Genomic DNA, 57,671 nt, shown 5'->3' with positions numbered 1-57,671 from the left:
GTCACCAAGCTCATCCGCTCGGCGGTGCGACCGAGCCAGCTGATCACGTGTGCCGACCTGTCGATCTGCGCCGCCACGGACGCCTTCATCTCGGCGACGCCCACGACGATGTCGTTCTACTCGAACCTGAACAACGCGAACAACGCGACCGGTCCGAGCCGCGTGACCTACACCGTGGCGACCACCGGTCCCGACGCCGGCGTGCTCATCGAGAAGATCCAGGTGCCCGACTCGCCGCTGCCGAGCTCGGACACGGGGTACGCGTACTGCAACGCCGAGGACTCGGCCGCTTCGACCGCGTGCAAGCTCCGGCTCAAGACCCGCCGACTGACCACGGGCGTCGTCACGGACGTCGACCACACGCTGTTCCGCTACTACAGCAACGAGGCGCTCCCCACCGGTGACTCGAAGCAGCTGGGTGTCGGGACCCCGCTCACGGGTCCGGAGATCGACAACCTCCTGTCCGTGGAGGTGTCGGCCACGGTCCAGGTCGCGAGCCCGACTCACCCGAAGCCGACCACGTACATCCAACGCGTCCTGCTGCCCAACTCGCAGGCCGTGCTCAGACCCGGTACGGAGACAACGCCATGAGGACTCCTCCAGCTCGTCGCGGCGTGCTGCGTCGCATTCGGCGCACGGACGACTCCGGTTCCGTCCTGATCCTTGTGATCGGGTCGATGCTGGTGCTGTCGATGCTCGCGTTGGCGTCGATCTCCGTCACCATGCGCTCGACCAAGTTCGCCCGGTACGACCAGGACTACTCGACCTCGATGTCGGCCGCGCAGACCGGTATCGACGACTTCATCTCACGGCTCAACCGGGACGACTCGTACGGGACCAAGGTCGACTGCCTCAACAAGGCGTGGCAGGGCCCGATGTCGCCCACCAGCAACATCTGCGGCTACACCATGACGACGCTTCCCGGCTGGGCTCCGGTGGAGCCGGGATCGACGAGCACCAAGCGGGGCTGGTACCACTACAAGATCACGTACACCGTCGGCTCGGACACGTACGGGGTGTCGGTGACGGGACGTGCCAACGGCAGGTACCGCACGGTCGAGGGCACGATCAAGGTCGGCACCTCGCTCGACTACGTGTACTACACCGACTTCGAGGACGCGGACCCCGGCAACACGCTCCTGGCCAAGTACGCCCCGACCGCGACCAACCCGTTGGGCGGGGCGCCGACGGACGAGTGCGGGAAGTCGGGTGCCGGCGTCGCGTACTACTGGCACTACATGCCGCTCCACGGGGGCATCCGGGACACGGACACGGACTGCCAGGAGATCCGGTTCGCCAGCGGCGACGTCCTCGACGGCGAGGTGTTCAGCAACGACACCATCTGGGCGACGCACAACGACGCATCCAAGGCCAAGCCGACCTTCAAGAAGCAGGTCTGGACGGCCGACGAGAACTGCAAGAACGCGACGGGCGTCGTGTCGACCTGGGTGGCCACCTGCCTACGCCAGGCGCCTGCCGACTCCGTGGTCAGCGATGCGGACTTCAGCGGGAAGAAGCCGCTGTACCACGCCCCGCTCTACCTGACCGACACGTCGGCCGGTCTCTCGTCGAAGCCGGGCTGCAAGTACTTCGGCGCCGTGCGGATCCGCTTCGACGCTCCGGCCTCGGCCACGGCGCCGGGCATGATGACCGTGTGGAACCGCACGTCGGTCAACAACGGCGTGGCGCCGGTCCCGACGCCGAGCCTCGCTGGTGTCATGCCGTCGTGCGGGACCCTCGCCGCCCTCGAGAGCTCGTCCGGTGCGTCGATCCCCGTGCCCGACGGGATGGTCGTCTACGCCGCCGACTCGGGTGCGACGTCGCGTCCGTGCTACGCCGGTGAGCTCCGCGGCCCCGGTGGCTCGACCCTGCCGTCCGGGAACTACACCGGCACGGCACCGTCGGGATCGACGAGCACCATGCTGGCCGACAAGGTCATGCTCTCGCCGAGCAAGCGGTGCAACCTCGGGAACATCTACGTCGAGGGTGTGCTCAAGGGTGCGCTGACGCTGGCAGCCGCGCAGTCGATCATGGTGACGGGCGACATCGTGATGGCCGGCGGAACCCTGGCCGGCACCGACGTGCTCGGGCTCGTGGCGACGAACTCCGTCGAGGTGCTCCACTCGACCGTGGGCACCGTGGAGTCGCAGAAGAAGTGCACCACCTACAGCGCCGGCGTCTGCACCGTGTACAGCTCGACCCTGTGGGAGTGGAAGTCGACGACCAAGTCGGGAACGGACACCGACGCGGTGGCCCTGACGCGGTACAAGGAGCCCGGTGCGGGCGTGTACACCCCGGCGCAGGGCGTCCAGGTCGCCGCGGCGATCCAGACGCTGCAGCACTCCCTGATGGTCCAGAGCTACGACTCGGGCTGCTTCAAGGGCACGTTGCTGGTCAACGGCTCGATCGCGCAGCGCTGGCGTGGCATCGTCGGTGTCCCGGACTCGGGCTGCGCGACGGCGACGAAGTACCATGGCTACCTCAAGGACTACCGGTACGACGTCCGTCTGGTGAGCCTGCCGGTGCCGTTCTTCCCGAAGTGGGCGAACTCCGTCTACACGCTGCGCTCGAGCGGCGAGATCGACACGCCGGTGGCCATCAAGCAGTGATGCGGCATGGCCGTGGAGGCACTTCGTCGGCCCCGCGGGAGTCGACCGCGAGGCAGGGGTAGATGACAGACACCGGCACGACACTCATGCTCATGCTGCTGTGCGGCGTGGTGGGGCTGGCGATCGGCTCGTTCCTCAACGTCGTCGTCTGGCGTGTTCCTCGGGGCGAGTCGATCTCCCACCCGCCGAGCGCGTGCCCGGCGTGCGGGCACGCGATCCGGCGACGGGACAACGTCCCGGTCGTGTCCTGGCTGCTCCTGCGGGCGAGGTGCCGGGACTGCGGTGCCCCGATCTCGGCGCGGTACCCGCTCGTCGAGGCGGGCACGAGCGTGCTGTTCGCGCTCACCGCCTGGTTCGCCGGCCCGACGTGGATCCTGCCGGCCTTGCTCTACCTCGCGGCGATCTCGGTCGCGCTGGCACTCATCGACCTCGACACCAAGCGGCTGCCCGACGCGATCGTGCTGCCGGCATACCCCGTCGCGCTCGCCCTGATCACGCTCGCCAGCTGGAACCCGTGGGGAGAGCCTCACTGGGAGGCGTTGCTCCGCGCGGTCATCGGCGCGGTCGCGCTCTTCCTGGTCTATTTCGTGACGGTGCTGGTGTACCCCGGTGGCATGGGCTTCGGGGACGTGAAGCTCGCCGGTGTCCTCGGCCTCTACCTCGGCTGGTTCGGCTGGGGTGCACTGGTCATCGGGTGGTTCTCCGCGTTCCTGCTCGGGGGACTCTTCGCGATCGGTCTGCTCGTCTTCGGCCGCGCCGGCCGCAAGTCCGGTATCCCGTTCGGGCCGTGGATGCTTCTGGGCGCCGCCGTCGGCATCGTCGTCGGTCAGCCCCTCTGGGAGTGGTACGTCGGAGTGCTCTGACGTCGACAATTCGCACCAGCGAATGTGGAACAGACCTCAAGTCGGACGCCGAGCCACCCGATAGGACGAATGAACTCAATCGTCCGTGGGAAGGACTCTCGTGGGTACCACACGCGTCATCGGGCTGGACATCGGCTCGTCGTGCGTCCGGGCTGCGGAGCTCGAGTTCGGGAGCGGCGGCCCGACGGGCAAGACGCCTCCGACACTCGTTCGTTTCGGCCAGGTCGCTCTGCCCCTCGGAGCCGTCCGCGACGGCGAGGTCGTGCAGCCGGAAACTGTCTCGAGCGCGCTGCGGCAGCTCTGGGCCCAGACCAAGTTCGAGTCGAAGGACGTCGTCATCGGCGTCGGCAACCAGCGGGTGATCGTGCGTGAGCTCGACCTGCCCTGGATGCCGCTCGCACAGCTGCGGGCATCGCTCCCGTTCCAGGTGAGCGAGCTCCTGCCGATGTCGTCGGAGGACGCCCTCCTCGACTACTTCCCGACCCGCGAGTTCGACGGACCGCAGGGGCGCACCGTGAACGGCATGCTCGTGGCCGCGCAGCGGGACACTGTCACGGCGAACGTCCTCGCGGTCGAGGGCGCGGGCCTGCGGCCCCGCATGGTCGACCTCAACGCCTTCGCCCTGCACCGTGCGCTCGCCCGGGGGGAGCTCGCCCACTCGACGGCCGCGTTCGTCGACATCGGCGCGACCATCACCACCGTGGTCATCTCGGCCCAGGGATCGCCCCGCCTCGTACGGTCGCTGCCCACCGGCGGCCAGAACGTCACGGCGGCGGTCGCCAGTGCGCTCGGCATCGCCGCGATCGACGCGGAGGCGGTCAAGCGTGAGGTCGGCATCGGCTACGCGGTTGCGCCCGAACGTGCCGACGCCGCCGAGGCCGTGAGCACCGTGGTGCGCGCTCTCGTGGAGTCCGTGCGCAACACCTTCGTCTACTACTCGAGCAACAACCCGGGCGCCGGCATCGACGTCTGCGTCCTCACCGGCGGCGGGTCGCACCTCCCCGGCCTCGGGCAGTACCTCTCGAGCGCGAGCCGGCTGCCGGTCACCTTGGGTGACCCGCTCGCGGGCCTCCGCTCCGCCAAGACCGTCCAGCGCGAGGCGCTGGTCGGGCACGAGTCGTTCATCGCCCTCCCCGTCGGGCTGGCCTACGGAGTTGCCGCATGACCACGCTTCTGGAACGACCGAAGGGCCGGTCCAGTGCCGGCACGGCACTGAGCGGGACGCTTCCGCAGGTCAACCTGCTCCCACCCGAGGTCCGTGCTGCCCGAGGCATGCGCGCGACGAAGCGCTGGCTCGTGATGAGCCTCGTCCTCGTCGTCGTCCTGTGCTTCGGGGCGTTCGGCGTGGCTCTCATCGCGAACGCCTCGGCGACCAACGACCTGGCAGACGCCCAGTCGGAGACGGCGCGGCTCGAGACCGAGGCGGCGAAGTACGCCGAGGTGCCGAAGGTCAAGGGAGCCCTCACGGCCGCCAACAACGCCGTGGCCTTCGGCATGTCGACGGACGTCCAGTGGCGCTCCTACCTGGACGCGGTCACGGCCGTGCTCCCGGCCGACATCAGCTTCGAGACCTACGCGATCACGGTGGCGACCCCGACAACACCGGCTGTGGCCTCGACCGCTCCCCTGCAGGGCATGGCCGTAGGGCGGATCACCTTCGAGGCCCGCACCCTGACGGTGCCCAACAGCGCCGCCTGGATCACAGCCCTCAACACGGTGCCCGGTCTCATCGACGCGACCGTCTCGTCCATTGCGATCAGCGGTGACGAGCGCGGGGACTACTACTCGGTCACGCTCGCGGTCAACGTGACCGACGCTGCGTACACACACCGCTTCGACGTGCCGAAGAGCGAGGGCTGATCATGGCTGCCAAGAAGAGCACGTGGATCGGCGGGACGGCGTTCGTCGGTGTGGTCATCGCCGCGGGCGCGTACGTCTTCGCCATCTCTCCGACGATGTCGAAGACATCCGAGCTCCGCGACCAGACGACGCAGACCGTCTCCGCGAACCAGATCCAGGAGGTCGCGGTGCGCAAGCTCGCGGCCGACTTCGCCAAGCTCGACGAGTACAAGGCGCAGCTGGCGGCGATCCACCAGAAGGTGCCCACGACCGAACAGCTCGCGGAGTATCTGCTGGCACTCGATGCGATCGCGGTCGCGCACTCGGTGACGATCACGGCCATCACGCCCGGTTTGCCGACGCTGCTCGCGCCCCCGCCGGCGCCGGCGCCGACGCCCACACCGACGGACGGCACGTCCAAGGACGCGCCTGCCGCCGACGCCGCGACCCCTGCGGCACCAGGACCTGTGACCTCACCGCTGATCTCGATCCCGTTCTCGGTCGGCGTGGTGGGGTCCTTCGACAACACGAACGCGTTCCTGTTCGACGTGCAGAACTCGCCGCGTCTGCTGCTGGTCTCCAGCGTCACGGCGACCGCCAAGAAGGAGGGCGCCGGCGGGGCGGGTTATCCGGCGACGCACGACGGCGACCAGGAGCTGGTCATCGTGGGTCAGGCGTACGTCCTGCCGGACGGGGTGGGTACGCCCACGCCGGACCCGACGGCAAAGCCGGCACCGCTGCCCGGCGCCGTGCCCGGCAAGAACCCGATGATCCCGGTCGGGTAGCGCACGCACGCACCACCAAGGGCTGGGCCCGCCACCAGGCGGACCCAGCCCTTCGTGCTGTGCGTGGCATGGGAGGATGCGCCTCATGTTGCGTTGGCTGACCTCCGGCGAGTCCCACGGCCCAGCTCTCGTCGGCATCCTTGAAGGCATGCCTGCGGGTGTCTCCGTCGAGACTCTCCACGTGCAGGACGCGTTGGCCCGCCGGCGCCTGGGCTACGGGCGCGGTGCCCGCATGAAGTTCGAGCAGGACGAGGTGCGACTCCTCGCCGGCGTGCGCCACGGACTCACGCAGGGCGGCCCGGTCGCGATCGAGATCGGCAACACCGAGTGGCCCAAGTGGGTCGAGGTGATGTCCGCCGACCCGGTCGGCGACCCCGACGTGCTCAACCGCGCGCGCAACGCACCGCTCACCCGGCCGCGCCCCGGGCACGCCGACCTCGTCGGCATGCGGAAGTACGCCTTCGACGACGCCCGGCCGGTCCTCGAACGAGCGAGCGCACGGGAGACGGCCACCCGGGTGGCCCTCGGGACGGTCGCGGCCCGGTTCCTCGAGCAGGCGGCGGGCGTGCGGCTCGTCTCGCACGTCGTGAGCATCGGAGGCGTCTCCGTGCCCGACGACGCCGCGCTACCGAACCCGGACGACACCGCTGCGCTCGACGCAGATCCCGTGCGTTGCTTCGACGGCGCCACCAGTACGGCGATGGTCGCCGAGATCGACGAGTGCCACAAGGACGGCGACACCCTCGGCGGTGTGGTCGAGGTGCTCGCCTACGGTCTGCCGTCGGGGCTGGGGTCGTACGTGCACGCCGACCGCAAGCTCGACGGACGGCTCGCAGCGGCGCTGATGGGCATCCAGGCGATCAAGGGCGTCGAGGTCGGTGACGGCTTCCGCACGGCCGCGCGTCGAGGCTCGCAGGCGCACGACGAGATCGAGCGCGACGGGTCGGGCCGGATCGTGCGTACCACCAACCGCGCCGGTGGCATCGAGGGCGGGATGACCAACGGCGAGGTGCTGCGCGTGCGTGCGGCGATGAAGCCGATCTCGACCGTCCCGCGTGCGTTGGCCACGGTGGACGTCTCCACCGGTGAGGTGGCCAAGGCGCAGCACCAGCGCTCGGACGTCTGCGCGGTCCCGCCCGCGGCGGTCGTCGCGGAGGCGATGGTGGCGCTCGTGCTCGCCGACGCGCTGCTCGAGAAGGTCGGCGGGGACTCGGTGACCGAGGTGCGTCGCAACCTCGAGGCCTATGTCGCGGCCATCCCGGACCTCCTGGCGTGAGCTCGGTGCCCGGTCCGCGCGTCGTCCTCGTCGGCCCTCCAGGTTCGGGGAAGTCCACCGTCGGGATGGCGCTCGGCGAGCGCTGGCAGCTCTCGGTGCGGGACACCGACGCCGACGTCGAGGCGGTGTCCGGCAAGCGGATCGCCGACATCTTCATCGAGGACGGCGAGCCCGAGTTCCGCGCTCTCGAGGCCGCGGCCGTGGCCTCGGCGCTCGCCGAGCACGACGGGGTGCTGGCGCTCGGCGGGGGAGCGGTGCTCGACCCGCGGACCCAGGAGCTCCTCGGGGCGTACCGGAACGAGGGCGGTGTGGTGGTGTTCCTCGACGTGACGCTCGCGCACGCGGCGCCGCGGGTGGGCTTCAACACGTCGCGACCGCTGCTGCTGGGCAACCCTCGGGCGCAGTGGAGCGCCCTGATGGAGGCGCGTCGTCCCGTCTACGAGGGCGTCGCCACGCTGCGGGTGCTGACCGACGGCCTCAAGCCGGCGGACGTCGCCGAGCTGATCGAGCTGGAGCTGGCCGCGCTGCGGCGGCAGGAGATCGAGGAGAACCCGCTGTGACCGACGCTCGGACCATCCACGTCTCGGGGGAGCGGCCGTACGACGTGGTTCTCGGCCGCCACCTGCTCGGCGCCCTGCCCGGCCTCCTGGGACGTGACGTGCGCCGCGTGCTCGTCGTGCATCCCTCCGCTCTCGCCGCGACGGCCGATGCGATCCGCGAGGACCTGCTGGCGCACGGCTACGAGGCGTTGATCGCCGAGGTACCCGACGCCGAGGAGGCCAAGACCGCCCAGGTCGCAGCGTTCCTGTGGCAGGTGCTCGGCCAGGCCGACTTCACGCGCACGGACGCCGTCGTCGGGGTCGGTGGGGGAGCGACGACGGACCTCGCCGGGTTCGTCGCGGCCACGTGGCTGCGCGGGATCCAGGTGGTCCAGGTTCCGACGACGCTCCTGGCCATGGTCGACGCCGCCGTCGGCGGCAAGACCGGCATCAACACGGCCGAGGGCAAGAACCTGGTGGGTGCGTTCCATCCGCCCGCAGGCGTCCTGTGCGACCTCGCCGCCCTGGCGTCGATGCCCAAGCACGACTTCGTCGCGGGCCTGGCCGAGGTCGTCAAGTGCGGCTTCATCGCGGACCCGCGCATCCTGGAGCTCGTGGAGAAGAACGTCGAGCTCCTGACCGACCCGGTCGCGGCGTCGTCGTCGCCGGTCCTGCTGGAGCTCGTCGAGCGCGCGGTGCAGGTCAAGGCCGACGTCGTCGGTGAGGACCTGAAGGAGGCGGGGCTGCGGGAGATCCTGAACTACGGCCACACCTTCGGGCACGCGGTCGAGCACGTCGAGCGGTTCCAGTGGCGTCACGGCGCGGCGGTGTCGGTGGGGATGGTGTTCGTCGCGGAGCTCGCGCGGCTGGCCGGACGGCTCTCCGACGACGTCGTCGACAGGCACCGCTCGATCCTGGCGTCCCTGGGGCTGCCCGTGTCGTACCGGGGTGACCGGTGGGAGCAGCTCCTGTCGGCGATGCGTCGGGACAAGAAGACACGCGGGGACCTCCTGCGGTTCGTGGTCCTCGAGGACATCGGCCGCCCGGTCCGCCTGGAGGGTCCCGACCCCGCGCTGCTCGCGGCGGCGTACGCCGAGGTGAGCGAGGGCGCGGCGGCTCCGTCGCGGGTCGTCTCGCTGTGACGCGCGTGGCGTCCGGCGTCCGGCGCGGCGTCGCCTAGGCTCGCCGCATGGCACGCGTCCTGGTTCTCAACGGCCCCAACCTCGGCCGGCTCGGCGTCCGCGAGCCCGAGGTCTACGGCTCCGAGTCCCATGCGGACCTGGCGGCGGCCGTGGAGATCTGGGCGAAGGAGCTGGATCTCGAGGTGGAGGTCCGGCAGACCGACGACGAGTCGACGCTCGTGGGCTGGCTCCACGAGGCCGTGGACGCCCGGGCGCACGTCGTCCTCAACCCGGCGGCGTTCACGCACTACTCGTACGCCCTGCGCGACTCCGCGGCTCAGGTGACGACCGCCGGCCTGGTGCTGGTCGAGGTCCACCTGTCCAACCCGTACGCCCGGGAGACGTTCCGCCACGTCTCCGTGATCGGTCCGGTCGCGTCGGGCACTGTCGCCGGCTTCGGCGCGCTCGGCTACCGGCTCGCGCTCGAGGTCGTCGCCGCACGCCCCTGACCCCTCCCAGGATTCAGAGCGTCCGCCGACGAATATCCGGCGGATCGTCTGAATCGGTGAGACGTCCACAGCCCTCGGCCCAGCGCCGGAGGGGCTGGCGGTCATCCACCGGCTCCGGCTCAGGGCACGCTCTCGTCGTGACTCGCCGCGATCGGGACTGGGTGCCGTCCGCTGCGTCGGCTCAGGCCGGCGTCTTCTCCGTCGACCAGGCGAAGGCAGCGGGGCTCACGCGGCACCAGGTCGACCAGCGACTGCGCAACGGGACCTGGACCCGGATCGTGGGCCGCGCGCTGATCCGGTCAGGGGTGTCCGTCGGCCCGGTGCAGCACGTCCAGGCTGCGGCTCTGTGCTGGCCGGACGCGGTCGTCTGCCTGGGAACGGCGGCCAGGTTCCACCGCCTTCCCGTGTCCGACGACGGTCTCATCCACGTGAACGTCCCGTCGCCGAGGCAGCACCGCGGGATCCTGCGGGTGCACGCCTACCCTCTGCTCGGCGATGACGTCGTGCGCGCAGGTGCCGGGCGAGTGACGAGCCGTGAGCGCACCATTCTCGACTGCGTGGGCCGCCTCGACCCGCTCGAGGCGTCGACGCTCGTGGCCTGGGCGATCAGTCGACGCAGCGTCGATGCCGACCTCGTCGCGGAGTGGGTAGGGAAGCATCCGCGAGCCTGGGGGAACGTCCGACGACGGACTGCCGTCGAACAGCTCGCGTCTCGGGCGGCCAGCCCTGCGGAGCAGCTCCTGCACGATCTGCTGCGTGGGGCAGGGATCGTCGGCTGGACGGCTGGCGCGTCGCTGTTCGCGGAGGTGGGCGTCGCTGCGTCGGCGGACGTCTGGTTCCCCGACGCGAGGCTCGTCATCGAGGTCGACGGACGAGCGTTCCACGGCGCCGATCGGTTCCAGGCGGACCGGACGCGCCAGAACCAGCTCGTCGCGGCGGGGTGCACCGTGCTCCGCTACACGTGGGACGACCTCACCAGACGGCCTACCGAGGTCGTGCACCAGATCAGAGCGAACCTCACCCGGCTCGGCCAGCGCCTCGGCTGACCACGATTCAGAGGATCGACCGACAAATCTTCGGTGGATCCTCTGAATCGCGGGGGAGGGCGGGCCGGAGGCGGACGTCGGGGCCTCGCGCGGCCGCACGATAGGATGGTCGGCGGTCTGCGGCCTGGAGGAACGGCCGCCTGCTCAGCGTGACCCGCGAAGGGCGCGACTCTCACTCGACAGGAAGCGACGATCGTGGCGACCACCAACGACCTGAAGAACGGCACCGTGCTGAAGATCGACGGCCAGCTGTGGACCGTCATCGAGTTCCAGCACGTCAAGCCCGGCAAGGGTGGCGCCTTCGTCCGCACCAAGCTCAAGAACGTCCTGTCCGGCAAGGTCGTCGACCGCACGTTCAACGCCGGCCTGAAGATCGAGACGGCCAACGTCGACAAGCGCGACATGCAGTACCTGTACAAGGACGGCACGGACTTCGTCTTCATGGACACCGACACGTACGACCAGGTGCACATCCCCGAGGCCACCGTCGGTGACGTCGCGAACTTCCTGCTGGAGAGCCAGAGCGCGATGGTCGCGACGAACGAGGGTGCCCCCCTGTACGTCGAGCTCCCGCCGTCCGTGGTCCTCGAGGTCACGTACACCGAGCCGGGCCTGCAGGGTGACCGGTCCTCTGCCGGCACCAAGCCCGCCACGCTCGAAACCGGCTACGAGATCCAGGTGCCGCTGTTCCTCGAGGCGAACACGAAGGTCAAGGTGGACACCCGTGACGGCAGCTACCTCGGCCGTGTGAACGACTGAGGTGGGAGCTCGAACCAAGGCCCGCAAGCGCGCGCTCGACGTCCTCTTCGAGGCCGACCAGCGCGGCGTCGATCCCGTGAGCCTGCTGGCGCGGCGCATCGCAGAGCCCGGCACCGAGGCCTCGCTGCCGCAGTACTCGGTCGACCTCGTCGAGGGTGTCATCGCCGAGCAGGGGCGGATCGACGAGCTGCTGGCCACGCACGCGCACGGCTGGACCATCGACCGGATGCCGGCGGTCGACCGGGCGCTGCTGCGGATCGGCACGTGGGAGATCCTGTTCAACGACGACGTCCCGGACGCGGTCGCGGTCGACGAGGCCGTCGAGCTGGCCCGGTCGCTGTCCACGGACGAGTCGCCGAACTTCGTCAACGGGCTCCTGGGCCGGATCGTCGACCTGAAGCCGACGCTGCTCGCCTGAGCGAGCCGGCACGGACGACGACGAACCCCGTGGTGCGGCGCGTTCGTCAGACGGTGCGCTGCGCGGCGGCGAGGGAGCCCTCGCGCGACGCACCCTGCGTCGGCACGGCGTGCAGGACCCGGGTCTGCGAGACCACCGGGAGGGTGCCCGTGACCGGCCGCGGACCGCGGACCGGGAGCCCGGGAGCGGCACGACCCAGGAAGTTGCCCTGGACCCGGGTGACACCCATGGCGATGAGGGCCGTGAGCTGGTCCGGCGTCTCGACGCCCTCCGCGACGACGTCCAGCCCGTGCGTCTGCGCGAGGGCGACGATGGCGCGGACCACGCCCTGACCGCGCTCGGTCGACATGTCGCGGACGAACGACCGGTCGATCTTCAGCTGGTCGACCGGCAGCCGGGCGATGCGCGCCAGCGAGCTGTAGCCGGTGCCGAAGTCGTCGACGGCGATCTGGGCGCCGCGGGCGCGGAGCTCGGACAGCACCGGCACGGCCGACGTGGTGTGCACGAGGGCGCTCTCGGTGATCTCGAGCGTCAGGTGCTCCCAGAACGCGTCACCCCAGGCGGTCTCGATCTGCGCGAGCGCGTCGGGCTCGGCGAGCTGTCGAGCGGCGATGTTCACGGCCACCGGCATCTGGAAGCGTTCGAGCGCCTGCCGGGCCTGGCTCAGCACGGACAGGCCGATGGGGACGATCAGACCAGTCTCCTCGGCGAGGTCGAGCCAGTCCGCGGGCAGGATGAGGTGACCGTGGTGGTCCCAGCGGGCGAGCGCCTCCACCTGCACGATCTCGAGGGTCTGGGCATCGACGATCGGCTGGAAGTAGGCGGTGAAGTGCCCGCCGGCGACGGCGGTCTCGAGCGCCGAGCGCTGCTGGCGCTCGGCCTCGACCCGGCGGCGCAGGACGCGGTCGAACACGCGGAAGCCGGAGTGGGTCCGCTTGGCCTCGAGCATGGCCGTGTCGGCGTGCCGGATCAGGGCGTCGGGGTCGACGATGTCCCCGGGCAGCCAGGTCGCGACCCCGACTGTGAGCCGCGCCGGGCGGCTCCCGACGGTGCGGTCGAGGAACCCCTCCCGCAGCGAACGGGCGAGGGCGACGAGGTCGACGTCCGACGGCGCACGGGACAGGACGACGACGAACTCGTCACCCCCGAACCTGCCGATGTAGGCGTCACGGTCGTCGAGGGCGGTCCGCAGGTAGTCGGCGACGCGGACGAGGAGCGCGTCCCCGCTCGCGTGGCCGAGGGCGTCGTTGACGCGCTTGAACCCGTCCAGGTCGCAGTAGATCAGGGAGACGCGTGTGCGCTCGACGTTGGCCTGGTCCAGCACGTCGACCAGGTGACGCTCGACCGAGCGACGGTTGGGCAGCCGGGTCAGGGAGTCGGCGAAGGCGGTCGCGTGCAGCCGTTCGGCGAGCTGGTAGCGCTCGGCAGCGGCGGAGACGATCTGCGAGAGGTCGATCATGAACGCGCGTGCCTGGGCGGTGTGGTCCAGCTTCTCCGCACTGAAGAGCTCGGTGACGAACCGGTCGCGCGCGATGGGCCGCAGGGAACCTTCGAGGCTGGGATCGGCCAGGATCGTGCGGGCCTCGTCCCGTGCGCTCACCAGCAGGGTGTCGGCGTCCTTGACGAACCAGGCGGCGTTGGAGAGTCGGGCGACGGCGTCGCGCATCAGGTGCTGCAGCGCCGCGCTGTCCTGCGCGTCGCGGATCCGGCTGAGTGCGACGGCCTCGAGCGCGAGAGCGAGCGGGATGGCCCACAGCGCCGTGAAGATGCCACCGAGACCCCGGTCCGGGGTCAGGACACCGGCTGTGAAGATCGCGAGCGACTCCGCGCCGGCGAGGACGAGCAGCGACCCGAACCTCGTGAGGTGGGTGCGGCCCACGGCGAGCACGACGTACGTGACAACGACGACGGTGGGCACCAGCAGCAGTGCCTCGCTGACCACCTGCGGGTCGATCCCGGCCGGGAAGTGCTCCGCCGGGACCCACCACACGATGGCGCGTACCGCGAACAGCCCACCGGCAGCGCAGGCCCAGGCGCGAGCGGGCGGTCCTCCCGCGATCGCCCGGGTCCCGGGGATGGCAATGAGGATGAACGCGGCGATGAGCTGGGCGTGGACGTACGCGAGGGCGTCCTGGAAGGACCCGGGGACGGTCAGCGTGTAGAGCCCACCGGCCGCGAGGACCAGCGACATGTCGAGCGACCAGGCGAAGGACCACGCCGCGCTGGCGGGCCGCACCTCGCCGCGCCACCACACCCACTGCAGCACGCAGAAGCCACCCACGACTCCGGCAGCGAGCAGCTGCAGGACCGTGACCCACGTCGGTACGGATGCCAGCACGAAGTGGACATCGTCACCCTGATGCCCCCAGATGACGTGGCATCCGGGTGACGGGCACAGTTCTTTCACTGGTTCATGTGTGCTACGACACATTCGAGGGCTGCGATCATTGCCCCGTGACGACGGCTCCCGGCCCGGCGATGCTGCCGCGGCGCACCATCACCTCCTACGCGCTCGGATCGGTGGCGACCGGTGGCTTCGGCACTCTGCCGGGCCTCGTGCTGGCGTACTACCTGACCGACACCCTGGGCGTCGCCGCCGGCCTGGCCGGGCTCGTGGTGACCGTCCCGAAGCTCTGGGACGTGGTCATCGACCCGTTCATCGGCGCGCGCTCGGACGCGTCGGCCGCACGGCACGGCAGCCGGCGTGCCTTCCTGCTCACGGGCGCCGTGACGCTCCCGCTGCTCTTCGCGGCAGTGTTCGCGACCCCTCGCGCGTTCGAGGGAACGTCCGCCGCGGTCTGGGTCGTGCTCGCCTTCGTGGCCGCCGCCACCGCGTTCTCGATCTTCCAGGTGCCCTACATCGCGCTCCCGGCCGAGATCGCCCCCGACTACGCGTCCCGGACGCGTCTGCTCGCGCCGCGCATCGCGGTGCTGGCGCTCGCGATCCTCGCGTTCGGCGCGGGTGGCCCGCTGGTGCGTGACGCTGCGGGTGGCGGTCGCGGGGGCTATGCGGTGATGGGTCTGGTCGGCGGGATCACGATCGGGCTCGGCATGCTGGCGGCCTGGTCGGGCGCACCCAGGCGGGCGCAGGTCGCCTCCGACCGTCCCGTGCCGGTGCGCGCCCACGCCCGCGGGCAGGCCCTGCGCCTGGGGGCGGCCGCGCTCCGGGAGATCCCGGCGTTCCGACGTCTGCTGGGCGCGTTCCTGCTGCAGGCGCTCGCGACCGGGGCGATGCTCGCGGGCGCACAGTACGTGGCGACGTACACGCTCGGCGACGAGAACGCGGTGACCTACCTGTTCGTCGCGCTGGTCGCGCCCGCACTGCTCGTCATGCCCGTCGGGACGCGGGTGGCGCGCCGGTTCGGCAAGAAGCGCTCCTACGTGGGTGCGTCGATCGTGTTCGCCGTCGCTGCGCTCTCGCTGGTCCCGATGCGGTGGGCACCTGGTGGCTGGGTCTACGCCTCGGTCGCGCTGGCCGGTGTCGCCTACGCCGGGATGCAGCTCTACCCGCTCGCGATGCTGCCCGACGTCGTCGCGGTCGACGCGCGGGACCGAGGTGAGGACCGCGCCGGCGTTCTCGGCGGCGTCTGGACCGCCGGGGAGACTGCCGGACTCGCTCTCGGCCCCACCCTGGTGCTGGGCATGCTGGCCCTGACCGGCTTCGTCTCGAAGACCGCCGACGAGGCGGTCACGCAACCCGGCTCGGCGCTCACCGGCATCGCGCTCGCGTTCTCCCTCCTCCCGGCGGTGCTCGCGCTGCTCAGCCTGGTGCCGCTGTCCCGCTACCCGTTGTCGGCAGACCTCGTCGACCACCCCGCCCCGCAGGAGGTCCACCCGTGAGCATCGACCGCAGCACCGGGCGACCGGCCCCCGACGTCCTCGCCGACCTGGCCTCCTGGCGCGCGGCAGACCCGCCCACGCACGGCGGTCGGATCCTGTCGTACGTCTACGACCCCGGGCGCCCCGACCTCGACGAGGTCGCGTCGCAGGCCGTGCGCATGTTCCTGCCCGTCAACGGTCTGGACCCCACCACGTTCACGTCCGTGGCCGAGCTCGAGAGCCGCCTGGTGGCGTTCGCGCGGGACGTGCTGCACGGCGACGAGGACACGGTCGGTTCCGTGACGTCGGGCGGCACGGAGTCGTGCATGCTCGCGGTGAAGTCGGCCCGTGACCTGTGGCGCACGACCAACGGGCCCACGGCGCGACCGACCCTCGTCCTGCCGACGACGGCCCACCCGGCGTTCCACAAGGCCGCTCACTACCTCGACCTCGACGTCCTCGCGGTGCCGGTCGACCCGCGCACCGGCGCGCCGACGGCCACGGACGTGCTCGCGCGGGTGGACGAGCGGACCGCGCTGGTCGTCGTCAGCGCGCCGAGCTATCCGTTCGGGGTGATCGACCCCGTCGCCGAGGTGGCCGCGAGCGCGGGGGTACCGGTGCACGTCGACGCCTGCATCGGTGGGTGGGTCCTCCCGTGGTGGGGCGGGATCGAGCGGCCGTGGGACCTGGCCGTCCCTGGCGTGACGTCCATCTCGGCGGACCTGCACAAGTTCGGCTTCGCCCCCAAGGGCGCCTCCGTCGTGCTCTACCGCTCGCGCGAGAGGCACCGCGCGCAGTACTTCGCGACGACCGCGTGGCCGGGCTACCCGGTGGTGAACCCGACCATGCTCGGCTCGAGGGGCGTCGGGTCGATGGCGGCCGCGTGGGCGGTCCTGCAGGTGCTGGGCACCAGCGGCCTGGCGGAGCTCGTGGGGTCGACGCGCGCCGCCACCGATGCGCTGGTCACGGCCGTGTCGGGGGTCGTCGGGTTGCGCGTCGTCGGCGACCCGACCGGCCCGCTGGTCGCGGTCGCCACCGACGAGTCCGTCGCCGCCGCCGACCGGGTGGACCCGTTCCTGCTCATCGACGAGGTCCGCCGCCGCGGGTTCCTCCTGCAGGCACAGCCCGCGATGGTCCAGCCCGACGGCTCCGTGCTGCCCCGCACGGCCCACCTCACCGTGACCCCCGTGACGGGGACGGTCGTCGCCGACCTCGTCGCGACCCTGGCCGCCGCTGCGGACGAAGTCCGAGGACTGCCGCCGGCGGCCCCGGACCCGTCGCTCGCGGCAACGGTGCTCAGCGAGGGACTGCCCGACGACCTCGCCGTCGTGATGGCGACCCTGGAGGCGTTGCCCGCCGAGCTGGTGCAGCCGCTGCTCGTCGAGGTGCTCGCCGCCACAGTCGACCCGGCCCGGGAGGGGCTGTCCGGACGGTAGGGTGAGCGCTCGACAGACATTCCTTTAAGACCCGTCCTGTGAGGCGGGGAAGGAGCTGCTGGATGAGTCCTGCCGTGCCCACAGAGAACGACGAGACCGTTGCCGACGACGACGCCGGCAACGTGGTCCTCGGCGCCCCGGAGATCGCCCGGGCGCTGACGCGCATCGCGCACGAGATCCTCGAACGGAACAAGGGCGGCGCCGACGTCGTCCTGCTCGGCATCCCCACGCGCGGGCTGCCTCTCGCGCGCCGGCTCGCGGAGCGCCTGATCGCGGTGGAACCGGGCCTGCACGCCAGCCAGCTCGTCGGCAGCCTCGACGTCACGATGTACCGGGACGACCTGGCCCACCACCCGACGCGGACCATCGGCGAGACCGACATCCCGGGCACGGGGCTGGACGGGAAGGTCGTGGTCCTCGTCGACGACGTCCTCTACTCCGGTCGGACCATCCGCGCGGCCCTCGACGCCATCAGCGACCTCGGCCGACCGCGTGCGGTCCAGCTGGCGGCGCTCGTCGACCGAGGTCACCGCGAGCTGCCGATCCGCGCCGACTACGTCGGCAAGAACCTGCCGACCTCGACCGGCGAGCGCGTGCGCGTCCTGCTGCAGGAGTGCGACGGCCGGGACGCCGTGCTCATCGAAGGAGGCGCCCGATGAGGCACCTGCTGTCCACGGCTGACCTCAGCCTGGCCGACGCCGTCCGGATCCTCGACACCGCCGGGTCGATGGCCGCGACGCAGGCCCGGGAGATCAAGAAGCTCCCCACCCTGCGCGGTCGCACGGTGGTGAACCTGTTCTTCGAGGACTCGACGCGCACGCGCATCTCGTTCGAGACGGCAGCCAAACGGCTGTCCGCGGACGTCATCAACTTCTCGGCCAAGGGGTCGAGCGTGTCGAAGGGCGAGTCGCTCAAGGACACCGCCCTGACGCTCCAGGCCATGGGCGCCGACGCGGTCGTGATCCGGCACCACGCCTCCGGTGCGCCGCACACGCTCGCGACCAACGGCTGGACGCACGGATCCGTCATCAACGCCGGCGACGGCATGCACCAGCACCCCACGCAGGCGCTGCTCGACGCGTACACGCTGCGGCGCCATCTGATGGGCCCCGGCGACGTCACCGGCCGCGACCTCGCCGGGCTGCGCGTCGCGATCGTCGGGGACGTGCTGCACAGCCGCGTCGCGCGCTCCAACGTGCACCTGCTGCACACGTTGGGCGCCGAGGTCACGCTCGTGGCTCCGCCGACGCTCGTCCCTGTCGGGGTCGGGGCGTGGCCGGCCAGGGTGTCCTACCACCTGGACGCGGTGATCGCCGACGAGAAGCCGGACGCCGTGATGATGCTGCGGGTCCAGCGCGAGCGGATGTCGAGCGCCGGAGGCGGGTTCTTCCCGAGCCCGCTGGAGTACACCCGCCGGTACGGGCTCGACGCCCGGCGGCTGGACGCGCTGCCCGACCACGCGATCGTCCTGCATCCCGGCCCGATGAACCGCGGCCTGGAGATCTCGGCCGACGCTGCCGACTCGCCGCGCGCGGTGATCGTCGAGCAGGTGGCCAACGGCGTCGCGGTGCGGATGGCCGTCCTGTACCTCCTGCTGGCGGGCAGCGACGCCCCGGCGGGCACGATCTCCGACGAAGCAAAGGTGAACGCGTGAGGAACTACCTGCTGCGTGACGTCAGCCCGCTGGGCGACGGCACGACGGACGTGCTGCTCGCCGACGGGGTGATTGCGGCGATCGGCGCGGACGCCGAGGCCAAGGCCGGCGAGAACCCGGTGATCATCGACGGCACCGGACTGGTGCTGCTGCCCGGCCTGGTCGACCTCCACACGCACCTGCGCGAGCCGGGCCGCGAGGACGCCGAGACCGTCCGCACCGGGACGCGCGCTGCCGCCATGGGTGGCTTCACGGCCGTCCACGCGATGGCGAACACCTCGCCCACGCAGGACACGGCGGGTGTCGTCGAGCAGGTCTGGCGGCTCGGTCGCGACGCGGGCTGGGTCGACGTCCGACCGGTCGGCGCGGTGACCGTGGGCCTCGAAGGCGAGCGGCTGGCCGAGCTGGGTGCGATGGCCGAGTCGGCCGCGGCGGTCCGGGTGTTCTCCGACGACGGCAAGTGCGTCTACGACCCCGTCCTGATGCGACGAGCGCTCGAGTACGTCAAGGCGTTCGACGGGGTGATCGCCCAGCACGCGCAGGAGCCGAGGCTGACCGAGGGTGCGCAGATGCACGAGGGTGTGGTCTCCGCCGAGCTGGGGCTGCCCGGCTGGCCCGCGGTCGCGGAGGAGGCGATCATCGCGCGCGACGTGCTGCTGGCCGAGCATGTCGGGTCGCGACTGCACGTGTGCCACCTGTCCACCGCGGGGTCCGTCGAGATCATCCGGTGGGCCAAGTCCCGGGGGATCGACGTCACCGCCGAGGTCACGCCGCATCACCTGATCCTCACCGACGAGCTCGCCCGCGGCTACGACCCGGTGTTCAAGGTCAACCCGCCGCTGCGCACGCAGCGCGACGTCGAGGCGGTCCGAGAAGGCCTCGCCGACGGGACGATCGACATCGTCGCCACGGACCACGCACCGCACACGCGCGAGGACAAGGACTGCGAGTGGGGCGCCGCCGCGTTCGGCATGACCGGCCTGGAGACAGCCCTCTCGGTGGTGCAGGAGACGATGGTCGACACCGGCCGGCTGACCTGGGCCGACGTCGCCCGCGTGATGTCCACGGCGCCGGCGCGGATCGGCCGCGTCAGCGACCACGGTCGTCCGATCGCTGTGGGGGAGCCGGCCAACCTGGTCCTCGTCGACCCGGCGATCCGCCGGGTCGTCGTGCCCGAGGAGCAGGCGACGATGGGCGCCAACTCCCCGTTCCGCGGTCGCGAGCTGGCAGGGTGCGTCATCGCCACCTGGCTGCGCGGTCGTGCCACGGTGATGGACGGGTCGGCGTGCGACGAGTCCGTGGTGGTGAGCTCTTGAGGCACGCGACCCTCGCGGTCATCATCCTGATCGGCATGGTCGTCGTCGCGCTGGTCGTCATGCGCGCGGGATGGAACGCACGGGCCCGGCGGACCGCAGTCTTCGTCCCGTCCCTGCCCGTCGTCCCGTCCGAGCTCGGCCGGTCGCTCTTCGGTCCGGTGCCCGTCGTGTACATCTCGACCACCCGCGCCGGCGACTGGCTCGAGCGCATCACGGCGAACGGCCTCGGTGGGCGCAGCCGGGCCGAGGTCGAGGTCTTCGACGCGGGGGTCCGGATGGCCCGTGCGGGTGCCCCCGACCTGTTCGTGCCGACCACGGACCTTCGTGACGTGACGGTCAGCCCCGGCATCGCCGGCAAGGTGGTCGGCGGCGACGGCATCGTCGTCGTCACCTGGCAGGCCTCGCCGGACGACCCCCGCGGCGTGGACACCGGCCTGCGGCCGCGCCATCACGCAGACCGCGACCAGCTCGTCAACGCCATCGCCCCGCTCATTCGTCTGACCCCGGGGGCCGCGTCCCCCGCGCAGGAGGAGAACTCATGACCACAGCAGTTCTGGTGCTCGAGGACGGCCGCACCTTCACCGGCCGCCGGTACGGGGCAGAGGGCTCGACGCTCGGCGAGATCGTCTTCAACACCGGCATGACCGGGTACCAGGAGACGCTCACCGACCCGTCGTACCACCGGCAGATCGTCGTGATGACCGCGCCGCACGTCGGCAACACGGGCGTGAACGACGACGATCAGGAGTCCACCCGGATCTGGGTCGCCGGCTACGTCGTGCGTGACCCGGCACGTCGCGCGTCGAACTGGCGCTCGGTGCGCACGCTCGACGACGACCTGGAGGCTCAGGAGATCGTCGGTATCAGCGACATCGACACCCGAGCCCTGACCCGCCACCTACGCGAGCGCGGGGTCATGCGGGCCGGCATCTTCTCCGGCGGCGCGCTCGAGAGTGCGGACGGAGAACGCCGACCGGAGCACGAGCTGCTCGCGGAGGTCCGGTCCGCCCCGGCGATGGCCGGCGCGGACCTCGCGGGCGAGGTCTCCACGGACGTCGCCTACGTCGTCGAGGCGCTCGGGCCCGACGGCTCGCCTCTGGAGACACCGGTCGCGACGGTCGCGGCCGTGGACCTGGGCATCAAGGCGATGACCCCGCAGCGGCTCGCCGAGCGTGGCGTCCGGGTGCACGTGCTCCCGTCGAGCGCGACGTTCGCGGACGTCGAGGCGACGTCACCGGACGGTGTCTTCTTCTCCAACGGTCCGGGAGACCCGGGTGCGGCGACGCACGAGGTCGAGCTCCTGCGCGAGGTGCTGGACCGCAGGATCCCGTTCTTCGGCATCTGCTACGGCAACCAGATCCTCGGCCGGGCGCTCGGCTACGGCACCTACAAGCTCGGCTACGGCCACCGAGGCGTGAACCAGCCGGTCATGGACCGCTCGACCGGCAAGGTCGAGATCACCGCGCACAACCACGGGTTCGCGGTCGACGCACCGCTCGACGGGGAGTCCGTCGCGCCGCACGACGGTGGTCGCTACGGCCGGGTCGTGGTCAGCCACGTCGACCTGAACGACGACGTGGTGGAGGGCCTGCAGGCTCTCGACCTGCCCGCGTTCTCCGTCCAGTACCACCCGGAGGCAGCCGCCGGGCCGCACGATGCCGCGTACCTCTTCGACCGCTTCGTCGAGCTCATGACCACACAGAAGGGTGCCGCCTGATGCCCCGGCGCACAGACATCAGCAGCGTCCTCGTCATCGGGTCCGGCCCGATCGTCATCGGACAGGCGTGCGAGTTCGACTACTCGGGCACGCAGGCCTGCCGGGTGCTGAAGGAGGAGGGCCTGCGGGTCATCCTCGTCAACTCCAACCCGGCGACGATCATGACGGACCCCGAGTTCGCCGACGCCACCTACGTCGAGCCGATCACCACGGAGATCCTCACGACGATCATCGCCAAGGAGCGACCCGACGCGATCCTGCCGACGCTGGGCGGGCAGACGGCGTTGAACGCCGCGATCGCGCTCGACGAGGCGGGCGTGCTCGAGAAGTACGACGTCGAGCTCATCGGCGCGAACATCGCCTCGATCCAGAAGGGCGAGGACCGCGAGCAGTTCAAGCAGGTCGTCGAGGTCTGCGGTGCCGAGAGTGCGCGCTCAGCGATCGTGCACACGATCGACGACGCCCTCGCCGCCGTCGACGACCTGCGCTACCCGGTCGTCGTCCGGCCGTCGTTCACGATGGGCGGCCTGGGGTCGGGCATCGCCTACGACGAGGGCGACCTTCGTCGCATCGTCGGCCAGGGCCTGCACTACTCGCCGACGACCGAGGTGCTCCTGGAGGAGTCGATCCTCGGCTGGAAGGAGTACGAGCTGGAGCTCATGCGCGACAAGCACGACAACGTCGTGGTCGTCTGCTCCATCGAGAACGTGGACCCGGTCGGCGTGCACACGGGCGACTCCGTCACGGTCGCGCCCGCCCTCACCCTCACCGACCGCGAGTACCAGCGCCTGCGCGACATCGGCATCGCGGTCATCCGCGAGGTCGGCGTCGACACCGGCGGCTGCAACATCCAGTTCGCCATCGAGCCCTCCACCGGGCGCGTCGTGGTGATCGAGATGAACCCGCGCGTCTCGCGGTCGTCCGCGCTGGCCTCCAAGGCGACCGGGTTCCCGATCGCCAAGATCGCCGCCAAGCTCGCGATCGGCTACACCCTGGACGAGATCCCGAACGACATCACGGGGGGTTCGACGCCGGCGTCGTTCGAGCCGACGCTGGACTATGTCGTCGTCAAGGTCCCGCGCTTCGCGTTCGAGAAGTTCCCGGCCGCGGACGACACGCTGACGACGACCATGAAGTCGGTGGGCGAGGCCATGGCGCTCGGCCGCAACTTCACCGAGGCGCTGGGCAAGGCCATGCGGTCGCTGGACAAGAAGGGCTCGACCTTCCACTGGACGGGCGACGCCCTGACCGGCGACGCCCTGTCCGCGTTGACCGCGACGATCTCCCGGCCCACCGAGCACCGGCTCGTGGACGTCCAGCAGGTCCTGCGTGCGGGCGTCTCGCTGGAGACGGTCTACGAGCTGACCGGCATCGACCCCTGGTTCATCGACCAGCTCCAGCTGATCAACGAGGTCGCCGCCGAGACGGCCGCGGCGCCCGCGCTGACCCGCTCCGTCCTGCTGCACGCGAAGCGCCACGGTCTGTCCGACGTGCAGATCGCCACGCTGCGCCGCACGTCCGAGGACGCCGTCCGTGGCGCCCGGCACGCGGTCGGGCTGCGGCCGGTCTTCAAGACGGTCGACACGTGTGCGGCCGAGTTCGCCGCCAGCACGCCGTACCACTACTCCTCCTACGACGAGGAGACGGAGGTCGCGCCGCGCACCCGTCCGGCGATCCTCATCCTCGGCTCGGGCCCCAACCGCATCGGCCAGGGCATCGAGTTCGACTACTCGTGCGTGCACGCCGCGCTGGCGCTCAAGGACGAGTTCGAGACCGTCATGGTGAACTGCAACCCCGAGACGGTCTCGACGGACTACGACACCTCGGACCGGCTGTACTTCGAACCGCTGACGTTCGAGGACGTGCTCGAGGTCTACCACGCGGAGCTGGCGGCAGGTCCCGTCGAGGGCCTGATCGTCACGCTCGGCGGCCAGACGCCGCTCTCGCTCGCGCAGCGCCTCGCCGACGCGGGTCTGCCGATCCTCGGGACGTCCCCGGCCGCGATCGACGCCGCCGAGGACCGGGGCGAGTTCGGCAAGGTGCTCGAGGCTGCTGGTCTGCCGGCACCTGCCTTCGGCACCGCCACCACGATGGCCGGCGCGCGTGACACGGCCCGCCGGATCGGGTTCCCGGTCCTGGTCCGGCCCAGCTACGTGCTGGGCGGTCGCGGCATGGAGATCGTGTACGACGAGCACCAGCTCGACGAGTACGTGCAGCGCGCCCTGGAGAACGCCGCCGACGGAGGCCGAGCCGGGACGCTCCCTCCGCTGCTCATCGACCGCTTCCTCGACGACGCGATCGAGATCGACGTCGATGCGCTCTTCGACGGGACCGAGCTGTTCCTCGGCGGTGTCATGGAGCACATCGAGGAGGCCGGCATCCACTCCGGTGACTCGGCGTGCACGCTCCCGCCCGTCACGCTCTCCGTCAGCGAGCTCGAGCGGATCCGGCTGTCGACCGAGGCGATCGCCCGCGGCGTCGGGGTGCACGGTCTGCTGAACATCCAGTTCGCCCTCGTCTCCGACGTCCTGTACGTCCTGGAGGCCAACCCGCGGGCGTCGCGCACCGTGCCGTTCGTCTCGAAGGCCACGGGCGTGTCCCTGGCCAAGGCCGCGGCACTGGTCATGGCCGGGCACTCGATCGCCGACCTTCGCGCTCGTGGTGTGCTGCCGCTCGACGACGCACGCGTGCTCGACCTCGACTCGCCGGTCGCGGTCAAGGAGGCTGTCCTGCCGTTCAAGCGGTTCCGCACCAGGGAGGGTGTGGTCGTGGACACCGTCCTCGGCCCGGAGATGCGCTCGACGGGTGAGGTCATGGGGTTCGACGTCGACTTCCCCACGGCGTTCGCCAAGTCCCAGGAGGCAGCGTTCGGCGGCCTGCCGAGCGGCGGACGCGCGTTCATCTCGGTGGCCGACCGCGACAAGCGCTCGATCGTCTTCCCGGTGAAGCGCCTGGCCGAGCTCGGTTTCGAGATCCTCGCGACGGAGGGGACTGCCGCGGTGCTGCACCGCAGCGGGATCAGGTCCCGGGTCGTGCGCAAGTACTCCTCGGGTCGTGGCGGCGACGGCGAGCCCACGATCGTCGACCTCATCACCGCGGGGGAGGTCGACATCGTCGTCAACACACCGTCGGGCCAGGGTGCCCGTGCCGACGGCTACGAGATCCGTGCGGCGACCACGGCCGCCGACAAGGCCATGGTCACGACGGTCCAGCAGCTCGGTGCGGCCGTGCAGGCGATCGAGGCGGCCCAGTCCGGGCCGTTCGCGGTCACCAGCCTGCAGGAGCATGACGCCGCGGCGCTGATCCGTCGTGAGGCTCGGGCCGCCGCCAGGGTGTCCGCGTGACCTTCGGGCGGCGGCTCGCAGCTGCGATGGAGGAGCACGGGCCGCTCTGCGTGGGCATCGACCCGCACCCGAGCCTGCTCGACTCGTGGGGCCTGCAGGACGACGTCGAGGGGCTGCGCCGGTTCGCGCTGACGGTGCTGGAGGGCGTCGGCGGTCGGGTGGCAGCCGTCAAGCCGCAGGCCGCCTTCTTCGAGCGGCACGGATCGCGCGGGGTGGCGGTTCTCGAGGAGGTGATCGCCGCGGGCCGGGACACCGGCACGTTGGTGATCGTCGACGCCAAGCGCGGCGACATCGGCTCCACCATGGCCGCCTACGCGGACGCGTTCCTGCGTGACGGCTCACCGCTCGCCGGCGACGCCCTCACGGTGTCGCCGTACCTCGGGTTCGGTTCGCTCGACCCCGCGGTCGAGCTCGCGCTCGCGACCGGCCGCGGCCTGTTCGTGCTCTGTCTGACCTCCAACAGCGAAGGCCAGGAGGTCCAGCACGCCTGCACGTCGGACGGGGTCAGTGTTGCTGCGCTCATGGCGTCGCGCGCAGCCACCCTGAACGTCGACGCGAGCCCGCTCGGCTCGATCGGCCTGGTGGTCGGCGCCACGGTCGGCGACGCGGCCGAACGCACGGGGGTCGAGCTCGCCGCCGTGAACGGTCCGCTCCTCGCGCCCGGTGTGGGAGCACAGGGCGCGGGCCCGCGCGAGCTGGCGCGGGTGTTCGGCGCAGCTCGACGCCAGGTCCTCGCCTCGTCGTCGCGCGGCGTGCTCGCTGCGGGACCCGACGTCCTCGCGCTGCGCGCCGCCGCGAGGGCTGCCGCCGACGAGGCCGCGACGGCGCTGGCGGTCTGACGACGCCATGTGGTCGGTGTAGCCGTCGTTCGCCCGGCGACGCCGTTGCCCATCGCTCCTCGTCGACCGACGCCACCGTCACGGTGACACGGCGCCGCAGGTCAGACGGGGGTGCCGCGATGCTCGGATCGTCCGCCCGCGTTGCCGTTCACCAGGGGGGTCGCTAGTTTCGTTACATCGGTCCCGCGTACTTGCGTGCTGGATCGCCAGCCCAACGACGAGAAGGTGACGCGCGTGGCACTCCCTCCGCTGACTCCCGAACAACGAGCGGCAGCGCTCCAGAAGGCGGCCGCGGCACGGCAGGCTCGTGCCGAGGTGAAGAACCGCCTCAAGTACTCGCAGGGCACCCTCTCCGAGGTGATCGCGCAGGGACAGGCCGACGAGACGATCGGCAAGCTCAAGGTGCTGGCTCTCCTCGAGTCCCTGCCTGGCGTCGGCAAGGTCAAGGCCCGTGCGATCATCTCCGAGATCGGAATCTCCGAGACGCGGCGCGTCCGCGGGCTCGGACCGCACCAGGTGAAGGCTCTCGTCGACCGATTCGGGTGACGTAGACCGGGTCCTGCGGCTCCGCTCCTGACCCGTCCACTGCACGAGGAGTGCTGCACCACCCATGACGACGACGCCCGCCCGGCTGACCGTTCTCGCCGGACCGACCGCCGTCGGCAAGGGGACCGTGTCCGCCGACGTCCGGTCCCGCTATCCCGAGGTCTGGCTCTCGGTCTCCGCGACGACGCGGTCGCCACGGCCGGGCGAGGTGGACGGGGTCCACTATCTGTTCTTGTCCGGAGACGAGTTCGACCGGATGGTCGCGCAGGGGGAGTTCCTGGAGTGGGCCGTGGTCCACAGCCAGAACAAGTACGGCACCCTGCGACGGCCGGTCGAAGAGCGACTGGCTGCGGGAGAGCCGGCACTGCTCGAGATCGACCTGCAGGGCGCCCGCCAGGTACGCGCGTCGATGCCGGACGCACACTTCGTGTTCCTCGCACCGCCGTCGTTCGAGGAGCTGGAACGGCGCCTGGTCGGACGGGGGACCGAGGGCGCCGAGGAGCGCGAGCGACGGCTCGCCACCGCTCGGGTCGAGCTCGCAGCGGCCGCGGAGTTCGACCAGATCATCGTCAACGACGACGTGCACCAGGCGACCGACGAGCTCGTCCGCGGGATGGGACTACCGACCAGGTAGACTGGTCGGCAGTCCCACACCCTTACCTTCGGGAGATCACCGTGTCCGGAACCGTCGCAGCCCCCACCGGCATCACCGACCCGCCCATCGACCGCCTGCTCGAGCGCGCGGACTCGAAGTACGCGCTGGTGCTCTACTCGGCCAAGCGCGCGCGCCAGATCAACGCGTACTACTCGCAGCTCAACGAGGGCCTGCTCGAGTACGTCGGCCCGCTGGTCGACACCCGTCCGCAGGAGAAGCCGCTCTCGATCGCCATGCGCGAGATCGACGCCGGCCTGCTGACGTCCGAGGCCACCGAGGGCTGACCTGCCCTGATGCGCATCGTCCTCGGTGTCGCGGGCGGCATCGCCGCCTACAAGTCGGTGCTGCTGCTGCGGCTGCTGCGCGAGGCCGGGCACTCGGTCCGGGTCGTGCCCACCCGCGCGGCGCTGGAGTTCGTCGGCCGCGCCACCTGGGAGGCCCTCTCCGGTGAGCCGGTGACCACGGACGTCTTCGAGGACGTCGACCAGGTCGCCCATGTCGCGGTCGGCAAGTCGGCCGAGCTCGTGATCGTGGCGCCGGCCACCGCCGACCTTCTGGCGCGTGCGGCGACCGGGCAGGCCGACGACCTGCTCACGGCGACGCTCCTGGTCGCCCGGTGTCCCGTCCTGCTCGCCCCGGCGATGCACACCGAGATGTGGGAGCACCCGGCGACCGTCGCGAACGTCGCCACCCTGCGTTCCCGCGGCGTGCACGTGCTCGACCCGGTCGCGGGTCGGCTGACCGGCGCCGACACCGGGCCCGGTCGCCTGCCGGAGCCCGAGGCCATCGCCGAGGCCGCGCTCGCGCTCGTGGCGACCGTGAACCAGGACCTGGTCGGCCGGCACGTCGTCATCTCGGCAGGTGGCACGCGCGAACCGCTCGATCCGGTGCGGTTCCTCGGCAACCGTTCGTCCGGACGCCAGGGTGTGGCGCTCGCCCGCGCCGCCCGGGACCGGGGCGCCCGCGTGACGCTCGTCGTCGCGAACGTCACCGTGCGCATCCCGGCGGGGCTGGACGTCGTCCACGCCGAGACGGGAGCCGAGCTGCGGGACGCGGTCCGCGCCGCGGCCAAGGACGCGGACGTCGTGGTCATGGCGGCGGCAGTGGCGGACTACCGCCCGCGCACGGCCGTCGAGACCAAGATCAAGAAGAGTGCTGACGGCGCCGCGCCCGTGCTCGAGCTCGTCGAGACCGTGGACATCCTCGCGGAGCTCGCGCACGACCGCCTGCGCGCGCACCAGGTCGTCGTGGGCTTCGCCGCCGAGACGGGTGACGGCGCCGGGTCGGTGCTCGAGCACGGGCGGACGAAGGCGCTGCGCAAGGGTGCGGATCTCCTCGTCGTGAACGCCGTCGGTGACGGACGCGGGTTCGGCATGGACGCGAACGACGTGACGATCCTCGACGGCTCTGGTGACGTCGTCGCGAGCGCCTCCGGAAGCAAGGACGTCGTCGCGCACGTTGTCTGGGATGCGGTCACTGCTCGCATATGAGACAACGATCTCCTCGTCGGCCATTACGCTGTGCGCCATGACCGAGCCCACGCTGCGCCTGTTCACGTCTGAGTCCGTCACCGAAGGGCACCCGGACAAGGTCTGCGACCAGATCTCCGACGCCATCCTGGACGCGATCCTGGAGCAGGACCCGCAGGCACGGGTCGCGGTGGAGACGATGGTCACGACCGGTCTGGTGCACGTGGCGGGTGAGGTCACCACGAGCGCGTACGTCGAGATCCCGCAGATCGTCCGCCAGGTCGTGCGGGGTATCGGCTACACCTCCTCGCACATCGGGTTCGACGGTGACTCGTGCGGTGTGTCGGTCTCGATCGGTCAGCAGTCGCCGGACATCGCGGCGGGCGTCGACAAGGCCATCGAGGTCCGTGACGACTCGTCCGACATCGACCCGCTCGACCTGCAGGGCGCGGGCGACCAGGGCCTGATGTTCGGGTACGCCTCCGACGAGACGCCGTCCCTGCTCCCGCTGCCGATCTGGCTGGCACACCGGCTCGCCGAGCGACTCGCCCTCGTCCGCAAGGACGGGATCCTGCCGGGGCTGCGTCCCGACGGGAAGACGCAGGTGACCATCGGCTACGACGGCGACCGCCCGGCCACGCTCGACACCGTCGTCCTGTCCACCCAGCACGAGCCGGACGTCCACCTCGAGACCCAGCTGCGGCCGGGCATCGCCGAGCACGTCATCGCGCCCGTCCTGGCGACCATCGACCTCGACGTCACCGACTACCGCCTGTTCGTGAACCCGACCGGAACGTTCGTCGTCGGTGGTCCGCAGGGCGACGCGGGCCTCACGGGCCGCAAGATCATCGTCGACTCCTACGGCGGGATCGCCCGTCACGGTGGGGGCGCCTTCTCGGGCAAGGACCCGTCGAAGGTCGACCGTTCCGCCGCGTACGCGATGCGCTGGGTGGCCAAGAACGTCGTCGCGGCCGGGCTCGCGCGTCGCTGCGAGGTGCAGGTCGCGTACGCGATCGGCAAGGCGAACCCGGTCGGCCTCTACGTCGAGACGTTCGGCACCGAGACCGTCCCGGTCGACCGGCTCACCTCCGCGATCCGCGAGGTGTTCGACCTGCGTCCGGCCGCGATCGTGCGGGACCTCGACCTGCTGCGTCCGATCTACCAGCGGACGGCCGCGTACGGGCACTTCGGTCGCGAGCTGCCCGAGTTCACCTGGGAGCGCACGGACCGGGTGACGGACCTGCAGACCGCGATCGGCTGACCTGCGGTCCTGTGGACGTCGCACGTCGTGCGTCGGTCGTGGGTGGTCGAATGACCCCATGGACGTGACGGCGGACGGCGAGCAGCTCGTGCTCGACGGTCTGCCAGGGCCCCGGCGTCGCGCACGACCCGTCGTCGATGGTCCTGCGGTCGCGCGGGAGCTGCCCGTCGCACGCGTGTGCGTCGACCTGCCGCCGGCGCACCTCGACCGTGCCTTCGAGTACCTCGTGCCGGCGGCGCTCGCCGACACGGCCGTACCCGGGACGCGCGTCAAGGTGCGCTTCGCCGGACGGGACGTCAACGCGTACGTCCTCGACAGGGTCGAGGTGGCGGAGCACGACGGGACGCTCGCGCCCCTGCGCAAGGTCGTCTCCGCCGAACCGGTCCTGTCGCCCGAGGTGGCCCGTCTCGCCCGAGCCGTGGCCGATCGCTGGGCTGGGACGCTCGTCGACGTCCTGCGCCTCGCCGTCCCTGCCCGGCACGCCCGGGTCGAGGCGGAGATGCCTGGCGAGCCCGAGCCGCCTGCGGCACCGAAAAGCACCGCGACGGCGTGGGCGCAGTACCGGGGCGGCCCGGCCTTCCTGCAGCACCTGACCACCGGGGGCGCTCCCCGGGCGGTGTGGTCGGCGCTGCCCGGTTCCGCGGGCGATCGGTGGCCCGACGCGATCGCCCAGGCGGTCGCGGCGTGCGTGGTGGGCGGTCGTGGGGCGCTGGTCGTCGTGCCGGACGCTCGCGACATCGACCGGGTGCTGGGTGCGCTCGCCGAGGTGGACATCGCACGCTGGGTGCCCGGCACGGAGGGCGGAGCCGTCCGGCTCGCCGCCGACGACGGCCCGGCCGTGCGCTACCGGTCCTTCCTGGCCGCCCTCCGGGGGCAGGCCGACGTGGTCGTCGGGACACGAGCATCCGCGTTCGCACCTGTGCGCAACCTCGGCCTCGCGGTCGTGTGGGACGACGGCGACCCGCTGCACGCCGAGCCGCGCGCGCCGTACCCGCACGTCCGGGAGGTGCTCGCGCTGCGTTCGGAGCTGGAGTCCTGCGGCTTGCTCGTCGCCGGGCACGGACGCAGCGTCGAGGGTCAGGCGCTCGTGGAGAGCGGCTGGGCGCGTGAGGTGACCGCCGACCGCGCGACAACCCGGGCGCGAGCCCCGCGCGTGCAGGCCCTGACCTCGATCGAGCTCGCCCGGGAGGGGCCCGCGGCGGCCGCTCGACTTCCCGCCCCCGCGTGGCGGACCGTGCGCGACAGGCTCGCGGACGGGCCGGTGCTCGTCCAGGTGCCGCGCGCCGGGTATCTCCCGGCCGTCGCGTGCGGCCGGTGCCGGGCGTCGGCGCGCTGCGGGGTCTGCCACGGCCCGCTGGGGCTGGCCTCGGCGACCGCGGTGCCGACCTGCGGCTGGTGCGGCCGGCTGGCGACCGACTGGCGGTGCACCGAGTGCGGTTCCCACGCGCTCAGGTCCGTGCGCGTCGGGTCCGAGCGCACGGCCGAGGAGTTGGGCCGCGCGTTCCCCGGCGTACCGGTCCGCGTCTCCGGTGCCCGTGCCGCCGGGGGTGTGCTGGCGAGCGTCAGGGACGAGCCGGCGGTCGTCGTCTGTACGCCCGGTGCCGAGCCCGTCGCTCCGGGCGGCTACGCGGCCGCGTTGCTGCTCGACGCATCCGTCAGCACGGCCGGCGCCGCACTGCGCACGGGTGAGGACGCGCTGCGACGGTGGTTCGCGGCCGCCGCGCTGGTGAGGTCCGGCTCCGACGGGGGAGTCGTCCTGCTCGTCGGTGACGCCGAGGAGCGGGCGACGCAGGCGCTCGTGCGCTGGGACCCCGCTGGTTATGCGTCGCGCGAGCTGGCAGAACGGGCCGAGCTCGCACTCCCGCCGTCCGTGCGGATCGCCTCGGTGACGGGTCCGCGCGACGCGGTGGACGCGCTGGTCGCCCGGCTCGACGTGCCTCAGCTCGAGGTGCTCGGCCCCGTGCCCGTCGCCGCGCCGGAGGAGTCGCTCGAGTCCGAGGTGCGCGCTCTCGTTCGCGTCCCGCGGTCGCAGGGTCCGGCCCTCGCGAGGTCCCTGGCGGCGTCGCAGGCGGTCCGTAGCGCGCGACGCGAGGGTGGCTCCGTGCGCGTGCAGCTGGACCCGGCGGACCTCGGATGAGCATCGATGCGGTGGTCTTCGACCTGGGCCAGGTGCTCGTGCGGTGGGACCCGTTCGGTCCGTTCGTCGGCCGGATGGACAGGGAGGCCGTCGAGGCGTTCTTCGCGGACGTCGACTTCCCGTCGTTCAACCACCGCCAGGACGCAGGGCGACCCTGGGCACAGGCGAGGGCCGAGGTGCGTGCTCGGTTCCCGCAGCACTCACGCGCTCTCGACGTCTACGTCGACCACTTTGCCGACGCCCTGCCCGGTCCCGTGCCGGGGTCCGAGCGACTCGTGCGCGACCTCGTGGCTGCGGGTGTGCGGACCCTCGGCCTGACCAACTGGTCGGCGGAGACGTTCCACCTCGCCGAGCCGGCGGCGCCCGCGATCGGGCTGCTGGAGGACGTGCTGGTCTCGGGCGCGGTCGGGATGGCCAAGCCGGACGAACGGATCTTCCGGCTGCTGATCGAGCGGTTCGGCCTGACACCGCAGACCACCGTTTTCGTCGACGATGCCCCGAAGAACGTCGACGCGGCCGCTCGGCTGGGCCTCCAGGCCGTGCTCTTCACGTCCGCGGAAGAGCTGCGTCACGAGCTGGTCGCGCGCGGCGTCCCGTTGCCGCGCACCTAAGATCGGGGCCATGCGACTGCTCTTCGCCGGAACTCCCGCGGCCGCGGTGCCGTCGCTCGAGGCCCTCCTGGGGTCGCGCCACGAGGTGGTCGCGGTGCTGACCCGCCCCGACGCCCGCTCCGGCCGCGGCCGAACCTCGGGGATCAGCGCCGTGAAGGCCCGCGCGTTGGAGGCAGGCCTGGAGGTCCTCACCCCGGACCGACCCCGCGACCAGGAGTTCCAGGCGCGGCTGGCCGGGCTGGCCGTCGACGCCGCACCGGTCGTCGCCTACGGCGCGCTGATCCCGCCTGCGCTGCTCGACGTGCCCACGCACGGCTGGGTCAACCTGCACTTCTCGGTCCTGCCCGCCTGGCGCGGCGCGGCCCCCGTGCAGCACGCCCTGATGGCTGGCGACGAGGTCACGGGGGCGACCACCTTCCGTCTGGAGGCAGGACTGGATACGGGCCCGGTCTTCGGGTTCCTCACGGAGACGATCCGCCCGCGAGACACGGCGGGCGACCTGCTCGACCGGCTCGCCGTCGCGGGAGCCGGACTGCTGGTGCAGACGCTCGACGCCATCGAGGACGGGATCCTGAGCCCCGTCGCGCAGGGCACCGACGGCGTGAGCCACGCACCGAAGCTCGAGACGGAGGACGCCCGCGTGCGCTGGTCGCAGCCACCGCACGTGATCGACCGACGCATCCGGGGCTGCACACCGGCGCCGGGAGCCTGGACCACCGTGCCCGACGGCTCGCGCCTCGGCCTGGGACCTGTCGTCGGCGCACCCGACGTCACCGACCTCGCTCCGGGCGAGGTGCGCGCCGGCAAGCGTGACGTGCTCGTCGGCACCGCGGGTCATGCCGTCCGGTTGGGCGACGTCACGCCGCAGGGCAAGCGCCCGATGGCGGCGGCCGACTGGGCCCGCGGCGCGCGACTCGACGGCGCGGTCGTGCTCGGAGGCGTCGCATGACCGCCGACGACCGTCGTGACGCCAGCGGCCGGCAGCGCAGCGCCGCGCGCTCCCAGGGCAGGACGCAACGGTCGTCCGCTGCGCCGTCCCAGCGTCGCAAGGGCAGCGACGCGGCCCGGACGGCCGCCTACGACGTCCTGCGTGCAGTGGCCGGCACCGACTCCTACGCGAACCTCGTCCTGCCCCCGCTCCTGCGCGAGCGCCGGATCGACGCACGGGACGCCGCGTTCGCCACCGAGCTGGCCTACGGCACCCTGCGCCTGCAGGGCCGGTACGACGCGATCATCGCGCTGGCCGCGGCTCGTCCGACGGACAAGATCGACCCGCCCGTCCTCGACGTGCTCCGGCTGGGAGCGCACCAGCTGCTCGGCATGCGGGTCCCGGCCCACGCTGCGGTCTCCGAGACCGTCGGCCTCGCGCGTGAACAGCTGGGCACAGGAGCGTCGCAGTTCGTCAACGCGGTCCTGCGTGCGATCGGTCGAGAGCCGCTCGACGTCTGGGAGGAGCGGATCACGCAGGGAACCGACGAGCTCGCCGCCCTCGCCGCTGTCCAGAGCCATCCGGTCTGGGTCGTGCGCGCGCTCCGCGAGGCGCTCGTGGGCCACGGGCGCTCCGCGGACGAGATCGAGGAGCTGCTCGTCGCGGACAACGTGGCGCCGCACGTCACCGTGGTGGCGCGGCCCGGGCTCGCGGACGCCGACGAGGTGCTCGCCGACGCCTCCGGTTCCACCCGAGGATCGCTGACCCCGACCGCGGTCGTGCTGGCCGGTGGTGACCCGGCAGCCTTGTCGAGCGTGCGCGAGGGACGTTCCGGGGTGCAGGACGAGGGCAGCCAGCTCGTGGCCCTCGCGCTGACCGAGGTACCGGTCGTGGGGCGCGACGAGCGCTGGCTCGACCTGTGCGCCGGGCCGGGTGGCAAGGCGGCGCTGCTCGCGGCGGTCGCGGGGGAGCGCGGTGCCCGGATCGTGGCGAACGAGCTGCAGCCGCACCGCACCCAGCTGGTCGAGCAGGCGTTGCGGGCAGTGCCGGCGGACGCGGTCGAGGACGTGCGCACGGGTGACGGCCGTGACCTGGGTGCGCTGGAGCCAGCGTCGTTCGACCGGGTGATGGTCGACGCGCCGTGCACGGGGCTCGGTGCGCTCCGCCGTCGTCCCGAAGCCCGCTGGCGCCGCAGCCCGAACGATCTGCCGACGTTGGGTGCCCTGCAGCGGGAGCTGCTCGTGTCCGCGCTGCGGGCCGTGCGCCCCGGCGGTGTCGTCGCCTACGTGACGTGCTCGCCGCACCTCGTCGAGACCCAGCTCGTCGTCAAGGACGCGCTGCGCGCGGCCGCCCGGGACGGTCTCGTCGTCGAGGTGATCGATGCCCAGGCGGTGGTGCGGAGCATCGTGCCTGGCGCCATCGACCTGCCGGACGGGCGCCTCGACGTCCAGCTGTGGCCGCACGTGCACGGCACGGACGCGATGCACCTGAGCTTGCTGCGCCGCACGTCCTGAGCTCGGGGAGCCCTCGAAGGCGGGCGCTGGCTAGGCTGCTCATGTGCCTGCGCTGATCAACCCGAGCATCCTGTCCGCGGACTTCGTCAACCTCGAGCGGGACCTGGCGGCGATCGCCACGGCCGACTTCGTGCACGTCGACGTCATGGACAACCACTTCGTCCCCAACCTCACGCTCGGGCTGCCGATCGTGCGCCGGATCGCCCAGGTGTCGCCGATCCCGTTGGACGTGCACCTGATGATCGAGGACGCCGACCGGTGGGCGCCCGAGTACGCCGCCGCGGGGGCGGCGTCCGTGACGTTCCACGCCGAGGCCACGCAGGCGCCGGTGCGCCTGGCCCGCGAGCTGCGCTCGAGCGGCGTGCGTGCCGGCATCGCGCTTCGGCCGGCGTCCCCGGTCGAGCCGTTGCTGGACCTGCTGCCGGAGTTCGACATGGTGCTCGTCATGACCGTCGAACCGGGGTTCGGCGGACAGTCGTTCATCGAGGGCATGCTGCCCAAGATCCGGCGGACCCGGCGTGCCATCGAGGAGCTGGGGCTGTCGACTCTCCTCCAGGTCGACGGCGGGGTCGCGCGCGACACCATCGAGCGCATCGCTCAGGCCGGCGCCGACGTGTTCGTCGCCGGGTCCGCGGTCTACGGCGCACCCGACGTCGCGGCCGAGATCGGGGCCCTACGGCTGCTGGCGGAGACCGCCGTGGCGTGATGCCGCGAAACTTGACCGGGTCCATCGGAATTCGGTGGGGAATGCCTGGTGTGGCATGATCGTTGGCGCAGTACGAACACATACACGTGCTCCGGGGTCGGTGTAATTCCGAGCCGGCGGTGACAGTCCGCGACCCGACCGGTCCGCAAGGATCGGGCGGTTGACCTGGTGGAACTCCAGGACCGACGGTGAAAGTCCGGATGGGAGGATCACGTGGCGGCGCCCTGCGCCGTGGTAGCGGGACTCTTCCTGCCGCCCATACCCCGGAGCCATCGCGCCCGGAGGTAGGCATGTCGAGCACGGAGGTCGAGCACGTCGCTCCCGCCGAGCTGTCTGCCCTTCGGCATGCGCTGGAGATCGCCCGTCGCGGGCCGGCCGGTGGCCCCAACCCGCGCGTCGGTGCCGTCCTTCTGAGCCAGTCCGGCGAGGTGCTGGGTGAAGGCTGGCACCGCGGTGCGGGGACGCCGCACGCCGAGGTGGCCGCGCTCGTCGACGCGTCGGCCCGCGGCACCGACACGGTGGGCGCGACGGCCGTCGTCACGCTCGAACCGTGCAACCACACCGGCCGCACGGGTCCGTGCTCGGAGGCGCTGATCGCCGCGGGCGTGCGTCGTGTCGTCGTGTCGGTGGCCGACCCGAATCCCGTCGCGGCGGGCGGCGCCCAGCGACTGCGCGCCGCCGGTGTCGACGTCCAGACCGGCGTGCTCGCCGCCGAGGGTCGCGAGCTGCTGGGCGCCTGGTTGCCGTCGGTGGAACGGGGTCGACCGTTCGTCACCCTCAAGCTCGCGACGTCGCTCGACGGTCGGGTCGCGGCAGCGGACGGGTCGAGCCGGTGGATCACGTCCGAGGTCTCGCGCCACCATGCCCACGAGCTGCGGACCGAGGTGGGTGCGATCGTCGTCGGCACGGGAACGGTCCTGGCTGACGACCCGTCGCTGACCTCGCGCAACGCTGCCGGCGAGCTGCACGGGCAGCAGCCGCTGCGAGTCGTCGTGGGGCACCGGCCGGTTCCGGTGGGCGCACGCCTGCGCGGTCCTGGCGGGGAGCTGATCGAGATCGACACGCACGACCCGGCCGTCGTGCTCGCTCGGCTGACCGAGCGCGAGGTGCGGCATGTCCTCGTTGAGGGCGGTCCGACGCTCGCCGCGGCCTTCGTGCGCGCGGGTCTCGTCGACGAGGTGCACGCGTACGTCGCACCCGTCCTGCTCGGCGCGGGGCCGCCGGCCTTGGCCGACCTCGGCATCACGACCATCGGCGACGCCGTCCGGCTGACCACGCGGCAGGTCCTGCCGCTCGGTCCGGACGTGCTGGTCGTCGCCACACCCGAACCCGCAAGCACCATGGAGGAGAGCTGATGTTCACCGGAATCGTCGAAGAGGTCGGCACCGTCGAGGCGCTCGAGCAGGGTCCGCAGGACGCGCGGCTGCGCGTGCGCGGCCCGCTGGTCGTGTCGGACGCTCGCCTGGGCGACTCGATCAGCGTCTCCGGGGTCTGTCTGACGGTGACCGAGCTGCCCGGCGACGGGACGTTCTGGGCGGACGTCATGCCGGAGACGCTGCGCCGCAGCGCGCTGGAGGACCTGGGCGTGTCCAGCCCGGTGAACCTCGAGCGCGCACTCGCGGTGGGCGGCCGCTACGGCGGCCACGTGGTCCAGGGCCACGTCGACGGGATCGGGACGATCCTGAGCCGGAAGCCGGGGCCGCGGTGGGACGACGTCGAGATCGGGCTCGCTCCCGAGCTGACCCGGTACATCGCGGAGAAGGGTTCGATCGCGGTCTCCGGCATCTCGTTGACCGTCACCCACGTCACCGACGGGTCGTTCGGTGTCTCGCTCATCCCCACCACGCTCGAGGCCACAACCCTCGGCACCCTCGCACCCGGAGCGCGCGTGAACATCGAGGTAGACGTCCTGGCCAAGTACACCGAGCGGCTGCTCTCGTCGGCGGGGGTCCTGCGATGACCGTCCGACTGGGCACCGTCGAGGACGCCCTGGAGGCGCTCCGGCAGGGGAGGCCGGTGCTCGTCGCCGACTCGCCGGACCGGGAGAACGAGGCCGACGTCATCCTGGCGGCGCAGTCCGCGACGCCCGAGTGGATCGCGTGGACCATCCGTCACTCGTCGGGCTACCTCTGCGCGCCCATGCCGGCGTCCCGCGCCGACGCCCTCGACCTGCCGCTGATGGTCCCGCACAGCCAGGACCCTCGACGCACGGCGTACACGGTCACGGTCGACGCGGCCACCGGTGTCACCACCGGCATCTCGGCGTCCGACCGTGCCCGCACCTTGCGCGTGCTCGCCGACCCGGCGTCGGGTCGCGAGGACCTCATCCGTCCCGGACACGTGCTCCCTCTGCGGGCGGTCCCGGGCGGTGTGCTGCACCGCGCGGGCCACACCGAGGCGGCCGTCGACCTGTGCCGGCTGGCCGGTCTGGAGCCCGTCGGGGCGATCGCGGAGCTGGTCAACGACGACGGGACGATGACCAGGCTCGACGTCGCCTCCCAGCTTGCCGAGTCCGAGGGCCTCGTGCTCCTGACGATCGAGGACATCGTGGCGTGGCGCACCGGCCACGGCGACGACGTGACCCGCGAGGTCGCCGTCGCGGCCCCCCCGCGCGAGCGCGTCCACGCGACGCACACCGCGTACCTTCCGACGAGGCACGGCGAGTTCCGGATCCACGGCTACCGCGACCTGCGGACCGGCGACGAGCACGTCGCGCTGGTCCCGACGAGCGGCCTGGCCGAGCACCCGGTGGTCCGGGTGCACTCCGAGTGCCTGACGGGCGACGCGTTCGGCTCGGCCCGCTGCGACTGCGGACCGCAGCTCGACGCGGCCCTGGAGCTCGCCGCGGAGCAGGGCGGCGCTGTCGTCTACCTGCGCGGGCACGAGGGCCGGGGGATCGGCCTGCTGGCCAAGGTCGCCGCCTACGCGTTGCAGGACGAGGGTCGCGACACGGTCGAGGCCAACCTGGACCTCGGGTGGCCCGCAGACCGGCGCGAGTACGGCGCCGCCGCCGCGATCCTCACCGACCTGGGTGTCAGCCGGATCAGCCTGCTCACCAACAACCCCGCCAAGGTGGCCGGCCTGCGGGCGCACGGCATCGACGTCGCGGAGATCCGCAGCCTCGAGGTCGGGCGCACCCCGCAGAACGAGGCGTACCTGCGCACCAAGGCCACGTCGATGGGCCACCTGCTGCACCTGCCCGTCGGCACGGAGCGCGACCCGATCCCCGTCGCGCCCGTCCACGCGACGCCGGCCGTGCCCGGCGCAGACCACGAGGACCACGCGTTCGAGAACCTGGAGGACCTGGCATGAGCGGTGCTGGAGCACCCACGCTGACCGTCGACGGAACGGGCCTGAAGGTCGTGGTCGTCGCCGCGAGCTGGCACACCGTCGTCATGGACGGTCTGCTCGCGGGCGCCGCGCGCGCCCTCGACGCCGCGCAGGTGACCGACGTGACGATCGTGCGTGTGCCCGGCACGTTCGAGCTCCCGGTGGCCGCTCAGGTGGCGGCGACGAACGGTGCGGACGCGGTAGTCGCGCTCGGCGTCGTCATCCGCGGCGGCACACCCCACTTCGAGTACGTGTGCCAGGGCGCGACGCTGGGACTCACCGACGTCGCGATCCGCACCGGGGTGCCCGTCGGCTTCGGCGTGCTCACCTGTGACGACGACGCCCAGGCATTGGACCGTGCCGGGCTGCCCGGCTCGCACGAGGACAAGGGTGCCGAGGCCGCCGAGGCCGCCGTCGCCACCGTGGTCGCCCTGCGCGGGCTGCGGTCGGAGCCGTCTAGAGTGCGCGCGTGAAGACCTTCGACGCGCTGTTCGCCGAGCTGACGGACAAGGCCACCACCCGTCCTGCCGGCTCCCGTACCGTCGCCGAGATCGACTCCGGCGTCCACGGCATCGGCAAGAAGGTCGTCGAGGAGGCCGCCGAGGTCTGGATGGCCGCCGAGTTCGAGTCGGACGAGCGGACGGCTGAGGAGATCTCCCAGCTGCTGTACCACCTGCAGGTGCTCATGATCGCGCGCGGACTGACGCTCGACGACGTGTACGCGCACCTCTGAGACCCGAGGACATCGCTGTGCTGAGGATTGCCGTCCCGAACAAGGGCTCCCTGTCGGAGCCCTCCGCCGAGATGCTCAAGGAGGCGGGCTACCGGCAGCGTCGCGACTCCCGCGAGCTCGTGCTGCCGGATCCGGACAACGACGTCGAGTTCTTCTTCCTGCGTCCGCGCGACATCGCGGTGTACGTCGGCGCGGGCACGGTCGACGTCGGGATCACCGGACGCGACCTCATGCTGGACTCGGAGTCCGCCGCGGTCGAGCACCTGCCGCTGGGCTTCGCGCGCTCGACCTTCCGGTTCGCCGGAGCGGCCGGCCAGTGGTCCGACGTCGCGCAGGTGGGGGGCCACCGGGTCGCGACGAGCTATCCGGTCCTGGTCCGCTCGTACCTGCGCTCGCTCGGCATCGAGCCGTCGGGCGTCGTGCGCCTGGACGGTGCGGTGGAGTCCGCGATCAAGCTCGGCGTCGCCGACCTGATCGCCGACGTCGTCGAGACCGGCACGACGCTGCGCGCCGCCGGACTCGAGATCTTCGCGGAGCCGATCCTGCGGTCGGAGGCCGTGCTGGTCCGCCGTTCCGACGGTCCGGAACCGGCGGGCCTCGAGGTGCTGACCCGACGCCTCCAGGGTGTCCTGACGGCTCGCGAGTACGTCCTGATGGACTACGACGTGCCCCTGGACCTCGTCGACGCGGCGGTCGCGATCACCCCCGGGCTCGAGTCGCCCACGGTGTCGCCGCTGCACAACCGTGAGTGGGCGGCCGTGCGGGCCATGGTCCGTCGCGACGAGACCAACCGCGTCATGGACTCCCTGTACGACGTGGGCGCCCGCGCGATCCTGGTGACGTCGATCCACGCGTGCCGACTCTGACCGTCGTGGACCCGTCGTACCGAACGTTCCGACCTCGCGCCGCGAGGGTCGTGACGCTCGTGATGGCAGCCGTCGTGCTGGTTCTGACCGGTCTCCTGATCGCGTACCTGCCGACCCTGAACCTCGGTGACCAGCTGGGCTTCGCGATCGTCGGCCTCCTGATCGCGGGTTTCTGCTGGCGGCAGGCGTCGGTGCGGGCGCGGGTCGACGACGACGGCGTCACGGTCCGGAACCTCGTCTACACGCGCCGGCTGGAGTGGGCGGAGATCGTCTCGGTGCGGTTCGGCTCCGGACGACCCTGGGTCCAGCTGGACCTCTCGGACGGGGACACGCTCGCGGTCATGGGCATCCAGCGGGCCGACGGCGCGTACGCGGACGCCGAGGCCCGCCGGCTGGCCACCCTCGTCGCGCAGCACACGGCCACGGACAGGGACGACTGACGTGGAGATCGAGGTCGACGGCGAACGCTTCTCGGTGGTGGAGCGTCCACCGAACACCTACGACGTCACCTGGCTGAGCGGCCCGAACCCCGGCTACGGCTTCTCGGTCTCGGGCCCCCCGCTCGACGCCGAGCAGATCGACGACGTGATCCGAGAGTTCCTGGCGGACGTCGACCCGACTACCGGGTATCTGGAATGACGGCGGACGACCTCCTCCAGATCGGGTACACGGTCTCCTTCGAGTGGGGGTGGCAGGGTGCGGACGCCCTGGCACCCCTCGCGGACGTCACCGTCGTCGTCGACGTGCTCTCGTTCACGACGACGCTGTCGGTCGCGGCGGACCTCGGGATCGCCGTGGTGCCCCACGCCGGAGATCCGGACGAGGCGGTGCGTGTCGCGCTCGACCACGGCGCCACGCTCGCCGGGCCGAGATCGCTGACCGCCGGCCCGTCCCTGTCTCCCGCGAGCCTGCGGCGCTGGGCCCGACCGGGCACGCTCGTCCTTCCGTCGCCGAACGGGTCGGCGATCAGTCGTCGCCTCGCCGTCCGGGGAACGCAGGTGGTCGGTGCGAGCCTGCGCAACGCGGACGCGGTCGCCGAGGCCGTGAGCGGCGTCGATCGTGTGCTGGTGGTGGCGGCAGGAGAGGCGTGGCCGGACGGATCGCTACGACCGGCGGTCGAGGACCTGTGGGGTGCGGGCGCCGTGGTCGCAGCCCTCGGCGAGCGTGGCCTCTCACTGTCTCCCGAGGCGTCCGCCGCTGCAGCGGCTTACCGGGAGGTGCGCGGACGGGAGCACCGGGCCTTGCTCGAGTGCGCGAGTGGCCGGGAGCTGACCGGTCGCGGACTCGACGCGGATGTCGGCATCGCCGCCGAGGTCGGTCAGAGCGGCTCGGTGCCGAGGCTGGTCGACGGGGCGTTCGTCAGGTGACCAGGTCGACCGCGTGGATCCCCGCCGCGGCGGCGGTCAGGAACGCCGCCGGGTCGGCCTCGAGGCCCCGGCCCATGGTCGACAGGCGGACCGGGGTGCCGGCCAGCGCGCTGCGCAGGTCCGCGCCCGCGGGGACCCGCACCACGCGGTGGCGCGCCGACAACGCGGCGACCTGGTCGTCGATGCGGTGCCCGAGTCCGTCCAGGTCCCCGGGTTCGAAGACCGGGACGACGACGTCTGCCGCCGCCAGCGCGACCCGCCCGTAGGCCGTCAGCGAGTGGTGCGAGATGCCGAGATGCCGCTCTCGGGCATCGGCACCCGAGACCCGCAGTGAGGCGACGGGACGACCGCGGAGCGTGGCTGCCGCGTTCACCGCCTCGCCCGCCGCCACACCCGAGAACCCCCAGCGCGTCCCTGTACCGAGGTTCCCGGGTCCCTGCGTGACCACCACCAGCGAGGCTCCGACCACGTGCCGCGCGGCGAGCAGGCCGGTGTGCACGGTGACCGCCTCGAGGTCGCCGCCGAAGGCCTGGCCCGTCGTGATGCACGCCTCGAGCCACCCGGCGCTCCGTAGGCCGGCGACTGCGCGGGAGAACCAGGCGGGGAGCGCACCGCCGTCGGTCATGACGTACGCCACGCGAGGGGGCTCCGCGCCCGCGCGCGCCGCGGCGAACCGGGCACCGGCGACGATCGCGGGAAGGGCGGAGTGCAGGTCCGCGACGACGACCGGCAGACCCCCGAGGTCGTCGGCGTCGCGAAGCACGTCGTGGTGCGGGGACTCCTGGTCGTCGACCCCCAGCACCATGGCCTGCAGCGGCGTGTAGCGGGCCTTCACCAGGTGTCCCGGGCCGTCCGGCGGATCGGCGGGCAGGGCGTCGAGGCCGGCGACGACGAGCGCGTACCCGCCCGTGCCGAGCCCGCGGGCGAGGGCCGAGACGTTCAGGAGCACCCGGTCTCCGATCTCGGGGGAGCCGACGAGCGACGGGTACGCGAGCGCGCGTACCGTCCCTCCGGCGGGCACGGCGCCGACCGGCGACTCCAGCTCGACCGTCATCTCCGCCGCGCCCGGCCACGTGGATCCGAGCGACACCACGGTTCCCGCACGCCACGTGATCACGCGCCCACGCTACCGGCCACTACGGTGGTGCTCGATGGCCGCTCAGATCGCCCCTGCCGAGCGCCTGCTCAACCTCGTCATCGCCCTCGTCAACACCGCGGGCCGGATGACGAAGGAGCAGGTGCGCACGAGCGTCGCCGGCTACCAGGAAGCACCGTCCGACGACGCCTTCGAGCGGATGTTCGAGCGGGACAAGGACACGCTGCGCGAGCTCGGCATCCCGATCCTGACCGTCACGGACGCGGGCCACGGCGACGACATCGGCTACCGGGTCGACCTGGACGCCTACGCGCTGCCGCCCCTCGACCTGACCGCCGCCGAGCTCGGTGTGCTGGCCATGGCCGCCCAGGTGTGGCAGGACCAGGCCGTCCAGGTGGACACCTCGCGCGCGCTGACGAAGCTGCGGGCCGTCGGTGAAGGCGTCGAGTCGACGGATCTCGTTGCGGGTCTCGCACCGCGCGTCCGGGCAGGTGGCGGCGCGTTCAGCCCGCTCGTCGACGCGGTGCAGGCCCGCCAGCCGGTCCGGTTCACGTACCGGGCGGCCACCACGGGCGAGGTCCGCGACAGGATCGTCGAGCCCTGGAAGCTGCTGGCCCGCCGCGGCGGCTGGGTGCTCGTCGGGCTGGATCGGGACCGCGGCGCCAGTCGTTCGTTCCGGTTGAGCCGGATCGAGGGCACCGTGCGACCGGTGGGGGAGCCGGGCTCGTTCGCCGCGCCCGCGCCCGAGGCCCTGACCGAGGCCCTGCAGACCTGGGGTGCCGGTCCCGAGAGGATCGCGACGCTCGCGATCCTGCCCGAGCGAGCGAGCGCCCCGCGCGCCCGTGCGGTCCCGGCGCCGGCCGACGCACCGGACTGGACCACTGATCCGGCGACGGCACCGTTCGTCGCGAACCGCGAGCTCGTCCACGTGCCGTACCGGGCCGAGTGGGAGCTCGCCGAGGAGCTCGTCGGCTACGGCGCTGCCGTCGTCGTGCTCGCACCCGTGAGCCTGCGCAACCACGTCCTGCACCTCCTGCGCACCGCCGCGACCCTCGACGAGCGGCAGGGGGTGGACGTCGATGGCTGAGCGCGCCAGCGACCGGCTCCTGCGGATGCTCGGCATGATCACCTACCTGGACCGCCACGAAGGGGTCTCGGTCGAGAAGATCGCCGACCACTTCGGCGTGACGACCAGCCAGGTGATGTCCGACATCGACACGTTGTGGGTCACGGGCACGCCGGGCTACTACCCCCACGACCTCATCGACTTCGATGCCGCGTCCTACGAGCAGGGCGTCGTCCGCCTCACCGAGTCACGCGGCATGACACGCCCGCTGCGCCTGGGCGCCCGCGAGGCCGTGGCGCTCGTCGCGGCGCTCCGGGCACTCGACTCCGCACTCGGTTCGGCGATGGATCCGGAGCGTGCCGCGGTCCTGCGGTCCGCGCTGGGGAAGCTGACCGCCGCGACGGGCGATGCCGCTGCCGCGGTCGACGTCCGGCTCGCGGTCGACGCCGCGCCCGAGGTGGCAGCCGCAGTCGCGACGGCACTCCGCGACGGTCGTCGGCTGCACCTGCGCTACGTGAACGCCTCGGACATCGCCACCGAGCGCGACGTCGACCCGATCCGGCTCGCCACCGACGACGAGCGCTCGTACCTGCTCGCCTGGTGCCTGCTCGTCAACGGCGAACGGCTGTTCCGCGTCGACCGGGTGCTCGAGGCCCGCGTCCTGGAGGAGCCGAGCGTGGACCACCACGTGGGCGACCGGGCGCACCTGTTCGCTCCCGGGCCCGAGGGGGAGCTGGTCACGCTGCACCTGACCAGCCGGGCACGGTGGGTGGCCGAGACGACGCCGGTCGACGCCGTCCGCAACCACGACGACGGCTCCTTCGAGGTCGACCTGCGGATCGTGCAGGAGGCGTGGCTGCGCCACCTCGTGCTGCAGGTGGCCGACGACGTGCTCTCCGTTACGCCCGTCCGGGTGGCGCAGGAGGTCGCGACCTCCGCCCGTGCGGCGCTGCGGGCCTACGGCGCACTCGCCGAGACGGAGGTGTGATCGTGCTCTGGTTCTCCGTGTGGACGCTCCTGGTGCTGGCCACGCTCGCCGGCGCGTTCTTCCTGGGCCGCCGGCTGTGGCGTTCGGGCGTCGCCCTGGGCAAGGAGCTGGGTCGCGCGGCGGAGGTGCTCGGCCAGCTCGCCGTGCGGGTCGACGAGCTGCAGCGGGCAGCGGAGGCGCTCCGGCCGGAGACGGGCCCGACCGTGCTGGCGGATCCCGGTGAGATGTACGACCGCTACGCGGAGCTACGCGTCGCGGCAGCGGGTCGTCGAGTCGTCCGTGCCAATCGCCGCGCCGCGACCCGACGGGCATGGAAGGCCTACTGGCGCTGAGATCGGACCGGCACGCGTAGGATCGACAGGTCATCCATGCTGTGAGGGAAGGATCCGTTCCGTGTTGAAGAACCTTGGCCCCGTACACGTGATCATCCTGCTCGCCGTGGTGATCCTGATCTTCGGGGCCAAGCGCCTTCCCGACGTCGCCAAGAGCGTCGGCCAGTCGATGAAGATCTTCAAGAACGAGGTCAAGGACCTGCGCACGGACGACGCGCCGCCCGCCGACGCGACGCCGAACACGGCGCCCCCCGTCCAGAACACGGTCGTGACTCCGCCGCCGGTCGTCGTGCAGACGCCCGTCGTCCCGACCCCGGACCGGCCTGAGCCGACCGAGGGTTCCGCCCCGCCGAAGTCCTGACCCGAGGGTGAGCGCACGCCGCGGGGCGGAACCCGGCGGCCGGATGCCGCTGCGGGCACATCTGGTCGAGCTGCGTCATCGGTTGTTCCTCGCGGTGCTCGGCATCCTGGTCGGCGCGGTCATCGGCTGGTTCCTGTACACGCCCGTGTTCCAGGCGCTCCAGAGCCCGATCCTCGAGGTCGCCAAGCAACGAGACGCCCTGATCACCCTGAACTTTCCGGGCCTTGCCGCGTCGTTCGACATGCAGATCAAGGTCTCGTTCTTCCTGGGCGTGCTGATCTCCAGCCCGTGGTGGATCTACCAGCTCTGGGCGTTCATCACGCCCGGCCTGACGCGCAAGGAGCGGGGATACGCGTTCGGGTTCGTCGGTGTCGCCGTGCCGTTGTTCCTGACGGGCGCGTACCTCGCCTGGTGGGCTCTGCCGAACGCGGTACGGCTGCTCACCGGGTTCACACCCTCCGGTGCGGCGAACTTCATCGACGCCCAGGTGTACCTGGGCTTCGTCATGCGTCTGATGCTGGCGTTCGGGTTGGCGTTCCTGCTTCCCGTCGTCATGGTCGCCCTGAACTTCGCCGGCATAGGCACGGCGGCGATGTGGCGCCGGAGCTGGCGCTGGGCCGTCATGGCCGCGTTCGTGTTCGCCGCGGTCATGACCCCGACCCCCGACGCCATCACCATGCTCATGGTGGCGCTTCCCATCTGTGGCCTGTACTTCCTCGCGCTGCTGGTGTGCGAGCTGCACGACCGGCGGGTCAACAAGCAACGCCTCGCCAACGGCCTGCCGACGCTCGACGGCTACCTGCCCGACGACGCCCCAGGCGGCACCGCGTGACCCGTCTCGGTGTCGTGGTCAACCCGACCGCGGGCAAGGGCCGCGGGACCGCCGCGGGTCGTCGCACGCACGAGCTGCTGCGCGGGCGGGGTCACGACGTCGTGGACCTCTCGGCGTCGTCGCTCGCGCTGGCCACCGACCGGGCGCGGACAGCGGCTCTCGAAGGTCTCGATGCCCTGGTGGTCGTCGGCGGTGACGGCATGGTGCACCTCGGCGTCAACGTGGTGGCAGGAACCGGTGTGCCCCTGGGGATCGTCGCGGCGGGCACCGGCAACGACATCGCACGCACGCTCGAGCTGCCGAAGCCCGGTGAGGTGGACACGTCGGTCGCCCGGATCGAGCACGGACTTCTCGTCGGTCCGCGGCGGGTGGACGCCGTTCGGGTGGGGCCGCCCGGGACAGCTGCCCACGAGTGGTACCTCGGGGTGCTCTCGTGCGGGTTCGACGCGGCGATCAACGCGCGGGCGAACGAGATGACCTGGCCCAAGGGTTCCCTTCGCTACGTGCGTGCCCTCCTGACCGAGCTGCCGACGTTCGCCCCGTACGGCTACCGGGTGACCCTGGACGACCGCGTCTGGGAGTCGACGGGCACGCTCGTCGCCGTCGCGAACGCGCCGTGGATCGGCGGTGGGCTGAAGATCGCGCCGGACGCCGTGGTCGACGACGGCCAGCTCGATGTCGTCGTCGCCGGACCGTTCAGCAAGGGCGGCGTGGTCAAGATCTTCCCCGGCATCTACGGCGGCAAGCACGTCGGCCACCCGTCGGTGGACGTGTTCCGCAGCACGTCGGTCCTCATCGAGCCCCTGACCTCGCTGGGTCACCTTCCGCCGGCAGCGTTCGCCGACGGTGAGCGCGTCGGCCCGCTGCCCCTGCGCGTCACGGTGGTGCCCGGAGCCCTGCCCGTCCTGTGCTGAGCGCGCGGCGGACGCGCGACGGGCACGCGTGTGCCTAGGGTGTGCGTGTGGTGGCCCGCACTCGCAAGTCGACCCCGTCCCCTGACCCGTCAGTGGAGCTCTCGCCCGCCGAACGGTATGCAGCGGCCCGGCGCCGAGCCGAGGTGGAGCGCACCGAGCTCGCGCGGTTCCGGGAGCTGCTGGGCTTTCCGCTCGACGAGTTCCAGGTAGATGCGTGCCTCGCGCTGGAGCGTGGCAGCGGCGTTCTCGTCGCAGCTCCCACGGGCGCGGGCAAGACGGTCGTGGGCGAGTTCGCCGTGCACCTGGCGCTCGAGTCGGGGCGCAAGGCTTTCTACACGACGCCCATCAAGGCGCTGTCCAACCAGAAGTACAGCGACCTCGTCCGCCGGTACGGCGCCGAGAAGGTCGGCCTCCTCACGGGGGACACGACGATCAACGGCGACGCGCCCGTCGTCGTGATGACCACCGAGGTGCTCCGCAACATGCTCTACGCGGGGTCCTCGACCCTCCAGGGTCTCGGGTTCGTGGTCATGGACGAGGTGCACTACCTGGCGGACCGGTTCCGCGGACCGGTCTGGGAGGAGGTGATCATCCACCTCACGGACGACGTGCAGCTGGTCTCGTTGTCGGCGACGGTCTCCAACGCGGAGGAGTTCGGTGACTGGCTGGCCACCGTCCGCGGCGACACGACGGTGGTGGTCAGCGAGCATCGCCCGGTCCCGCTCGGTCAGCACGTTCTTGTACGGGGTGAGCTTCTCGACCTGTACGCGGGCCACGTCGACCCGACCGACCCGGGCGTCGACCCGCCGATCAACCCCGACCTGAGCCACCTGCTGCGACGCAGCAACCGTGAGGAGATCCCGGCCCGACGCGGTCCGGCGCACCGCGGTCGCCAGCAGCAGGGCCGCCCGAACCGGCCCGGCGGTGGGAAGCCGACGCCCAGGTTCGCGGTCGTCGACGCGCTGGAGGCGGACGGGCTGCTGCCCGCGATCGTGTTCATCTTCTCTCGCGCCGGGTGCCAGGGTGCCGTGCAGCAGTGCCTCGCCGCGGGAGTGCGGCTGACGACTCCCGCCGAGGCGTCGCGGATCCGGATGGTCGTCGAGGAGAAGTGCGCGGCGGTCCCTCCCGAGGACCTGCCCGTGCTGGGGTACTGGGAGTTCGCCGAGGCGCTGAGCCGTGGGGTCGCGGCACACCACGCCGGGATGCTCCCGCTGTTCAAGGAGACGGTCGAGGACCTGTTCTCGCAAGGGCTGGTCAAGGTCGTGTTCGCCACCGAGACGCTCGCGCTGGGCATCAACATGCCCGCGCGGTCCGTCGTCCTGGAGAAGCTGGTCAAGTGGGACGGGTCCAGCCACGTCGACGTGACGCCGGGGGAGTACACCCAGCTGACCGGGCGTGCCGGCCGCCGTGGGATCGACACCGAGGGTCACGCGGTGGTCGTCGCGCACCCCGGGCTCGACCCGGTGCAGCTCGCGGGCCTCGCGTCCAAGCGGCTCTACCCGCTGAGGTCCAGCTTCCGGCCGACCTACAACATGGCCGTCAACCTCGTCGCGCAGGTCGGCCGCGACCGGGCCCGCGAGGTCCTGGAGACGTCGTTCGCGCAGTTCCAGGCCGACCGGGGCGTGGTCGGGCTCGCGCGCCAGGCACAGAGCCACACAGAGGCCCTGGACGGCTATGCCAAGGCGATGGAGTGCCACCAGGGAGACTTTGCCGAGTACGCCTCGCTGCGGCGCCAGATCACCGCTCGCGAGAAAGACCTGACACGCGCCGAGGCCTCGGCTCGTCGCGCCGAGGTCGCCCGGACCCTCGACGGGCTCCGGGTCGGCGACGTGCTCGAGATCCCCGTCGGTCGTCGGTCGGGACACGTGGTCGTCATCGACCCCGGCGGCGAGGCCGGCTTCGACGGACCCAAGCCGACGGTCCTGACCGTCGACCGACAGGTCCGAAAGCTCACGGTCGCGGATGTCGGCACCGGGGCACGGACGGTCGGTTTCCTGCGGGTGCCGAAGGGGTTCACCGCCCGCGTCCCGGCGGCTCGTCGTGACCTCGCCGCGCAGCTTCGCACGGCGGTCAGCGACGAGGGGCACGCGCACACCTCGCCGAAGGGCCGCGTCAAGCCGACCCGGCGCGTGGCGGCCACGGACGACGCCGAGATCGCCGAGCTGCGGCGCCGCATGCGCGCGCACCCCTGTCACGGTTGTCCCGACCGCGAGGACCACATGCGCTGGGCGGAGCGCTGGGCCCGCCTGGCCGGCGAGCACGACGCGCTCGTCGCGCGCATCGCGGGACGCACCGGGTCGATCGCGGCGGTGTTCGACCGCATCTGCGACGTGCTGCTGCGTCTCGGGTACCTCTCGCAGTCGGACGCTGCGCAGTCCGGTTCGGGGGACAGCCGCGCCTCCCTCGAGGTCACCGCGGAGGGCCGCTGGCTGCGCCGGATCTATGCCGAGAACGACCTGCTGCTGGCCGAGTGCCTGCGCCGCGGCGTGTTCGACGAGCTCGACGCCCCCGGTCTGGCCGCCGCCGTCTCGACGTTGGTCTACCGCTCACGTCGCGACGACCAGGGGGAGCCGCACGTCCCCGGCGGCCCGGCGAGCAGGCTGGGTGTCGCTCTCGACGCGACGGTGCGGGCGTGGTCCGAGCTCGACGACCTGGAGACCGCGCACAAGGTCGAGACCACCCAGCCGCTGGACACAGGACTCGTCGAGGCCGTGCACCGCTGGGCCGCCGGACGCAGCCTCGACGCCGTGCTCAGGGGGAGCGAGCTGTCCGCGGGCGACTTCGTGCGGTGGTGCAAACAGGTGATCGACGTGCTCGACCAGATCTCGCAGGCTGCTCCGACCGACCGCGTCCGCGAGACTGCGCACAAGGCCGTCGACGCACTGCGACGTGGAGTGGTCGCGTACTCCTCGGTCTAGGGCTCTAGTGTGCCCGTGTGAGCTCGACCCTCTACCGCCACGGTGCGGTGCACACGTCCGCCGACCCGTTCGCCGAGGCCATGCTCGTCGAGGACGGTGTGGTGGCCTGGGTCGGTGCGGACGACACGGCCGACGGGCTCGTCGCGCGGGCGGACGAGGTGATCGACCTGGAGGGTGCGTTGGTCGCCCCGGCGTTCGTCGACGCACACGTCCACGTCCTGGAGACCGCCCTCGCGCTGGAGAGCATCGACCTGTCGCCCGACGGGGGAGTGCACTCGCTCGCGGACGCCCTGGACGCCGTGCATCGCGCGGCAGAGCAGCGCCCGGTCGGAGCGAAGGCCAGCCCGTTGCTCGGCTTCGGTTGGGACGAGCAGCGCTGGCCCGAGGGTCGCCCGCCCACCCGCGAGGAGCTCGACTCGGCGGCGGGCGGTGCGCCGGTGTACCTGGCGCGGGTCGACGTCCACTCGGCGGTCGTCTCGAGCGCCCTGACCGCGAGCGCCGGGCTGGACGTCCTGCCGGGTTGGAGCTACGACGGTCGCGTCGAACGCGACGCGCACCACGCGGCCCGGGACGCGGCCCGTGCCGTCGCGCCCGACCGGCGGACGCGGCTGTACCGGCAGGCTCTGCAGCACGCCGCGGCGCGCGGTGTCGTCTCGGTGCACGAGCAGTCGGCCCCGTTCATCGACACGCGCGAGGGACTCGTCGAGCTTCTCGAGATGACGGCGGCCGAGGAGAGCGGGCTCCCGCACGTGGTCGGGTACCGCGGCGAGCAGTGCGTGACCGTCGACGATGCGCGCGAGATCCTCGCCGCGATCCCGGGCCTGACCGGGATCGGTGGTGACCTGAACATCGACGGTTCCCTCGGCTCGCGCACGGCGTCGCTGCGCTCGTCGTACGCCGACGCCCCAGACCATGCCGGCACGCTCTACCTGACGGCCGAGCAGGTGTGCAACCACCTCACGGCTGTCACCCGCGCCGGCGTGCAGGGCGGGTTCCACGTGATCGGCGACCGGGCGATGGACGAGCTGCTCATCGGGCTGCGCGCCGCCGTCGACGTCGAGGGCGTCGAGGCGATCGCGCGGCGTGGTCACCGGCTCGAGCACGCGGAGATGGTCGACGCTCCGACGCTCGCCGCGTTCGTCCTGCTCGGAGTGCAGCTCAGCGTCCAGCCCGGGTTCGACGCCGCGTGGGGTGGCCCGGACGGCATGTACGCCGCGCGCCTGGGCGCCGGCCGGGCCGCCGCGCTCAACCCGTTCGCGGACCTGGCAGCGGCCGGGATACCGCTAGCCTTCGGGTCGGACTCGCCCGTCACGGCGATCTCCCCGTGGTCGGCCGTCCGGGCCGCCGTCCAGCACCGGGCCGTCGACCAGCGGATCTCGGCGCGTGCCGCCTTCCGGGCGTCGACCCGGGGCGGCTGGCGACTCGCGGGCCTCGACCACACGGGGGCTGGTGAGCTCCGCGTGGGATCGCCGGCTCACTTCGCCGTCTGGCGCGCGGAGCGTCTCACCGTGCAGGCCGCCGACGGTCGCTTCTCGTCGTGGAGCACGGACGCGCGTGCCGGGATCCCGCTCCTGCCGGACATGTCGCCGGACGCGCCGCTGCCCGAATGCCTGCGCACGGTCCGCGGCTCGTCGGTCCTGCACGACACGTTCTGAGACGCGTCGCGAGACACGCCGAGCATCTTGGACGTCTGACCGGGTGAAAAGTTTCGACGCCGTTCTGGGACAGCGCCGTCCCGATCCACCGGATCTCGCGACACGCGGACCGACACGCCGAACCGATGCGTACAGACCGTACGCGCGGGGCACAGGTGACCTGCGGGTACGGCTCTCACCTGCACCGATCCGGCCTTGACACTCCCTGGGAACTCGGTAGGTTTCAGGAGATCCACCGGAGCAACATGCCCACGACGACGTCGGGCCATGGGGGGCAAAGGTGGGAGCTAGGGCTCCGACCGGGCCCGCGTGTTCAGTAGACAACGGTCCGTGCGCTTGCACGCCGACCGGTACGAAGGACACGCGGGCCGGTCGGTCGGCGCCCGGAGCGCGCCGCCGCGGGCGGCAGCCATCCGGAGCGTTTACCTGACGTACTCTCCAGTGGTGCCCGCCCGTGAACCTGCCCGCTGGTGGACTCTCGTCCTGGCGGTCGCCGGCGGCTACCTGACCCGGCTTGCCTTCCCCGCGCCCGGCTGGTGGGGCACCGCCTTCCTCGGCAGCGCCCTGCTCTACCTGGCGCTGCGGCGCGACAGTGCACGGTGGAACGCCCTGGTGGGCCTGCTCTGGGGTCTCGCGTTCTTCGTCCCGCTGATCAGCTGGACCGGTGACGCCGTCGGGCAGGTGCCCTGGTTGGCGCTGTCCACCCTCGAGGCGTCCTGTGTCGCCCTCTTCGGGGCGGCGTGGGCGTGGGCGCGCCGGGGCGAGGCCGTCTGGCGCAGCGCCGGTCTGCAGGTGGTGGTCTTCTCGGTCCTGTGGGTGGCCGTCGAGGAGCTTCGGGCGACGTGGCCGTTCGGTGGCTTCCCGTGGGGCCGGCTCGCGTTCTCGCAGGCCGACTCGCCGCTGGCCGGGTTCGCCGCGATCGGCGGCACCCCGCTGCTCAGCGGCATCGTGGTCGCCGTGGGCGTGCTCTTCGCCCGGATCTGGCTCACGGCGCGACGGCTTCGGCTCGTTCGCCTCGGTGCGGCCGTCGCGACGGTCGTGGTGCTCTTCGCCGTCGGGCTGCTCATCCCGCTCGACACGCAGGACGAACAGGGCACCCTGAAGATCGGCGCAGTCCAAGGGAACGTCCCCGGCACCGGGCTCGACGCGTTCGGGCAACGGGAAGCGGTTCTCGACAACCACGTGGACGGCACCTACGCCCTGCTCGACCAGGTGGCGCCCGGCGAGCTCGATCTCGTCCTGTGGCCGGAGAACGGGTCGGACATCGACCCCCAGGTGGACGGCAAGGCCGCCAAGCTGATCGACGACGCCGCCACCGCGGTCGACGCGCCGATGCTCGTCGGCACCGTCCAGTACCCGGACAGCGGCGGCCGGTACAACACGGCCGTCCTCTGGGAGCCCGGCGTGGGCGTCACCGCCTCCTACTCGAAGCAGCATCCCGCGCCGTTCGCCGAGTACATCCCCCTGCGGTCGCTCGTCCGGCCCTTCTCGTCGGCAGTCGACCTGGTGACCCGCGATATGCTGCCCGGCGACAAGCCCGGCTACCTCCCGCTGCAGTCCGAACGTCTGGGCCGCACGGTCGGGATCGGCGACGTCATCTGCTTCGAGGTCGCGTACGACGCGATCGTGCGCGACGCGGTCCGAGCCGGGGGAGAGGTGCTGGTCGTGCAGACGAACAACGCGTCCTTCGGCGAGTCGGACGAGTCCACCCAGCAGCTCGCCATGTCACGGATGCGCGCGATCGAGCACGGTCGGGCGACCGTCCAGATCTCGACCGTCGGCGTCAGCGCCGTGATCGAGCCGAACGGCGTCGTGTCCCAGGACACCGACCTGTTCACGGCGGCGCAGATGGTGGCGTCGCTTCCGCTGCGCGACTCGTTGACGCTCGCGACGCGACTGGGGTCGTGGCCTGCCTGGGTCATCGACGGCCTGGCGCTCGTCATGGTCGGGGCGGGGATCGCCGGAGCCCGCGGCCGCCGTCGCGAGGACCGGATCGGCAGCGCCGCATGACGAGCTCCGTCGGCCGGGTGCTCGTCATCGTCCCCACCTACAACGAACGCGAGAACCTCCCGATCGCGCTCGACCGGCTGGCGACTCACGTGCCGGACGCGGACGTGCTCGTCGTCGACGACGGTTCGCCCGACGGCACCGGCGAGCTGGCCGAGAAGATCGCCGAGCAGGACGGCACACGCCCCGGACGGGTGCACGTCCTGCACCGGTCCGGCAAGCTCGGCCTCGGGACCGCCTACATCGCTGGGTTCCACTGGGCGCTCGAGCGCTCCTACGACGTCGTCGTCGAGATGGACGCCGACGGTTCGCACCGAGCGGAGGACCTGCCCAGGATCCTGGACGCGCTCCGGGACGCGGACCTGGTGCTGGGGTCGCGGTGGGTGCCCGGGGGCAAGGTCCTGAACTGGCCGATGAGCCGGCACATCCTGTCCCGCGGCGCCAACACGTACACGCGGATCATCCTCGGCATCCCGCTCGGCGACGCGACGGGCGGCTTCCGCGCCTACCGCACGGCCCTGCTGCGCGACCTCGCGCTGGACGACATCGCCTCCCAGGGCTACTGCTTCCAGGTCGACATGGCGTGGCGGGCGGTCCGGCAGGGCGCACGCGTCGTCGAGGTCCCCATCACGTTCGTCGAGCGCGAGCTCGGGACGTCGAAGATGAGCCGGGCGATCGTCGTGGAGGCACTGTTCAGCGTGACCCGGTGGGGGATAGCAGAACGCTCCCGCCGTGTGGCGGGAGCGTTCAGGCGTTCTGCGGGCTGAGAGCCCGAATCTCGCGAGCCTCAGGCGCTGCGGCGCAGCTTCCCCGAGCGGAGCAGGTCGAGGCGCTCGTCCAGGAGCTCCTGGAGCTCGCCGACCGTGCGGCGCTCGAGCAGCATGTCCCAGTGCGTGCGCGGCGGCTTGCCGGCCTTCACCTCGGGACGAGAGGCATCGCGGAGCAGTGCTTCCTCGCCGCAACGGCACTCCCACACCACCGGAACATCGGCCTCGACCGAGAACGGCAGGATGATCGTGTGCCCGTTGGGGCAGTCGTAGTGAGCCTGGAGGCGGGGCGCGAACTCGACGCCGTCTTCCGTCTCCATGCTGTGGGACCCGATGCGCATGCCGCGCAGGGACCGGTTTGCCATCTTGAGATCCTCCGTGCCGTTGTACGGCCGTCGAGAGCGTGTACTTCCACCGGTTCCAACGGTGGAGGCCCCTCCAGTGTTCCAGGTCCACGTGAAGGGATGGTGAACGCCGTCAGTATGTGGCGGAGAGGCTTAGGGTCACTGAGTGACCCATGACGCTCCCACCAGGCAGATGACGGTCCGGCAGCTGGGCCAGAGCGGGCCGTCCGTGTCCGTCGCCGGCCTGGGATGCAACACGTTCGGCGCAACGCTCGCGCCCGACGGGGTGCCCGCGCTGGTTGTCGAGGCGCTCGACGCGGGCATCACGTTCTTCGACACGGCCGACGTCTACGGCGGGACGTTCGGCCAGAGCGAGGAGCTGCTCGGGGCAGCCTTGGCAGGTCGCCGGGACGACGTGGTCCTTGCCAGCAAGTTCGGTGCCGGCGCGCCGGAGGGTGTCGCCCCGGGCTCACGCGCGTACGTCCGCACTGCGGTGGAGGCCTCGCTGCAGCGGCTCGGTACCGACCGGATCGACCTGTACCAGATGCACGTGCCCGATCCGGTGACGCCGATCGAGGAGACGCTCGGCGCGCTGCACGAGCTGGTCGTGGAGGGCAAGGTCCGGTACCTCGGATCGTCGAACTTCGCGGCCTGGCAGGTGGTCGACGCGGACTGGAGCGCGCGGACCGCCGGGGCGACGCCGCTCGTGTCCGCCCAGAACCGGTACAACCTCCTGGCGCGTGACGCGGAGGCCGAGCTGATCCCGGCGCTCGAGCAGGTCGGCGTCGCGCTGATCCCGTACGTGCCGCTGGCGTCGGGGCTGCTGACCGGGAAGTACACCCGAGACGACGGCGCCCCCGAGGGGTCGCGCCTGTCACGCTGGCCCGACCGGCTGGCGTCCGCCGACTTCGGCCGGATCGAGGCGCTCGAGGCCCTGGCGCGGGAGTGGGCCATCACGCTACCGACGCTCGCGCTCGGCGGGCTCGCCGCGCAGCCTGCGGTCGCCACAGTCATCGCGGGCGCGCGGACGCCCGAGCAGCTGCGTGCCAACGTCGCGTCGATCCTGTGGGAGCCGACGCTCGACCAGCTCGCGGCGATCGACGACGCGGCGCCTGGCCCCGTCGGCTGACTCACCACTCGAGCATCCGCGCGCGGTCCGCACCGATCGCGGCGAGCCCCGACAGCCGGACGCCGGCCTCGTCGGCGCCCTCGCGCAACGATCCCGCCCACGACGACTCGAAGAGCCCTCGGTCACCGCCCGCCTCGCGCACCAGCCCGACGAGCACGGAACCACCCGGCGCGTAGTCGTCCAGCACGGAGCCGAGGATTCGCATGACGCCGCCGACGACCTCCGGATCGGCGCGCATCGGGATGTCGGAGATCGGCAGCGCCACCGGCAACGTGCATCCCTCGGCGTCGAGCATCACGAACCACAGCGCGGGCTCCCCGGACCGCTCCGGACCGACGAGACCGAGCAGGACCGCGAGCGCGTCGTCCGGGGTCCGGACCGCACCGCGTGGGGGCGGAGGCAGGTCGTCGTCGGGACCGGAGTCGTCCCAGTCGAGCGCCTCCCATGCGCTCCGCCCCGCACTGAGCTGGGTGTCCCACTCCTCGTCGAGCCAGTCGTCGTCCTCGTGTGCCGTCATGCCACCAGGGTGAGACGGGAGCGGGCGACGGGACGGTCGACCGGGACCTCAGGAGAGCGGCCGGGGCTGTGGTCGGCTCAGGCCGTCAGGTGCGCCGTCAGGGCCTCGACGACGAGCGCGTGGTCGTCGGCCTGGGGGAGGCCCGAGACGGTCACCACGCCGACGACGCCCACGCCGCGCACCCGGATCGGGAACGCGCCGCCGTGCGCGGCGTACTCGCGCAGGGGAAGGTCGTGCTGCTCGTTGAACGTCGTGCCCTTCGCCTTGGCCCGAAGCCCGACCAGGTAGGACGGCGCACCGAAGCGCAGGACGACGCGCACCTTGCGGGCCACCCAGGAGTCGTTGTCTGCGGTTGTGCCCGCCCGCGCGGCATGGAACACCTGCTGCGTTCCGTGCTGGATGTCCACGGTGATCGGCAGGTCGCGTTCCTCACCGAGCTCGACCAGGAGGCAGCCGAGCTGCCACGCGTCGTCGTGGGTGAACGCGGTGAACACCAGGTCGCGTTCCTGCTGCTCGATGGTCGCGATCGTGTGCTGGATCTCTGTGACGTCGTCGGCACTCATGACGACATCGTGGCACGCGGTGGGGCAGTCGACCGCGCGGTGGCGACCGCCTCCCGCAACGCCGGCGCGACCTCCTGCCCGAAGACCGCGAGCAGCCGTTCGTCGTCCCCGGCGAGGATGAACGTCCCGATGCCGTCCTCGAGCGCGAACGGCAGAAGCTCGTCGACCCA

At 71.9% G+C, this 57,671-nt stretch carries 57 protein-coding genes, 1 pseudogene and 1 riboswitch (2 of these 59 running past the window's edge); of the genes and pseudogenes, 52 read left to right on the top strand and 6 right to left on the bottom strand.

What is annotated here, in order from left to right; all coding sequences use genetic code 11:
* From I847_RS0102480 to nusB, 13 genes are all read left to right on the top strand, one after another.
* Positions 1-591, top strand: partial view of a PilW family protein gene (locus I847_RS0102480; protein WP_028048421.1) — the 3' portion only. The gene continues 207 nt to the left of window position 1, outside the view; the window shows 591 of its 798 coding nt (coding positions 208-798); its start codon lies off the left edge, out of view; the stop codon is at positions 589-591.
* Positions 588-2,609: a pilus assembly PilX N-terminal domain-containing protein gene (locus tag I847_RS0102475; RefSeq protein WP_028048420.1), complete on the top strand. Its 2,022-nt coding sequence runs from the start codon at positions 588-590 to the stop codon at positions 2,607-2,609. The genes I847_RS0102480 and I847_RS0102475 overlap by 4 nt, the downstream gene beginning before the upstream one ends.
* A gap of 62 nt (positions 2,610-2,671) precedes the next feature.
* Entirely contained in the window at positions 2,672-3,472 is an 801-nt protein-coding gene (locus tag I847_RS0102470; protein ID WP_028048419.1) for an A24 family peptidase, read from the top strand.
* Positions 3,473-3,572: 100 nt separating this feature from the next.
* Positions 3,573-4,637 carry a type IV pilus assembly protein PilM gene (gene pilM, locus I847_RS0102465; protein ID WP_028048418.1) on the top strand — a complete coding sequence of 355 codons (1,065 nt, stop codon included), beginning with the start codon at positions 3,573-3,575 and terminating at the stop codon, positions 4,635-4,637.
* Entirely contained in the window at positions 4,634-5,332 is a 699-nt protein-coding gene (locus I847_RS0102460; protein WP_028048417.1) for a hypothetical protein, read from the top strand. The genes pilM and I847_RS0102460 overlap by 4 nt, the downstream gene beginning before the upstream one ends.
* A 2-nt stretch (positions 5,333-5,334) precedes the next feature.
* Positions 5,335-6,096 carry a hypothetical protein gene (locus I847_RS0102455; RefSeq protein WP_028048416.1) on the top strand — a complete coding sequence of 254 codons (762 nt, stop codon included), beginning with the start codon at positions 5,335-5,337 and terminating at the stop codon, positions 6,094-6,096.
* 85 nt (positions 6,097-6,181) lie between these two features.
* On the top strand, positions 6,182-7,372 hold the full coding sequence (aroC, locus tag I847_RS0102450; RefSeq protein ID WP_028048415.1) for a chorismate synthase: 1,191 nt from the start codon (positions 6,182-6,184) through the stop codon (positions 7,370-7,372).
* A gap of 65 nt (positions 7,373-7,437) precedes the next feature.
* Complete coding sequence (locus I847_RS0102445; RefSeq protein WP_081680455.1) at positions 7,438-7,932, top strand: shikimate kinase; 495 nt, start codon at positions 7,438-7,440, stop codon at positions 7,930-7,932.
* Positions 7,929-9,053, top strand: a complete 1,125-nt coding sequence (aroB, locus tag I847_RS0102440) for a 3-dehydroquinate synthase (protein WP_028048413.1) — start codon at positions 7,929-7,931, stop codon at positions 9,051-9,053. Before I847_RS0102445 ends, aroB begins: the two co-directional genes overlap by 4 nt.
* 47 nt (positions 9,054-9,100) lie before the next feature.
* Entirely contained in the window at positions 9,101-9,541 is a 441-nt protein-coding gene (locus I847_RS0102435) for a type II 3-dehydroquinate dehydratase (RefSeq protein ID WP_028048412.1), read from the top strand.
* Positions 9,542-9,678: 137 nt separating this feature from the next.
* Positions 9,679-10,587, top strand: a complete 909-nt coding sequence (locus I847_RS25300; RefSeq protein ID WP_155855961.1) for a DUF559 domain-containing protein — start codon at positions 9,679-9,681, stop codon at positions 10,585-10,587.
* A gap of 195 nt (positions 10,588-10,782) precedes the next feature.
* Complete coding sequence (gene efp, locus I847_RS0102425) at positions 10,783-11,346, top strand: elongation factor P (RefSeq protein WP_028048411.1); 564 nt, start codon at positions 10,783-10,785, stop codon at positions 11,344-11,346.
* 1 nt (position 11,347) lies between these two features.
* Entirely contained in the window at positions 11,348-11,764 is a 417-nt protein-coding gene (nusB, locus tag I847_RS0102420) for a transcription antitermination factor NusB (RefSeq protein WP_028048410.1), read from the top strand.
* Between the two features lie 46 nt (positions 11,765-11,810).
* Here nusB and I847_RS21515 read toward each other — a convergent pair whose 3' ends face one another.
* Complete coding sequence (locus tag I847_RS21515) at positions 11,811-14,102, bottom strand: bifunctional diguanylate cyclase/phosphodiesterase (RefSeq protein WP_034608738.1); 2,292 nt, start codon at positions 14,100-14,102, stop codon at positions 11,811-11,813.
* Positions 14,103-14,218: 116 nt separating this feature from the next.
* Between I847_RS21515 and I847_RS0102410 the strand changes: the two genes are divergently transcribed.
* From I847_RS0102410 to I847_RS0102275, 28 genes are all read left to right on the top strand, one after another.
* Positions 14,219-15,604, top strand: coding sequence for an MFS transporter (locus I847_RS0102410; protein ID WP_028048409.1), 1,386 nt, complete (start codon positions 14,219-14,221; stop codon positions 15,602-15,604).
* Positions 15,601-17,019: an aspartate aminotransferase family protein gene (locus I847_RS0102405; RefSeq protein WP_028048408.1), complete on the top strand. Its 1,419-nt coding sequence runs from the start codon at positions 15,601-15,603 to the stop codon at positions 17,017-17,019. Before I847_RS0102410 ends, I847_RS0102405 begins: the two co-directional genes overlap by 4 nt.
* Positions 17,020-17,081: 62 nt before the next feature.
* Positions 17,082-17,678 (top strand): bifunctional pyr operon transcriptional regulator/uracil phosphoribosyltransferase PyrR, encoded by a 597-nt coding sequence (gene pyrR, locus I847_RS0102400; protein ID WP_028048407.1) that lies wholly within the window; start codon positions 17,082-17,084, stop codon positions 17,676-17,678.
* On the top strand, positions 17,675-18,673 hold the full coding sequence (locus I847_RS0102395) for an aspartate carbamoyltransferase catalytic subunit (RefSeq protein ID WP_028048406.1): 999 nt from the start codon (positions 17,675-17,677) through the stop codon (positions 18,671-18,673). Before pyrR ends, I847_RS0102395 begins: the two co-directional genes overlap by 4 nt.
* Entirely contained in the window at positions 18,670-19,989 is a 1,320-nt protein-coding gene (locus I847_RS0102390) for a dihydroorotase (protein WP_028048405.1), read from the top strand. Before I847_RS0102395 ends, I847_RS0102390 begins: the two co-directional genes overlap by 4 nt.
* Positions 19,986-20,531 (top strand): hypothetical protein, encoded by a 546-nt coding sequence (locus I847_RS0102385; RefSeq protein ID WP_028048404.1) that lies wholly within the window; start codon positions 19,986-19,988, stop codon positions 20,529-20,531. Before I847_RS0102390 ends, I847_RS0102385 begins: the two co-directional genes overlap by 4 nt.
* Positions 20,528-21,706: a glutamine-hydrolyzing carbamoyl-phosphate synthase small subunit gene (gene carA / locus I847_RS0102380; RefSeq protein WP_028048403.1), complete on the top strand. Its 1,179-nt coding sequence runs from the start codon at positions 20,528-20,530 to the stop codon at positions 21,704-21,706. The genes I847_RS0102385 and carA overlap by 4 nt, the downstream gene beginning before the upstream one ends.
* Positions 21,706-25,050, top strand: a complete 3,345-nt coding sequence (gene carB, locus I847_RS0102375; protein ID WP_028048402.1) for a carbamoyl-phosphate synthase large subunit — start codon at positions 21,706-21,708, stop codon at positions 25,048-25,050. Before carA ends, carB begins: the two co-directional genes overlap by 1 nt.
* The gene (gene pyrF / locus I847_RS0102370) at positions 25,047-25,889 is read left to right on the top strand and encodes an orotidine-5'-phosphate decarboxylase (protein WP_028048401.1); all 843 of its coding nucleotides are present in this window, start codon (positions 25,047-25,049) and stop codon (positions 25,887-25,889) included. Before carB ends, pyrF begins: the two co-directional genes overlap by 4 nt.
* Positions 25,890-26,123: 234 nt before the next feature.
* Complete coding sequence (gene mihF / locus I847_RS0102365; protein ID WP_028046342.1) at positions 26,124-26,435, top strand: integration host factor, actinobacterial type; 312 nt, start codon at positions 26,124-26,126, stop codon at positions 26,433-26,435.
* 64 nt (positions 26,436-26,499) lie between these two features.
* Positions 26,500-27,069, top strand: coding sequence for a guanylate kinase (gene gmk, locus I847_RS0102360; RefSeq protein WP_028048400.1), 570 nt, complete (start codon positions 26,500-26,502; stop codon positions 27,067-27,069).
* Between the two features lie 41 nt (positions 27,070-27,110).
* On the top strand, positions 27,111-27,374 hold the full coding sequence (gene rpoZ / locus I847_RS0102355) for a DNA-directed RNA polymerase subunit omega (protein WP_028046344.1): 264 nt from the start codon (positions 27,111-27,113) through the stop codon (positions 27,372-27,374).
* A gap of 9 nt (positions 27,375-27,383) precedes the next feature.
* On the top strand, positions 27,384-28,580 hold the full coding sequence (gene coaBC / locus I847_RS0102350; protein WP_028048399.1) for a bifunctional phosphopantothenoylcysteine decarboxylase/phosphopantothenate--cysteine ligase CoaBC: 1,197 nt from the start codon (positions 27,384-27,386) through the stop codon (positions 28,578-28,580).
* 37 nt (positions 28,581-28,617) lie between these two features.
* A complete protein-coding gene (gene metK, locus I847_RS0102345) occupies positions 28,618-29,820 on the top strand; it encodes a methionine adenosyltransferase (RefSeq protein ID WP_028048398.1) in 1,203 nt (400 codons plus the stop codon).
* 58 nt (positions 29,821-29,878) lie between these two features.
* Complete coding sequence (locus I847_RS0102340) at positions 29,879-31,957, top strand: primosomal protein N' (RefSeq protein WP_028048397.1); 2,079 nt, start codon at positions 29,879-29,881, stop codon at positions 31,955-31,957.
* Entirely contained in the window at positions 31,954-32,568 is a 615-nt protein-coding gene (locus tag I847_RS0102335) for an HAD family phosphatase (RefSeq protein WP_028048396.1), read from the top strand. Before I847_RS0102340 ends, I847_RS0102335 begins: the two co-directional genes overlap by 4 nt.
* A gap of 10 nt (positions 32,569-32,578) precedes the next feature.
* Entirely contained in the window at positions 32,579-33,517 is a 939-nt protein-coding gene (locus I847_RS0102330; protein WP_028048395.1) for a methionyl-tRNA formyltransferase, read from the top strand.
* Positions 33,514-35,010, top strand: a complete 1,497-nt coding sequence (locus I847_RS0102325; protein ID WP_028048394.1) for an RsmB/NOP family class I SAM-dependent RNA methyltransferase — start codon at positions 33,514-33,516, stop codon at positions 35,008-35,010. The genes I847_RS0102330 and I847_RS0102325 overlap by 4 nt, the downstream gene beginning before the upstream one ends.
* A gap of 43 nt (positions 35,011-35,053) precedes the next feature.
* Positions 35,054-35,716, top strand: a complete 663-nt coding sequence (rpe, locus tag I847_RS0102320) for a ribulose-phosphate 3-epimerase (RefSeq protein ID WP_028048393.1) — start codon at positions 35,054-35,056, stop codon at positions 35,714-35,716.
* Between the two features lie 83 nt (positions 35,717-35,799).
* Positions 35,800-35,932: riboswitch (FMN riboswitch) on the top strand.
* A 74-nt stretch (positions 35,933-36,006) separates the two neighbouring features.
* Positions 36,007-37,071, top strand: coding sequence for a bifunctional diaminohydroxyphosphoribosylaminopyrimidine deaminase/5-amino-6-(5-phosphoribosylamino)uracil reductase RibD (ribD, locus tag I847_RS0102315; RefSeq protein WP_028048392.1), 1,065 nt, complete (start codon positions 36,007-36,009; stop codon positions 37,069-37,071).
* Positions 37,071-37,676, top strand: a complete 606-nt coding sequence (locus I847_RS0102310; RefSeq protein WP_028048391.1) for a riboflavin synthase — start codon at positions 37,071-37,073, stop codon at positions 37,674-37,676. Before ribD ends, I847_RS0102310 begins: the two co-directional genes overlap by 1 nt.
* The gene (locus tag I847_RS0102305) at positions 37,673-39,028 is read left to right on the top strand and encodes a bifunctional 3,4-dihydroxy-2-butanone-4-phosphate synthase/GTP cyclohydrolase II (protein ID WP_028048390.1); all 1,356 of its coding nucleotides are present in this window, start codon (positions 37,673-37,675) and stop codon (positions 39,026-39,028) included. The genes I847_RS0102310 and I847_RS0102305 overlap by 4 nt, the downstream gene beginning before the upstream one ends.
* On the top strand, positions 39,025-39,519 hold the full coding sequence (gene ribH / locus I847_RS0102300) for a 6,7-dimethyl-8-ribityllumazine synthase (protein WP_028048389.1): 495 nt from the start codon (positions 39,025-39,027) through the stop codon (positions 39,517-39,519). Before I847_RS0102305 ends, ribH begins: the two co-directional genes overlap by 4 nt.
* Positions 39,516-39,779: a phosphoribosyl-ATP diphosphatase gene (locus I847_RS0102295; RefSeq protein WP_028048388.1), complete on the top strand. Its 264-nt coding sequence runs from the start codon at positions 39,516-39,518 to the stop codon at positions 39,777-39,779. The genes ribH and I847_RS0102295 overlap by 4 nt, the downstream gene beginning before the upstream one ends.
* Positions 39,780-39,796: 17 nt before the next feature.
* Positions 39,797-40,645 carry an ATP phosphoribosyltransferase gene (hisG, locus tag I847_RS0102290; RefSeq protein ID WP_028048387.1) on the top strand — a complete coding sequence of 283 codons (849 nt, stop codon included), beginning with the start codon at positions 39,797-39,799 and terminating at the stop codon, positions 40,643-40,645.
* The gene (locus tag I847_RS0102285) at positions 40,633-41,085 is read left to right on the top strand and encodes a PH domain-containing protein (protein WP_231384044.1); all 453 of its coding nucleotides are present in this window, start codon (positions 40,633-40,635) and stop codon (positions 41,083-41,085) included. The genes hisG and I847_RS0102285 overlap by 13 nt, the downstream gene beginning before the upstream one ends.
* A 1-nt stretch (position 41,086) precedes the next feature.
* Positions 41,087-41,284 (top strand): hypothetical protein, encoded by a 198-nt coding sequence (locus I847_RS0102280; RefSeq protein ID WP_028048385.1) that lies wholly within the window; start codon positions 41,087-41,089, stop codon positions 41,282-41,284.
* Positions 41,281-42,012, top strand: a complete 732-nt coding sequence (locus I847_RS0102275; RefSeq protein WP_028048384.1) for a 2-phosphosulfolactate phosphatase — start codon at positions 41,281-41,283, stop codon at positions 42,010-42,012. The genes I847_RS0102280 and I847_RS0102275 overlap by 4 nt, the downstream gene beginning before the upstream one ends.
* Here the strand turns inward: I847_RS0102275 and I847_RS0102270 are convergent.
* Positions 42,005-43,129 (bottom strand): DUF3866 family protein, encoded by a 1,125-nt coding sequence (locus tag I847_RS0102270; RefSeq protein ID WP_028048383.1) that lies wholly within the window; start codon positions 43,127-43,129, stop codon positions 42,005-42,007. The two genes, I847_RS0102275 and I847_RS0102270, sit on opposite strands and share 8 nt — an antisense overlap.
* Positions 43,130-43,163: 34 nt before the next feature.
* Here I847_RS0102270 and I847_RS0102265 point away from each other — a divergent pair, with 34 nt between their 5' ends.
* From I847_RS0102265 to I847_RS0102220, 10 genes are all read left to right on the top strand, one after another.
* Positions 43,164-44,195 (top strand): YafY family protein, encoded by a 1,032-nt coding sequence (locus tag I847_RS0102265; protein ID WP_028048382.1) that lies wholly within the window; start codon positions 43,164-43,166, stop codon positions 44,193-44,195.
* Positions 44,188-45,162: a YafY family protein gene (locus I847_RS0102260; protein ID WP_028048381.1), complete on the top strand. Its 975-nt coding sequence runs from the start codon at positions 44,188-44,190 to the stop codon at positions 45,160-45,162. The genes I847_RS0102265 and I847_RS0102260 overlap by 8 nt, the downstream gene beginning before the upstream one ends.
* A 2-nt stretch (positions 45,163-45,164) precedes the next feature.
* On the top strand, positions 45,165-45,494 hold the full coding sequence (locus I847_RS0102255; protein ID WP_028048380.1) for a hypothetical protein: 330 nt from the start codon (positions 45,165-45,167) through the stop codon (positions 45,492-45,494).
* A 61-nt stretch (positions 45,495-45,555) separates the two neighbouring features.
* A complete protein-coding gene (gene tatA / locus I847_RS0102250) occupies positions 45,556-45,855 on the top strand; it encodes a Sec-independent protein translocase subunit TatA (RefSeq protein ID WP_028048379.1) in 300 nt (99 codons plus the stop codon).
* A 43-nt stretch (positions 45,856-45,898) separates the two neighbouring features.
* A complete protein-coding gene (gene tatC / locus I847_RS0102245; protein ID WP_028048378.1) occupies positions 45,899-46,687 on the top strand; it encodes a twin-arginine translocase subunit TatC in 789 nt (262 codons plus the stop codon).
* Complete coding sequence (locus tag I847_RS0102240) at positions 46,684-47,601, top strand: diacylglycerol kinase family protein (protein ID WP_028048377.1); 918 nt, start codon at positions 46,684-46,686, stop codon at positions 47,599-47,601. Before tatC ends, I847_RS0102240 begins: the two co-directional genes overlap by 4 nt.
* A gap of 41 nt (positions 47,602-47,642) precedes the next feature.
* Positions 47,643-50,519 (top strand): RNA helicase, encoded by a 2,877-nt coding sequence (locus I847_RS0102235; protein ID WP_155855960.1) that lies wholly within the window; start codon positions 47,643-47,645, stop codon positions 50,517-50,519.
* A 17-nt stretch (positions 50,520-50,536) separates the two neighbouring features.
* Positions 50,537-52,174 carry an amidohydrolase gene (locus I847_RS0102230; protein WP_028048375.1) on the top strand — a complete coding sequence of 546 codons (1,638 nt, stop codon included), beginning with the start codon at positions 50,537-50,539 and terminating at the stop codon, positions 52,172-52,174.
* Positions 52,175-52,618: 444 nt separating this feature from the next.
* The gene (gene lnt / locus I847_RS0102225; protein WP_028048374.1) at positions 52,619-54,184 is read left to right on the top strand and encodes an apolipoprotein N-acyltransferase; all 1,566 of its coding nucleotides are present in this window, start codon (positions 52,619-52,621) and stop codon (positions 54,182-54,184) included.
* Positions 54,181-54,948 (top strand): polyprenol monophosphomannose synthase, encoded by a 768-nt coding sequence (locus tag I847_RS0102220; RefSeq protein WP_028048373.1) that lies wholly within the window; start codon positions 54,181-54,183, stop codon positions 54,946-54,948. The genes lnt and I847_RS0102220 overlap by 4 nt, the downstream gene beginning before the upstream one ends.
* Positions 54,949-54,968: 20 nt before the next feature.
* On the opposite strand, the gene I847_RS0102215 is transcribed toward I847_RS0102220, so the two are convergent.
* On the bottom strand, positions 54,969-55,313 hold the full coding sequence (locus I847_RS0102215) for an RNA polymerase-binding protein RbpA (RefSeq protein ID WP_028046368.1): 345 nt from the start codon (positions 55,311-55,313) through the stop codon (positions 54,969-54,971).
* A gap of 172 nt (positions 55,314-55,485) precedes the next feature.
* Between I847_RS0102215 and I847_RS0102210 the strand changes: the two genes are divergently transcribed.
* The gene (locus I847_RS0102210) at positions 55,486-56,421 is read left to right on the top strand and encodes an aldo/keto reductase (protein ID WP_028048372.1); all 936 of its coding nucleotides are present in this window, start codon (positions 55,486-55,488) and stop codon (positions 56,419-56,421) included.
* 1 nt (position 56,422) lies between these two features.
* On the opposite strand, the gene I847_RS26495 is transcribed toward I847_RS0102210, so the two are convergent.
* The 3 genes and pseudogenes from I847_RS26495 to I847_RS0102195 all read right to left on the bottom strand — a co-directional run.
* Positions 56,423-56,938, bottom strand: a complete 516-nt coding sequence (locus tag I847_RS26495) for a hypothetical protein (protein ID WP_028048371.1) — start codon at positions 56,936-56,938, stop codon at positions 56,423-56,425.
* Positions 56,939-57,015: 77 nt separating this feature from the next.
* The gene (locus tag I847_RS0102200) at positions 57,016-57,501 is read right to left on the bottom strand and encodes a heme-degrading domain-containing protein (RefSeq protein ID WP_028048370.1); all 486 of its coding nucleotides are present in this window, start codon (positions 57,499-57,501) and stop codon (positions 57,016-57,018) included.
* 23 nt (positions 57,502-57,524) lie between these two features.
* Positions 57,525-57,671: pseudogene (locus I847_RS0102195) on the bottom strand (LLM class flavin-dependent oxidoreductase) (its annotated part continues 723 nt past the right edge of the window); the annotation flags it as partial.

The organism is Cellulomonas sp. URHD0024, from assembly GCF_000426185.1.
In the GTDB taxonomy this organism is placed as follows: Bacteria; Actinomycetota; Actinomycetes; order Actinomycetales; family Cellulomonadaceae; genus Cellulomonas.
Note: the sequence above shows the minus strand (reverse complement) of the source record. Positions and strands in the feature narration are given on the sequence as shown.

Coding starts and splice junctions, on each gene's coding strand:
- I847_RS0102260 (WP_028048381.1), top strand. CDS start 44,188: ATGGCTGAGCGCGCCAGCGACCGGCTCCTGCGGATGCTCGGCATGATC.
- I847_RS0102475 (WP_028048420.1), top strand. CDS start 588: ATGAGGACTCCTCCAGCTCGTCGCGGCGTGCTGCGTCGCATTCGGCGC.
- I847_RS0102275 (WP_028048384.1), top strand. CDS start 41,281: ATGACGGCGGACGACCTCCTCCAGATCGGGTACACGGTCTCCTTCGAG.
- pyrR (WP_028048407.1), top strand. CDS start 17,082: ATGAGTCCTGCCGTGCCCACAGAGAACGACGAGACCGTTGCCGACGAC.
- tatC (WP_028048378.1), top strand. CDS start 45,899: ATGCCGCTGCGGGCACATCTGGTCGAGCTGCGTCATCGGTTGTTCCTC.
- carA (WP_028048403.1), top strand. CDS start 20,528: ATGACCACAGCAGTTCTGGTGCTCGAGGACGGCCGCACCTTCACCGGC.
- I847_RS0102435 (WP_028048412.1), top strand. CDS start 9,101: ATGGCACGCGTCCTGGTTCTCAACGGCCCCAACCTCGGCCGGCTCGGC.
- I847_RS0102460 (WP_028048417.1), top strand. CDS start 4,634: ATGACCACGCTTCTGGAACGACCGAAGGGCCGGTCCAGTGCCGGCACG.
- metK (WP_028048398.1), top strand. CDS start 28,618: ATGACCGAGCCCACGCTGCGCCTGTTCACGTCTGAGTCCGTCACCGAA.
- I847_RS0102265 (WP_028048382.1), top strand. CDS start 43,164: ATGGCCGCTCAGATCGCCCCTGCCGAGCGCCTGCTCAACCTCGTCATC.
- I847_RS0102330 (WP_028048395.1), top strand. CDS start 32,579: ATGCGACTGCTCTTCGCCGGAACTCCCGCGGCCGCGGTGCCGTCGCTC.
- I847_RS0102325 (WP_028048394.1), top strand. CDS start 33,514: ATGACCGCCGACGACCGTCGTGACGCCAGCGGCCGGCAGCGCAGCGCC.
- I847_RS0102310 (WP_028048391.1), top strand. CDS start 37,071: ATGTTCACCGGAATCGTCGAAGAGGTCGGCACCGTCGAGGCGCTCGAG.
- I847_RS0102340 (WP_028048397.1), top strand. CDS start 29,879: ATGGACGTGACGGCGGACGGCGAGCAGCTCGTGCTCGACGGTCTGCCA.
- I847_RS26495 (WP_028048371.1), bottom strand. CDS start 56,938: ATGACGGCACACGAGGACGACGACTGGCTCGACGAGGAGTGGGACACC.
- I847_RS0102470 (WP_028048419.1), top strand. CDS start 2,672: ATGACAGACACCGGCACGACACTCATGCTCATGCTGCTGTGCGGCGTG.
- ribD (WP_028048392.1), top strand. CDS start 36,007: ATGTCGAGCACGGAGGTCGAGCACGTCGCTCCCGCCGAGCTGTCTGCC.
- I847_RS0102215 (WP_028046368.1), bottom strand. CDS start 55,313: ATGGCAAACCGGTCCCTGCGCGGCATGCGCATCGGGTCCCACAGCATG.
- I847_RS0102445 (WP_081680455.1), top strand. CDS start 7,438: ATGGCGCTCGGCGAGCGCTGGCAGCTCTCGGTGCGGGACACCGACGCC.
- I847_RS0102210 (WP_028048372.1), top strand. CDS start 55,486: ATGACGGTCCGGCAGCTGGGCCAGAGCGGGCCGTCCGTGTCCGTCGCC.
- I847_RS0102220 (WP_028048373.1), top strand. CDS start 54,181: ATGACGAGCTCCGTCGGCCGGGTGCTCGTCATCGTCCCCACCTACAAC.
- I847_RS0102455 (WP_028048416.1), top strand. CDS start 5,335: ATGGCTGCCAAGAAGAGCACGTGGATCGGCGGGACGGCGTTCGTCGGT.
- I847_RS0102395 (WP_028048406.1), top strand. CDS start 17,675: ATGAGGCACCTGCTGTCCACGGCTGACCTCAGCCTGGCCGACGCCGTC.
- gmk (WP_028048400.1), top strand. CDS start 26,500: ATGACGACGACGCCCGCCCGGCTGACCGTTCTCGCCGGACCGACCGCC.
- carB (WP_028048402.1), top strand. CDS start 21,706: ATGCCCCGGCGCACAGACATCAGCAGCGTCCTCGTCATCGGGTCCGGC.
- I847_RS0102200 (WP_028048370.1), bottom strand. CDS start 57,501: ATGAGTGCCGACGACGTCACAGAGATCCAGCACACGATCGCGACCATC.
- aroC (WP_028048415.1), top strand. CDS start 6,182: ATGTTGCGTTGGCTGACCTCCGGCGAGTCCCACGGCCCAGCTCTCGTC.
- coaBC (WP_028048399.1), top strand. CDS start 27,384: ATGCGCATCGTCCTCGGTGTCGCGGGCGGCATCGCCGCCTACAAGTCG.
- I847_RS0102335 (WP_028048396.1), top strand. CDS start 31,954: ATGAGCATCGATGCGGTGGTCTTCGACCTGGGCCAGGTGCTCGTGCGG.
- ribH (WP_028048389.1), top strand. CDS start 39,025: ATGAGCGGTGCTGGAGCACCCACGCTGACCGTCGACGGAACGGGCCTG.
- I847_RS0102305 (WP_028048390.1), top strand. CDS start 37,673: ATGACCGTCCGACTGGGCACCGTCGAGGACGCCCTGGAGGCGCTCCGG.